Source organism: Micromonospora sp. NPDC050417 (assembly GCF_044458865.1).
In the GTDB taxonomy this organism is placed as follows: Bacteria; Actinomycetota; Actinomycetes; order Mycobacteriales; family Micromonosporaceae; genus Micromonospora_G.
This window is the reverse complement of the sequence record NZ_JBITIH010000012.1, coordinates 115,343-171,411: the sequence shown is the minus strand read 5'-3', so window position 1 is coordinate 171,411 and position 56,069 is coordinate 115,343. Positions and strand designations below refer to the sequence as shown.

Genomic DNA, 56,069 nt, shown 5'->3' with positions numbered 1-56,069 from the left:
GCGACCAACCCCGCACCTATCCGTCCGGCTGAGCCCCCTACGGATGATCGGTCAACTGGCCGGCACCGGTCCCCGACCGGGGGACGGGGACGATTCCTCCGCTCGCCGTCGCGCCGCGCCACGCGCCGCCGGGCACGTAAGTCAAGGATTCGCACCCTGGTCACCTCGACCCCGGTCCGGCTGACCCTGGTCACCGGATTCACCTGCTGCCTCGGCTTCGTCGCGTTCACCGAGTCACGTGCGGCGACCCCCCAGTCCGCGCCCCTGCACGCCACCCTGGCGGACACGACCGCGCTCTCCGAGCGCCTCGCTGCCGCCCAGGAACAGGCCGCATCCCGGAACAGTCCGCGAGCGCCGATCCCGACAACTCCCGCCACGCCGACGCCGAGCGTCTCCGCGTCGGTGAAGCCGACCACCAAGCCGGCCCTGCGCAAGCCAGCCGCACCCCTGAAGCCGAAGCCGGTCGCCGGCCTCGACCAGGCGCAGATGGACAACGCCGCCGCCATCGTCAAGGTCGGGATCAAGCTCGGCATCCCACAACGTGGGCTGATCGTCGCCATCGCGACCGCGATGCAGGAGAGCAACCTCTACAACCTGGCCAACCCCGCGCTGCCGGAGTCGCTGGAACTGCCCAACCAGGGCACGGGATACGACTTCGACTCGGTCGGGCTGTTCCAGCAACGCACCAGCAGTGGTTGGGGCGCGGTCGCCGACCTCATGCGCCCGGCGTACGCGGCGGAGGCGTTCTTCCAGGCGCTGCTGCAGATCCCCGGCTGGCAACAGATGAGCATCAGCGGGGCCGCCCAGGCCGTCCAGGTCTCCGCGTTCCCCGACGCGTACGCCCAGCACGAGGAGCGGGCCACCACCATCGTGAACGCGCTCGTCTGAAGCCCACTCGACCGGTCGCCCCGACCCCTCCGGCGAACCCGCCTCAGACCTGGGCGCGGTCCAGGCTCTCGGCCGAGGTGGGCTGCGGGCGTCCCTCCGCCGGGTGCTCGTCCTCGGTCGCCCTGGTCGCCGGCACAGCCGTACCGGTCGACGCGTTGACCGCATCGTCCGACGGCGTACTCACCACGGTCACGTCGCGCAGGATGTGGTCAACCTGCTCCTCGCGGATCCGCCGGGCGTGCAGGGCGGCCTCGAAATCGCGCCGGGCCTGCACCGCCTCGGCGTAGACCTGGTCCCGCAACTGCCGGGCCTCCTCCTGCGCCGCGGTCAGCTCGCCCCGGGCCCGGGCCAGCAACTGGGCCGCCTCCTGCTCCGCGACCGCCAACAGCTCACGCATCCGGTCCGGGCCTCGGCGCCCCGCCGTGCCGCCGCCGAGCAGGCCGTGCAGCCGGGCCGCTTCCTGCCGTACGCGCATCAGCTCGTCGTCGGGTGCGGACGTCACGTCGGCCGGCCTCGCCAATGCGGCCAACCGCTCACTCAGGTCCTCCAGGTACGAGTCAACCTGATCCCGGTCATAGCCCATCTTCGCGATGGTGAAGTCCATGCTTTGCCCCCCAGGCAGCGTGTCTTCCTTCCCATCTGATCCTCGCCAGCCCACTGGCCCATCGGGGCAGAATCGCAAAATTATTCATCATTCGAGCGGCGCTGCCGGCAAGACGCCGTCACCGCTGCGACAGCCGCGACGAACTGCCACAATGCCGCGGCCCGGGGCCGGTTCAACCGTTTCCGGGACACCGGCCCGAGCCGGAACCGTCTAGCGCCGCCGGGGCAGTACCGCGACTCGACCGAAGAACTGGTCGATCCGGCGCACCGCACTGTTGAAGTCGTCCAGGTCGATCGGTTTGGAGACATAGGCGTTCGCCTGGAGGGTGTAGCTGCCGATGATGTCGGTGTCCGCGTTCGACGTGGTCAGCACCACGACCGGGATCGTCCGCAGGTCCTCGTCGCCCTTGACCGCGCTGAGCACCTGCCGCCCGTCCATTCTCGGCATGTTGAGATCCAGCAGGATCACGTCCGGACGGATCGCGGCCGAGTGCCGTCCCTCCCGACGGAGGAACTCCATCGCCTCCTGGCCATCGCTGACCACGTCGATGGCCTTCTGCACGTCGGAGTCGACGAGGGCCTCTTCGATCATCAGCACGTCGCCGGGGTCGTCATCGACGACGAGGATCCGGACCGGAGCGGTGGTGTGGACGCCCATGCGTACCTGCCTAGGGTTGGCGGGGAGGGAACTGAGGCAGCGGTGCCGCCGATCCTCACACGCATCGGTCGATTGCCCTGCCGCCAGGGTACGCGCCGAGTGCCGAAACAACCTCGTCCCCCGTGTCGGTTTCCACTTTGCTCAACCGGTCGCCGCGTACCGGTCCCACCGGCAGTGGTGAGACGCCGGGCGGCCGGCTCCGGGAATCCCGGAACCGGCCGCCCGGCAAACTGTCAGCTCGATGCGGTGGGCTGCAGCAACTCCGCTGGAACCCCGCTACCGGACGTGCTCCGCGCCTGGTCCGCGTCGTCCGGCTCACCCGTGTCCGGTGGTTGGAACAGATAACGGACGAAGTCGACCCCGGGTTCGTTGTCGTCCGCGCCCGGCCACTGCCCCACCGAGTCGACACCGATCACCTCTCGGCCCGCCTCGTCCACGTCCTCCACCAGCGCCCAGACGGTGACCGGATAGGAACGCGTGACATCCGGAGCCACACGCCAACGCGAATACCATCCGGGACGGGCGGGGACGATCTCGATGATCCGCCTCATGACGACCTTCCTTCCGCGAGCATTCGGAAGTCTGACGGTCCAGCTCGATCATGGGCCTCCGCCGGGTGAGGCACCCTCACCCGAGCGGAGTGACTCCCGCCCGGACGTGCGGCGCCCCGCCGGGCTGTGCCGTTTCGGTCGTCCACCCGACGGGAAGGCGCAGGGCATGAGCGGAAAGCAGATGGAGGGCGACAACCAGCGACGCCGCGCACTCGCCCGGCAGGCGCGTCAGCGCGGGCAGCGGCCGAGCGGCGCCGGCGCGACGCTCGGCTCCTCCAAGCAGCTTGAGAGCCTGGAACAGGCCCGCCGGGACGGGCCGCCGGAGGCGGGTCCCCGCAAGCCGGCCGCCGACCGGGCCGGACTGGAACCGGCCTCGGTGCCGTCGCCGGCACCACCCGCGTGGCCACTGCCGGACCCGGAACAGGGTGACGTCGGGGGCGCCACGAACGTCGCCGTGATCCAGTACCGCGACCTGGTGAGCGATGTCGGCCGCCGCGCCGGGGTCGACTTCGACCAGGCCCGCGCCGCCGCCGAGGCCACCGTACTGGCGCTCGCCGAGGCGCTGGACGACGCTGGACGAGAGCGGTTACTGGACGCCCTGCCGAACGAGTTGCACAACGGCGCGTCCGGCACCGCCGCCCGTCGGCACGACATCGCCGGTTTCCTCGACGAGGTCGCCCGGCTCAGCCAACGGACGCCGGAGCAGGCGCGGTACCAGGCGCAGGCCACGTTGAGCGCTCTCGCCGACCGCGACCGCGACCTGGTCGACTCGCTCGATCTACCGATCGACCTGCAGGATCTGCTCGGCCCACCGCCGGCCGGTGGTGGGGTGGTCAGCCCGAGCGGGCAGACCGCCCCGCTGACCGGCGACGAACTCCGGGCTGCCCTCGCCGACCTGCCCTACTGGTCGGGTGACCAGCGGTCGCTGCGCCGGACCATCGAGTTGCCGCCCGAGAACCTGGACCGGGTGCTTGGCCGACTGGCGGCGCTACGACCGGAGAACGGCCGAGGTCCGAGCATCGGTCGGGAGAGTCCCAGTACGGCGGTGATCACCGTACGCACCACTCGGGTCGGCGCGGTGACCGCGCTCGACATCGACCTCGCCCGGCAGGTCGACGACGCGATCGACGAGGCCGGTGCCGGCCTGAGCTGAGTCGACCGACGCCGGTCGGCAGGCCCTGAAGTGGGTCCACCGACCGGCGTACCGGGCCGTCAGCTACCGCCGGTGAGGGTGACCGTGTCCACATCGAAGAGCGCACCGGAGCCGCCGGTGTAACGCAGGAACAGCGCACCCGACGCCGAGGCGGTCAGCGTGGTGGAGACGGTACGGAAGGTCTCCCACCCGCCGGTGTTCGGCACCGCCACGGAACCGAGCAGGGTGCCCGTCGCCGATCCCGAACGGATCTGGATGGTGCCGCCGGCACCGGCCGACGAGATCCGGGCCGAGAAGCCGGTCCGGCCCGTGGTGCTGACGGACGCGTACCCGGTCCAGTCGCCGTTGTCGACGTAGCCGACCGTTGCGCCGCCGCTGGCCGCGCCCTTGCCGACCACCTGTACGCCGGACTGCGAGCTGAACGCCTCGGCCTCGACGGTCACCTGACCGCCGCCACCCCCACCGGGTGTGCAGGCGGCCGGAGCCCAGCCCGCCGCGTACCTGATCCCGCCGAGCAGGTGGGCCCGGAAGGCGGCGTCGGCGTACGAGGCCTGGGTGTGCCCGAAACCGGTGTAGAACGCGCGCCCGCTGGACTGTGGGTGGCACCAGGCGATCGGGTGGTCCCCCATGGTCCCGCCGGAGTAACTGGACTCGGTGAGGCTGGCCAGCACCCGAACCTGGGACCGGGGGTTGGTCCGGTAGTTGTACCACTCGTCGGTGCGGGTCCAGGTCTGCGGCAGGTGCGCGGTGGCCGCGTGGGTGCGGTCCTCCACGTTCACGTTGGCCTGCTGGATCGCGGGGTGCGAGGCGAACCAGGCGCCGACGAGTTGGCCGTAGTACGGCCAGTCGTACTCGGTGTCGGCGGCGGAGTGCACGCCGACGAAGCCACCCCCGGAGTTGACGTACGACTCGAAGGCGGTCTGCTGCCCGGCGTTGAGCACGTCGCCGGTGGTGTTGAGGAAGACGACGGTACGGAATCGGGCCAGGTTGGTGGTGGTGAACGCGGTGGCGTCCTCGCTGGCGGTGACGGTGAAGTTGTTGGCCGCACCGAGGTCACGGATCGCCTGGATGCCGACCGGGATGGCGTCGTGCCGGAAACCGGCCGTCTTGGAGAAGACGAGCACCTGGTAGGCGGGATCGGCGGCCTGGGCCGGACCGGCGGTGGCGGCGACTGCCGTACCGGCGAGGAGCACGCCGGAGGCGGCGACCGCCAGCGCACGACGGATCGGGAGTTTCATGTTCGGCCTCTCTGGTGGGAACGGGGTGGGGGTGTGACCGGGCGGGGGCGTGCGCCGCCACGCTGACCGCCGATCACGGGGGTTTGGTGCCGATCGGGGGGCGGTTGCCGGTGGACCACCCCGGACGGACTGGCGAGTCGGAGGGACGGGTCGGTCGCAGGGGTGGACGGGGCGGGCGGGCTAGGGGACGCGGATCGCGGTGGCACGGGCGGCCGCGACTGGTGGACTACCCACGGAGGTGGGGTCGGCAATCACCCGATCGACGACCACCCCCGCCGCGCCACGGGCAGCGGCGGTGAAGCCGAGGTCAGAGGCGACGAACCGGCAGTGGGCCGCTCGGCCGGCCACCGCCAGCCGGTCCAGTTCCGGTCGGGCGGCCGGGATCAGCCACTCGGCCAGCGTCGCGAAGTACCCGCCGAGCACGAGCACCCGGGGGTTGACCAGGTTGACCAGGATCGCGCCGCCGAGTCCGAGCCAGCGTCCGACCTCCGCGACGGCGGCCAGTGCGACCGGGTCGCCGGCCGCCAGCCGGCGGTGCAGTTCCGCGACCCGCTCCTCGGGCACCCGCGACGGGCCGGAATCCAGGCCGTACGCCCGGTCCGGGGTGATCGCGCGGACCAACTGGGCCAGCCCGACCTTCGTCTCCCAGCAGCCGGTACGGCCGCATCCGCAGCGCCGGCCGGCCGGATCCACCGGCAGGTGACCCACCTCGCCGGAGAAGCCGTCGGTGCCGCGTAGGAGACGTCCGTCCGAGATCACCCCACCGCCGACGCCCACCTCACCGGTGAGGTAGACCAGATCGCGGGTGCCGGCCGCGACGCCGTAGGTGTGTTCGGCCAGGGCGGCGAGGTTGGCGTCGTTGTCCACCACCACGCGCAGGCCGGCCGGGAGGGCGGCGACCAGCCGTGGCCCGAGTGGCAGGTCATGCCAGTCGAGGTTGGGGGCGAGCACGACCGCACCGTGCGCGACGTCGATCAGTCCGGGCACCGCGACCGTCACCCCGACCGGTACGGCACCGCAGCGATCGAGGTCGCGCAGCGCCTCCCGGATCACCTCGGTCAACGCGGCCACGCACCGGTCCGGTCCGCCCGCCGTCGCGTCGAAGGCGATCCGACGCTCGACCAGAACCCGGCCGGCCAGGTCGGTGGCGTGTACGCCGATGTAGTCGACGTTGATCGCCACCCCGAGCGCACCGACGCCGGCCCCGTCGAGTGCCACCGCCCGGCCGGGTCTGCCGGCGGTGCCGGAGTACTCCAACCCGGTCTCCCGGACCAGTTGCCGGGCCAGCAGTTCGTCGACCAGGCTGGAGACGGTTGCCTTGTGCAGGCCGGTGCCGGCGGCGATGGCGGCGCGGGAGCGGGGGCCGTGGGTCCGCAGGTGGCCGAGTGTCCGGGAGAGGTTCGCGCGTCGCAGCGACAACTGGTCGCTCGGTGCGCTCGCCGGGCGGAGCGGACCGGAGCGCGGTGCAGTGGACATCGCGGCCCCTGATTCGTCTATGGGTCCGCCTAACCAACCATGCGACGCATATCGATATCAAGGGGTGACCGTCATGGATCCCTCACTATTTTGAAACCTGCCGATAACTCATCGTCCGTGGGACCGCGGACACGTCGGTGCGGGCGGCCACACCGGCACCGGTTAGCGTGCAGCGGTGGCGAGGCAACCCCGGCCCGCGGCCCGTTCCGGTGCCGCGACGACCGAACTTCTGATCGACCGGTTCCGGCCGGCCGGACGGATCCTGCTCGCCGAGGGCGTGCCGCAGTCGTACGTCGACCTCGACGACCCGACGTACCTGCACTTCGACTACGTGCGGCGGATGGCCTCGGTGGTGGACGCGGCGTCCCCCGGCGGTGCCCCGCTGCGGGTGCTGCACCTCGGCGGCGGAGGCTTCACCCTGCCCCGCTACGTGGCGGCCACCCGACCCGGCTCGGCCCAGACCGTGGTCGAGCGCGACGCCGCCCTGGTCACCCTGGTCCGACGCGAACTGCCACTACCCACCGACGACATCCGGGTACGCGTCGCCGACGCGCGAGCCGCCCTCGAAAGCGAAGCCGACGGCGGCTACGACCTGGTGCTGGCGGACGTCTACCAGGCGGCGCGGATGCCCGAACACGTCGCGAGCGTGGAGTTCGCGACCGAGGCGGCGCGGGTGCTCCGCCCGGACGGGATCTACCTGCTCAACCTGACCGACCTGCCACTGTTGGCCTTTTCCCGGGTCCAGGCGGCCACCCTGCGCGCCGTCTTCGCCGACGTGGCCCTGATCGCCAGCCGGGCGATGCTGCGCGGCCGGCGGTACGGCAACGTCGTGCTGGCCGCCGCCACCCAGCCGGAACGGCTACCGGTGGCCCGGCTGGCCAGCCGGGCGGCCCGCGACCCGGTGCCGGGCGGGGTGTTGCACGGTGCCTCGCTGGACCGGTTCGTCGCCGCCAGCCGGCCGGTGACCGACGCCCCGACCGGCACTGGCTGACCCGTCGACCACCGCTGTGGTCAACGGGCACCGACACGGGTCGGCAGCTCCGGTGACTCACTCTCCAGCGGTACCGCGTTGGACGGCACCAGGCCGAGTTGGACCGCCGGTCGGGACATGGTCGCGTCGAGCAGCCAGTCCGCAGCCACCCGGACCCGGTTGCTCGGCAGCGCGAGCAGGTGATAGCCCCGGGTGACCGCCTTCGCCACCAACCCCGCCAGCGGCACCTGCAACGGGTTCGCCGCCGCGTCCCGGCCCCCGAGATCCACCACGAACCCCAGGTCGTGGTGGCGGTACGCCCGGCGCCGGCCCTGCCCGTACGAGGCGGCGATGTTGTGCGCCACGAGTTTGCCCTGCCGCTCGGCGTGCTGGGCGGTCATCGGGGTCACCTGCCCCGGCCGGGTCAGGTCGGGTACGGCGGCAGCGTCGCCACAGGCGTACACCTCGGGGAAGCCGGGTACGCCGAGGAACTCGTCCACGGTCAACCGGCCCCGTTCGGTGGAGAGCCCGAGGTTGGCGACGAGCGGGTCGGGGCGTACGCCGACGCACCAGATCAACGACCGGGTGGGCACGTACTCGCCGTCGCTGAGCCGTACTCCGTCCGCGGTCGCCTCCTTGACCGACGTACCCATCCGGACGTCGACCCCGCGCTCGTCGAGCACCCGTTTCGCGGTCGTCGACATCCGCTCGGCGAGTTCGGGGAGCACCCGGTCGGCGACATCGAGCAGCATCCACCGGGGGCGCGGGCCGAACCCGGGGCGTTGCGCGATCAGCCGGTCGGTGAAGAGCTGTCCGTGCGCGGCGACCTCGGTGCCGGTGTATCCGGCACCGACCACCACGAAGGTGCTCCGGGCCGTCCGCTCCCGATGGTCGTCGGTGGTCTCCGCCAGTTCGATCTGGCGGACCACGTGATCGTGCAGGAAGACCGCCTCGGGCACGCCCCGGAAGCCGTGCGCGTGTTCGGTGACGCCGGGAATCGGCAACAGCTTGTTGACGCTGCCGACGGAGAGAACGAGTCGGTCGTAGGCGACCTCGTCCCGGTCGCCCTCGGGCGGATGGAACCCCACCCGGCGTCCCCGCAGGTCGACCCGGTCAACCTCACCGATGATGACCCGCACGCCCGGGAGCGTGCCGGTGAGCGGCACGGTGATCCGGGTCGGTTCGATCACACCGGCCGCGACCTCGGGCAGCAGGGGCAGGTAGAGGAAGTAGTCGGTCGAGTTGATCAGAGTGATCTCGGCCCGGCCACGGGCGAGCCGGGACAGGCGTTTCGCCGCGTGGTACCCGGCGAAACCGGCCCCTACGATCACGACGCGCGGTGTGGTCATAACCAGTGCCGTTCCCGGGCACAAGCGGGACAAACCTCGGCTGGTGGACCATTGACGACCGGCCCCGCAGGCGCCGACCACCGACCGGAGCCATTGACACTCATCACGTTGATTGATGACGATGATCTCATGTCATCTGACGAATCCCACGGCCCCGCGCCCACGAAGCCGTCCCGCCGTACCTTCCTCTCCGCCGCCACCGTCACCGCCGCGGCGGCTGTCGCCGTTCCGCTGGCCGCCGACCCGGCGCGAGCTGGCGGGCACGGCGCGGACGACGGCCCCGGCCGGCCGGTCCGGCCGCAGCCACCCGACCGTGAGTTGCGCCGGCTGCTGGCCGAGGTGGACCAGCGGCGGATCGAGGCGATCGTGCGGCGGCTGGCCGCGTTCGGGACCCGACACACCCTGTCGAGCCAGGACGACCCGGTGCGCGGCATCGGGGCCGCCCGAGACTGGATCCACCAGCAGATGCAGAGCTACGTGGCGGGCTCCGGTGGCCGGCTGACGGTCGAGCTGCAGTCGTACATCCAGCAGCCCGCGTCCCGGATCCCGGTCCCGACCCGGATCACCAACGTGGTCGCCACCCTCCGGGGCACCACCTCACCCGAACGGGTGTACGTGATCACCGGCCACTACGACTCCCGGTGCACCGACGTCATGGACGCCACCAGCGACGCGCCCGGCGCGGACGACGACGCCTCCGGGGTGGCGGTGCTGATGGAGTTGGCGCGGGTGATGTCGACCCGCCCGATCAAGGCGACCGTCGTCTTCGCCGCCGTCGCCGGCGAGGAGCAGAACCTTTACGGCTCGACCTACCTGGCCCAGCAGTACAAGGCCGCCGGTACGGATATCCAGGGCATGTTCAGCAACGACATCGTCGGCAGCAGCAGGGCCGACGACGGCACCCGGGACCCGAAGTCGGTGCGCCTGTTCGCCGAAGGGGTGCCGACTTCCGAGACGCCGGGCCAGGCGAGCACCCGCCAGTCGGTGGGCGGCGAGAACGACTCACCCTCGCGTCAGCTCGCCCGCTTCGTCGGTGACGTGGCGGAGAACAGCGCCACCGGCATGGGCGTACGGGTGATCTACCGGCGGGACCGCTACCTGCGCGGTAGCGACCACATCGCCTTCCTGCGCGAGGGCTGGCCGGCGGGTCGGTTCACCGAGCCGAACGAGGACTTCGCCCACCAGCACCAGGATGTCCGGGTGGTGGACGGCAAACAGTTCGGCGACCTGCCCGAGTTCTGCGACTTCGGGTACATCACCCGGGTGGCCAAGGTCAACGGCGCGGTACTCTGGTCCCTCGCGCAGGGACCGGGTACGCCGAAGCGGGCGACCATCGTGACCACCAACCTGACCAACGACACCGAGCTGCGCTGGGAGCGCGGCACCGAGCCGGACCTGGCCGGTTACGAGGTGCTCTGGCGGGAGACGACGGCACCGGAGTGGACCCACGCGATCGAGGTCGGCGACGTCACCACCACGACCATCAACCTCTCCAAGGACAACGTCTTCTTCGGCATCCGGGCGGTGAACCGGGACGGTTACCGCAGCCCGGTCGCCTTCCCCCAGCCGGGGAGCTGAGACCGGACCGGCCCAGTCGACTCCCCCGAACGACCGGGGCGCCCCACCGCGATCGAACCGGCGGTGGGGCGCCGATCTCCCGGAGCATCGTCGACCGCTCAGGCCGCTCCGCCCGAGTGCAGTCCACCACGACGCCGGGCGGCGAGGCCACCGGCGGCGAGCACGGCCAAGCCGGTGTACGCGGTGACCACCACGACGGAGGCCAGGACACCGACCGAGGTCACCGCGACCACCAGGACCACGATGGCGCCGCCGGCCACCAGACCCGCGCCCGGCACGCCCAGGAGGCGCAGCGGCCACCACATCCCGAGCGGAACCGCCAGCGTGTGCAGGGCGAGCAGGAACATCCCGAGACCGATGTTCGCGTCCGGACCCGGCGAGACGGTCCCGACCAGGGCGGCGACCGCATGCCCCAGCGCCCAGACGGCACCGCTGACCACTGCGGCGGCGAGGGCGCCGAGCGCGGCTTGACGGGGGCTGGAGAGGGTTCGCTCGACAGGTTTCATGGCGACGATTCTCGTCCGGTACGTGCCGGAACACCTGAGTCGCGGGGCTCACCCAGGACCGTAAGCACAGGCGCGTGGCGACCCCGTACACCGGTAGTCGAAACACGCCAACCGGGGTAATGAAAAGCTTGTGGGTATGAGTTCCGAGAGCGTACGGCCCGATCCAGTAGCCCCCGTCGATCACAGCGGCACCGACGACGGGTCCGGCACCTTCGCCGATCTGGGCTTGCGGGCCGAACTGCTCGGTGCCCTGGCCGCCCTCGGCTACGAGGAGCCGACCGCGATCCAACGGGAGACGATTCCGCCCCTGCTGGCCGGCGGCGACCTGCTCGGCCAGGCGGCCACCGGCACCGGCAAGACAGCCGCCTTCGCCCTGCCCCTGCTGCACCGGATGCCCGCCGAGCGCCGTTCCGGCGACCCGTCGGCACTGGTGCTCGTACCCACCCGTGAGCTGGCCGTGCAGGTCTCCGAGGCGATCCACCGCTACGGCCGGGAACTCGGCGTACGGGTGCTGCCCATCTACGGCGGGCAGCCGATCGGCCGGCAGTTGCGGGTGCTGGACGGCGGGGTGGACGTGGTCGTGGCCACCCCGGGGCGGGCTCTGGACCACATCGCCCGGGGCACGCTGCGACTGGGTGACCTACGCACGGTGGTGCTGGACGAGGCCGACGAGATGCTCGACATGGGCTTCGCCGAGGACATCGAGGCGATCCTCGCGCAGACCCCGGAGCAGCGACAGACGGTGCTCTTCTCCGCCACCATGCCGGCCCGGATCGACGGGATGGCCCGCCAGCACCTCCGCAACCCGGTACGGATCGAGATCGGCCGGCCGTCTCCCGCCTCCGGCAGCGCTCCCCTGGTCCGGCAGACCGCGTACGTGGTGGCCCGGGCGCACAAGCCGGCCGCGCTCGGCCGGGTGCTCGACGCCGAGTCCCCGACCGCCGCGATCGTCTTCTGTCGCAGCCGGGAGGAGGTCGACCGGCTCACCGAGACCATGAACGGCCGGGGCTACCGGGCCGAGGCGCTGCACGGCGGGATGAGCCAGGAACAGCGCGACCGGGTGATGGGCCGGCTGCGCACCGGTACCGCCGACCTCCTGGTGGCGACCGACGTCGCCGCGCGCGGCTTGGACATCGAACAGCTCACCCATGTCTTCAACTACGACGTGCCGTCGGCGCCGGAGTCGTACGTGCACCGGATCGGGCGGGTCGGCCGCGCCGGGCGGCAGGGGGTTGCGATCACCCTGGCCGAGCCGCGCGAACACCGCATGCTCAAGACCATCGAGCGGGTCACCGGCCAGCGGATCTCGATCGACAAGGTACCGACCGTCGCGGACATGCGAACCCGACGGCTGGAGCTGACCCGGGCCGCACTCCAGGAGAGCCTCCTGGAGGACGACCTCGATCAGTTCCGGGTGATCGTCGAGACGCTGGCCGACGAGTTCGACGTGATGGAGGTGGCGCTGGCGGCGGTGAAGCTGGCCCACGAGGCGGCCGGCGTGCCGGTCGACGACGAGGAGATCCCGCACGTGACGCTCCGCACCGAACGGGGCGAGCGGGACGGCCGTGGTGCCCGGGACGGCCGTGGCCGGGACGCCCAGCGCCCCGGCCGGTCCCGCCAGGGCGGCATGACCTGCCTCTTCATCGGGGTGGGGCGGCGGTCCGGCATCCGTCCGCAGGACCTGGTCGGCGCCATCACCGGGGAGACCCGGGTCAGCGGGCGGGAGATCGGTTCGATCGAGATCGCCGACCGGTTCTCCCTGGTCGAGGTGCCGCAGGCGGCTGCGGAAGAGGTGATCAGCCGGCTGCGCGGCACCACGATCAAGGGCCGTCGGGCGACCGTACGCCGGGACCGGGACGGCGCCCGCGAGTAGTGCCGATCAACCGTGGTGGCACGGGCCGGCCTGGCGCGGCCCGTGCTCAGCGAAGGACCCGGCGGCGCCCGCCCGGTCGCCCGCCGCACGAGGTGAGAACCCGAGGGGCGGTACGCGGCCTCCGGGCAGGTTCGGTCGGTCGCACGGCCGCCACCGCCCTGGCTTCGACCGGTGGTTCCGGCCCCCGCAGCACCTCGACGATCTCGGTGATGACCCGTCTGGCTTCGGGGATCGGGGTGAGCACCCAGTCGTGCAGCATGCCGGGGTACTCGTGCAGGGCGATGTCGGTGCCCTGCTCGGCCGCGAGTTCCCGGAGGCGTCGGGCGTCCGGGTTCAGCACGTCCCGGGTGCCGGTGAAGAGGGTCACCCGGCCCAGGTCGTCCAGGGGGCCGTTGATCGGACTCACGTGCGGCACGGAGGGCAGGTCCGGGAGCGCGTACAGGTGACCGAGGGACCTCAGGTGCGCGGCGTTCAGCAGCGGATCCCGGCGCGCCACCGCGGAGATGTCCGGGTTGCTCATGGTCGCGTCGAGCCATGGCGAGAGCAGCACGAGGTCGCCGGGGCGGGCGGTGCCGTCCGGCAGGGACTGCACCAGCGCCAGGGCCATGCCGGCGCCCGACGAGTCGCCGACCACCGCGAGCCGATCCGCCGCGCCCCGCGCCGCGATCCGCTGGTAGAGCCGGATCAGGGTCGGGAAGATGTCGCGGTGCCCGTACTCCGGGGTGAGCGGATAGATCGGCACGGTGACGGTACGGTCGGTCCGCTCGGCGAGGCGGGCGATGAGGTTCCAGTGCCCGACGGTGATCTCGGTGGCGTACGCACCGCCGTGCAGGTAGACGAGCTGCCCGGCGGCGCCGCCGGAGGCCGGCGTGAGGACGTACGTGGGCCAGCCCTCGAAGTCCTGCCGGTCGACGTCGACGTGCCGCAGGATCGGCGGTCGGTGGCCCTGGGGATCCCTCGGCGCGGCCGAGACGCCGATGAAGCGTTTCGGGGCGAACTGCCACCGCTTGACCCCGGCGAGGGTCAGCGACACGGTGAGGATGCGGCTGCTGAGGCTGTGCATGGTGGGCGGTTCCTTCGTCTCCACGGGGTCAGAGCGGGTTGGTGCGCGGGCCGTTCCGGGCCGGCCGGGCGGTCACCCGGCGCGGCTCCGACGTCGGGCCGACGATTCCCGCCAGCGGTCACGCAGCCGCACCAGCCCACGTCGCGGCCGGTCGGCGAGGCGTTTCGCCCACGGGAACTCGCGGCCGAGCAACGAGAGTCCGGCGAAGATGGTCAACCAGCCGGGGCCGGGCAGCACCAGCATGAGCAGCCCGGCCAGGATGATCACGCCGCCGGCGACCGCGATGCCGATCCGCCGCAGGGCCCGCCCGCGACCGGTGCCGCCACCGTGTCGCGGGCGGTGTCCGGGGCGGTCGCCACCTCGTGGGGCGCGATGGCCCGGCCGGCCTCGACGCGACATCATCCCCGGCACGCCGCGCCGCTGAGACCAGGTGTGTGCGGTCCCGGGCCACCTGGCCACCCGTTCTGCGACGGCCCGCTGGGGCATGGGGAACAGGAACGGGATGACCGCCACGATCGCGCCGGCGACGATGCCGTCGAGCCAGTAGTGGTTGGCGGTGGCGACCACGACGGTCAGGGTGATGGCCGGGTGGAGCAACCAGAGCCAACGCCATCTCGTCCGAGTGGCCACGATGAGCCCGGTCGCGACCAGCAGCGCCCAGCCGACGTGCAGGGAGGGCATGGCGGCGTACTGGTTGGTGAGGTCGTCCGCGCCCGGCGGTCCGTAGACCGAGGGTCCGTAGCGGGCCGCGGTGTCGACCAGGCCGGTGCGGGCGAGCATCCGGGGTGGGGCGAGCGGGACGAGCAGGTGTACGACCAGCGCGGCGCCGGTCAGGGCGGCGAGACTGTTGCGGGCCCAGCGGTAGTACCCGGGGCGGCGCAGGTAGAGCCAGACCAGGAAGGCCACGGTGGCGGGGAAGTGCAGGTAGGCGTAGTAGCTGTTGGCGGCCCGGATGAGCGGCTCGCTCTGGGACATCCAGTGCTGAACGGTCGCCTCGTTGGGCAGGTGGAGGGTTCGCTCCAGGTCCCACACCCGGTGGCCGTTGGCCATCGCGGCGGGTACGTGTCCGTCCGCGAGCAGCCGGCCCAGGTTGTACCCGGCCCAGAGGGTGGCGACGAGGAGCAGTTCCCGCAGTGCGTGGGGGCGGGTCGCCCGCCGGTGTGCCGGGGCGGGACCGTACCGTCGTGCGATCCGGATCCCGTCGGTGGCGAGGGTCGACGGTGCGACGTCGAGGAGATGCCGCGCGGGCGCCGGGCCGAGCTGTGTGAGAGGGGCAGCGCGAGACATAGCCGTCGTCCTTCTGGGGTCGTCCGTGGTTGTTCGTCTGTTTCGCCGGCTGGGCGGCGCCAGCCGGGTCTGGCCGGCCGGCCACTTCCATCGCCGCGCGACGCCCGGCTCAACCGGTCGACGGCGTGACTGCGCGCACTGGTCCCCCACCGAGATCGACGTTGACTCCCCGCTAGCCACTTCGGAAGAAGAAGTGACCTTCGTTCAGCTAGCGAGACTACAAGTTGTAACACCCCAGGTAGCAGCCCCGATGCCGAAGAGTTCCCCACGCCACACTCGCTTGCGCTCTCGCCACCGACTACGAACAGGTGATCAACCGGAGAAGCGGACCCGCTCCCCCGGCCCGGCCACGGGCAGAACTCACTCCCACCCGATGTAGTCCTCAAGGAACGCGGCACCGTGCGCCGGGGAGGCGAAGAGCCGTTCCAGCCGGGCACACTGGACCCGATGCAGGAACGGTGCCTCCCGGGTGCCCAGGCCAGGGGTATTGACCAGGTCCATCACCCGGCCGACGAACTCCTGCGCTCGCCAGATCCGGGTCAGCCGGCTGTCGGAGTAGGCGTCCAACCGGGCTGACGTGCCGCCGGTGAATCGCTCGACCAGCGCCAAGGCGAGTTCCTCGGCATCGGCAAGGGCGATGTTGAAGCCCTTGCCGATGACCGGAGGCACGACATGGCCGGCGTCTCCGACCAGGAAGAGCGACCCGTACCGCAGCGGAGCGCAGACCAGGGAACGCATTCGCAAACTGCTGGTGGAGAGAATCGGCCCCTCGTGCAGCGGCCACGACTCGTCCAGCGCCAACCGGACCCGGATCTCCTTCCAGATCCGTTCATCCGGCCAGTCCGCCCGACCGTCCTCCCGAGGGCACTGGAGGTAGAACCGGCTCATCGCGGGCCCCCGGGGAACGTACACACACGCGCCGGACTCGTGGATCGCGTTGACCGTGGAATCGCTCGACGGTGGCGCCTCGGCGAGCACCGCCAGCCAGGCGTAGTCGTACTGGTACTCGTAGGTCCGCAACACGGATCGGGGAATGGCCGCACGGGTGAGCCCGTACTCGCCGTCGCCGCCGACCACGATGTCGCACGACAGTTCGGACGGGGCGGCCCCGGCGCCGCCGTCGAACCGAATCCGCGGGCGGTCGCCGTCGAGGTCGGTGACGGCCAGCGCGGACGTGTCGAACCGCAGGTCGCCGCCGGCGGTGAGGAAGGCGTCGATCAGGTCGCGGACCAGGAACTGCTGGGGGTAGAGGTGGGGCATCCGCCCACCCGCGAGCGGGGCGTAGACGAGCGGATATCGACGCCCTCCCATCCGGAACTCGATCCGGTCCTCGACCGCCCCGGTCGCCAAGAGCCCGGCGGCGAGGTCGTGCCGGCGCAGCAGCTCGACCACCCGGTGCTCGACCCTGGCGCCCCGGACCCGCTGTTCGACGTACGAGCGGTCGCGGCGCTCCACCACCACACAGTCGATCCCGGCCCGTTGCAACAGGACCGCGACGAGCATGCCGGCCGGACCCGCGCCGACGATCCCCACCCGGGTACGGTCGCTCACACGGCACCACGTGGTCCGGTGGCCCCGGTACGGCCGACGCGCCGAGTAGGCGGGAGCTGTCCTCGCACCCCAGTCGGATGTCCCTGAAATCCGACCACCGGCAAAGGGTGGACGGGCGTGACGTATCCCGAATCCGGTTCGGCCGGCGAATCGATTTCCCGCTCATCCCAGCGGCCCGTGGAGTCATGCACTCCGGCCGGGGCGAGTAGTGAATCAAAGCCGAACCGGCCGCGAGAATGACACTCTCCCGAGCGGGTCACTTCCGCCCCACGCGTGCAGGAAGAGCTGGTCAGGCGGATTGCCGAGAAGGGCAGCCACAGAAAACCGTCAGGCACAGACGTAACGCCCTTCTGGCAGTCCTGCCCGGTCGAGTAACACGACTCTGGCAGCACCATGGCGGTTTACTTGCCATTTTGCGGCCGTCTGTGGATCAGCGAAGCGCCACAGAAATTCTCACGTGCCCGATCACGTGTGTCAATCCCTCAATCATCCTGACCGACTCGCCGCACGAATGACGTACATTTTCCGGCCATACTGACCACATCGGGACCGGAAAGGCCCGACCAGCGGGTCAGCGCCGAGCGGGTCACCAACTGGCGGGCGACTCCGCGGGCATCGGCACCTGGACGAAGACCGCCCCGCGCAGGTCCAGCCACGCACTGGTGGGCGTACGCACCAACCGCATGACCACCTCCTCGCAGCCCGGGCAACGGGCCACCAGTCCAGGTGCGTGCTGGTAGACCCGCATCTGGGCGATCGGCCCGGTCAGCCCACAGTTGGCACACCGTCCGGTCGCCGCGGTGAGGTCGACCGCGAAGAGTTCACGCATGGGGCCCGCGAGCATGTTGCCGTCGGTGTAGTCCTGGTCGGCCATCTCAACCTCCGGTGGGGCCGAAGCGCTCGGTCTTCACCCGACGCGAGTCGTGACCGAGGGCGACGAGGATATCGGCGACGGTCTCGACAAAACCCGTCGGACCGCAGACAAAACAGGTCGGTTCGAGCTCAGCCGGCCAGCCGTGGCTGTTGACGTCGGCGACCCCGATCCGGTGCGCGTCCGAGGACCAACCGTCCGGGACTTCGCGGGTGTAGACGTACGACACGTCCAGGCCGCCGTCGTCCCGGGATCGCTGGCGCAACTCGTCGGCGAAGTAGGCGTCCCGGGGCGTGCGTACCGAGTAGATCAGTCGGAACGGCACCCGGCTGCCCGCGGCCCGCCGGGCCCGGACCATCGCCATCAACGGCACGATCCCGGAACCGCCGGCGACGAGGAGGACCGGCGCCGGGTCGGCGGCACGCCAGACGAACCAGCCCCCCACCGGGCCACGGATCTCCACCGGGTCGCCGACGGAGAAGACGTCGATCAGGTACGGCGAGACCTCGCCGTCGTGCACCCGCTGCACGGTGAGCTCGATCCGGTTGCCGGACGCCGCCGAAGCGATCGAGTACGAGCGTTCGGCGCGGTAGCCGTCGGCGGCGGTGAGCCGGACGTCGACATGTTGACCCGGCGTGTGGCCGGGCCAGTCGGGCACTTCCAGCACCAGCGTACGGGCCGTGCCGGTCTCCTCCCGGGACTCGACCAGCTGGGCCACCCGCCAGCTGGCGCCCCGGTTCAGTCGCCCTGGTACCGCTGCTCGCGCCACGGGTCACCGTAATCGTGATAGCCGGCGGTCTCCCAGAAACCGGGCTCGTCGGTCAACATCAACTGGATCCCCCGGACCCACTTGGCCGACTTCCAGAAGTAGAGGTGCGGCACCAGCAGCCGGGCCGGGCCGCCGTGCTCAGCCGGCAGTTCGCCGCCCTCGTACTGGTGCACCAGCCATGCCTGACCGTCGAGCAGGTCCTCCAGCGGCAGGTTCGTCGTGTACCCGCCGTACGAGTGCACCAGCGCGTAGTCGGCGGCGGTCTCCACCTCGGCCAGCAGGGTGTCCAGGGAGACTCCCTTCCAGTTGGTCTGGAGCTTCGACCACCGGGTGACACAGTGGATGTCGACGGTAGGGGTCTCGTTCGGCAGGGCCAGCATCTCCGACCAGGACCAGCGGTGCTCCGCCCCGGCCTCGGTCGTCACCACGAACTCCCACTTGTCCAGGGACACCCGGGGGGTCGGGCCGGCCGAGAGCACGGGAAAGTCCTCGGTGAGGTACTGCCCGGGTGGCAGCGACGGCTGTGACGACCTGGGCCGACCCTGGAAGCCCGGCGATACGATGCCCATCCGCTACTCCTATCACCTTTCCGGCGACGCCGGATCGGGTTCGCGGTACGCGATCGTATAGGAGTTCCGGTGCCGTCCGGGACACGGCTACTTCGTGGTCCCCTCCGTTGCGCCGTCCGACGTGAAGGCACCGCTATCGGCCTCGGTCTCCAGGTAGACGTGCTGGTGTCCATGTCCCGCGTCAATGTTGATCTGGTCGAGTTGGGCTGCGGCGATCGACCACGCGGTGGCGGCGGCCGTACGTTGCCGAGTCGCCAGGTCGATCACACCGCGCTGTGCCGCGGCCGGGAGCGTACCCACCAGGGCGTAGGTGTCCAGCGCCGTGGACAGGCCGTCGACGGCAGCTCGCAGGCCGCCTCGGGCGACGTTCGTGGCGGTGGTGCCGGACGGGCTCTCGGCATGCCGCTCCACCGCCCGCCGCATGCTCTGCTGCCAGCCGGCGACCTTGTCCGGAGCAGCGGGTTGCCCGGACTTCATCGCGGTGTCCAGTTCGGACAGGACCGGGCCGAGTTCGTCCCGGGTGGTACGGGCCGCCGTGGTCAGCTGGGCGATCTGCTCGACATCCCGCCGCGCCTCGGCCTCCCGCAGCTCGTTGACGGCGGCCTCGGTGCCGCTCGGCTTGTCGGCCACGGCGTAGCCGATTCCGGCTCCGACAAAACCGGCGAGCACCACCGGCAGGATCATCACGAAGACCAGGTTGCCGATGCTGGGGCGCCGGCTTGGCGTTGCCTTGGTGTAGGAGGGTTTACCGGTCCTGCGGGACATGTCCGTTCCTCCCGGGGCATCGACCACCGCACGCACGTTGCGTAGAGGTTACGGCTTTGTCGCGAGGCCGTCCATTGCCGAGAAGACACCGACCGAACTTCCGTCTGTTTCGACAGAAGTCGATGTCGGCGGGGAACGGCTACCGCTTCCGTGCCCGGCCGCCGGGCATCAGCGACGGCTCGACCAGGTCCCGGAAGTCCCGGGGCAGCTGACTCATCACCTCGTCGAACTCGCCGCCGGTCACCGCCTCCCGTGTCGTGGTCAGCACGGCCCGTACCCCGTTGCGTGCCAACGCGGGGTCGACGTTCGCGCGCCCGGCGACCCGGTCGACGAACTCGGACACGCCGAAACGCTCCGCGCGGTTCGGCGGGTTCTGCATCAGCGCCTGTAGCGGCTGGGGCAGTTGGGCGGCGAGATCCATCGCCTCGCCACCGGTCAACCGGTCGGCCAGCACCTCCAACGTGCTCTGGCACAGGTCGACCGCGATCTCCGGATCAACCTCGGCGCGCTGGGCGACCATGTCGATGAAGGTGTCGTAGTTCATGGTGGCTCCTCCCTGGCCCCGCCCGGCCGGCGACGCGTGCCGGGCGGGTACCCGGGCCCAACGCGGCGAAACGAGGGTCACCGGCGACGACTCCCCCGAAGGATCCGTGCCGGGGCCGGAGCGACGCGTGATCTCGGCAAAGTGGGGTAAACGCTGCGTCGGCAGAACCAGACGACCGGCGAGGAGCGGGACAACCATGGTTACCAACGCCGAAGTGCTGCGTTACCTCACCTCACTCGACTTCCCCGCCAGCAAGGACGACATCGTCGCGGAGGCCGACCGGGCCGGTGCGCCGCAGGACGTGCTCCGCGCACTGCGCGCGATGCCGCCGGTCGATTACGGCAACATCGACGAGGTGGCCCGCTCCGCACACACCAACCCCCACCCCGAGGTGACACCGGCGGACCTGGCCGCGCGGGCCCGGGACCGCAAGCACCCACAGGTGGCCCGGCACCTGCGCCAAAGCTGACCGGTGCCCGCCGCCGGACCCGTGGACCAGCGACGTTGACCCGGACCAGGCCACGCCGGGAGCCGGTGCGGTCGTCGGTGCTGCTCGGCATGATGGGCGTGGCGGCGACCTGTGGTGCGGTGCCGGTGGGCATCTTCGACGCCGCGGTGCTCGGCCCGCTCGTCGGCTGGGACTGTGCCGCGCTGTTCTACCTCGTCTGGGCCCGGGCGCGGCTCTGGCCGCTGGACCCGGACGAGACGGCCCGGTTCGCGCTGCGCGCCGACTCGAACCGCGGCCTGCGCGACTCGCTGCTTCTCTTCGCCTGCCTGGCCAGCCTGCTGGCGATCGGTGTCGTCCTGACCCGCGCGAAACCGCTGGACGGCTTCCCCGAGCAGTTGCACATCGCCCTGGGCATCATCAGTGTGCTCTTCTCCTGGGCGGTCATCCACACCGTCTTCGCGGGCCGCTACGCCCGGCTCTACTACACCGGCACCGACGGCGGGGTGCGGTTCAACCAGCAGTCGCCGCCGCGCTACACCGACTTCGCCTACCTGGCCTTCACCCTGGGCATGACCTTCCAGGTCTCCGACACCCCGCTGAGCAGCCCGGTGATCAGGCGTACGGCGCTGCGGCACGCACTGCTGTCGTACCTGTTCGGGGCCGTGATCATCGCCTCCACGGTCAACCTCATCGCCGGTCTGGCCCGCTGACCGGGGAGGCGACACGGCACCGGACGAGGTGCCGGCCACGACAGGCATGGCCGGGACACCACGCCCGACGAAACTCCGACGACCAGCATCCGAACCGAACGCGTTCGCCGGATGGCGGAGGCCCGACCGAACCGGTTGGGCGGTGCCGCCACGGCCATCGTACGAGTTGAGATCATCCGAACGGCGGTAAATACCATAATTGTGGGCGATCGCACGTACGATCGGGCATCATGCGGCGATTTGTCGGTAGCTGTCGTCGAGATCCACTATCGCCAACGCGCCGACCAGCCACGCCAGCTTCTCCGATTCCCTGCTGCCGGCAAGGTCTGCCAGGTCATCCGCGGACCGCCCCAGGCCCAGTCGTCGCGCGGCGGTGAGCGCGCGACGGTCAGCCGACGGCGGCACCTCCCGCCACAGCGCCTGGACCTCACGGAAGAACAGGTCGACGACCTCGTCGTCGACGGCCGGCAGGCGCTTGAGCGCGGCGCGTTCCCGGACGGCGTCGTACTTCGCCACCACGCGGAGCCGCCGCAGGTCACCCCGGTACCGTTCGGTGACCAGCGCGGCCAGGTCACCTAGCCGGCGGGCCAACTCGTCCGCGTCACGGCGACCACACGAACGCAGTGTGGCGGCCCGGTTCTCTTGCGGCGACCGGCTCATCCGCGCCGCGCTCTCCCACCCCTGGTCACGCAGCGCCTGGGCGGTCTGCGCCGCCCGACGAGGATCATCCGCGCGGCGCAACAGGATCGAGAGGTAGAGCAACTGGAACAACGCAGCGGGATTGTTGGTGACCCGGAACCCGTACCGGTCGGCGAAGCCCCGACCGGTACCGGCGAGCCGCCGTACGAACCGCTTCTTGTCTTCCCAGCTCATCGTGGTCGCCATGCCGTGCGACTACCCGAAACAGCCTCGACCACGCCGATCGAGTGCGGTGACCGCCTCGGTCCGCGCCGCTACGCTGACCGGAACCGGTGACGCACCGGCGCGGAGGGAGACGTCTCCAATGAACTGGACCCTGGAGGTCGTGGTGGTACCGGTGTCGGACATCGACCGGGCCAAGGCGTTCTACGCCGAACAACTCGGCTTCACCGTCGACCACGACACCCGGATGGGTGACCACGTGCGGATCGTCCAGCTGACGCCACCCGGATCGGGTTGCTCGGTGGTGATCGGCAGGGGAGCCGTGCCGGAGATGGCCCCCGGTTCACTCAGGGGCCTGCAACTGGTCGTCCCGGACATCCACAAGGCCCATGCCCAGCTTCTGGAGCGCGGGGTGAAGGTCAGCGAGGTCCAGGTGTTGGGCGAGAACCCCACCCCCACCCCGGACCCACTGGACAACGTCGGCTTCGTGTTCTTCGAGGATCCGGACGGCAACGGCTGGGCCGTACAGCAGATCTCCAACCGGGGTTAGCACACCAACGTCGGGGTCACGGCCGTTCGCTCGGCGTTGTCGGCCCGACCACCAGTTCCTCCTCGACCTCACCCCGCCACCAGCCCGGGCGGCAACGCCAGGTCCGGGAGAGGGAGGTACGCGATGCCCCGCCCACGGCAGGCACTGCTGAGCCGACAGCGGATCATCGAGACCGCCGCCAACCTCATCGACGCCGACGGACTCGGCGCCTTCTCCACCCGCCGGCTCGCTTCCGAACTGGGTGTACGCGGACCATCGCTGTACAACCACTTCGCCACGAAGGACGAGATCCTCGACGCGGTCGCGGACAGCATCACCGCCCAGATCGACGTATCGTCCTTCGGCCGTGGCGACGACTGGCGCGACGCGCTACGTCAGTGGGGGCTCTCCTACCGGTCCGCGCTCGCCGCGCACCCGAACATCGTGCCGCACCTGGCGCAGGGACCCGGGCGCCGCCCGGGCGCCCTCGCGATGGCCGACGCGGTCTACGGCGGACTGGTCGACGCGGGCTGGCCGCCGGCGCGGGCCACCCACATCGGCGCGCTCATGCGCTACTTCGTCACCGGGTCGGCGCTCGGTTCGTTCGCCCGGGGATTCGTCGAGGACCCCGGCTTCTACACCGAGCAGTACCCGCACCTGGCCCAGGCGCATCGGCTCGCCGAGCATCAGCGCAGCGTCGACGAGGGCGCCTTCGCGCTCGGCCTGGACGCGCTGGTCGAAGGGCTCTCCCACACGTACGAACGGGTCGTCGGAACGCTGCCGCCCCAATGATCCCCGACCTGTCGCGCATCGACGGGTACGGCGGCGTCAGGTCAGCCGGGCAGGCCACCCGCGCGGGGCGGGTGCGCACTAGAGTCAAAACTTGCAGCGCTAGTTTCCGTCGACGCGAGGGACCCCGATGGACCTGACCCGCACCGCCTTCTACCTCGACGGGCGATGGGTCACCCCCGCCGCCACCGACACCATCCCCGTCGAAAACCCCGCCACCGAACAACTCCTCGGCACCGTGCCGGCCGGGACCACCGGCGACGTCGACCGGGCCGTCGCCGCCGCACGTACCGCCTTCGACAGCTGGGCGGCCACCGATCCAGCGGACCGGGCCGCCGCACTCGACCGGCTGCACGCCGCGCTCGCGGCCCGGACCGACGAGATCGCCCGTACCGTCGCCCTGGAACTGGGCACCCCGCTCAAGGTGGCAACCCGCATCCAGGCCGGACTCCCGCTCGCCGTCCTGCGCAGCTTCGTCGAACTCGCCTCCGAACCCCCCGCCAGCCAGGTCATCGGCAACTCGCTGGTGGTACGCGAACCGGTCGGCGTGGTCGGCGCCATCACCCCGTGGAACTACCCGCTGCACCAGGTGGTGGCCAAACTCGCCCCGGCCCTGGCCACCGGCTGCACCGTCGTCCTGAAGCCGAGCGAGCTGACGCCACTGGTGGCGTACCTGCTCTTCGACGCCATCGACGAGGCCGGCCTGCCGCCGGGCGTGGTCAACCTGGTCACCGGCACCGGTCCGGTGGTGGGCGAGGCGATCGCCGCACACCCGGACGTCGACCTGGTCTCCTTCACCGGCTCGACCACAACCGGACGGCGCATCTCGCACCTCGCCGCCGACCGGATCGCACGCGTCGCCCTGGAACTTGGCGGAAAGTCCGCCAACGTCATCCTCGACGACGCCGACCTCGCCACCGCGGTCAAGGTCGGCGTCGGCAACGCCTTCCTCAACTCTGGACAGACCTGCACCGCCTGGACCCGGATGCTGGTCCACCGCAGCCGCTACGACGACGCCCTCGCGCTCGCCGCCCGTGCCGCCGACGGCTACCGGCTCGGCGACCCGTTCGACGCCGCCACCCGGCTCGGCCCACTGGTCTCCGGCACCCAGCAGCAGCGGGTGCGCGAACACGTCACCCGGGGCCTTGCCGACGGCGCGCGGCTGGTCAGCGGCGGGCCCGACGCGGCGGTACCGGACCGGGGCCACTTCGTCGCGCCGACAGTGCTCGCCGACGTCGACCCGGACAGCCCCCTGGCCCAGGAGGAGATATTCGGCCCGGTCCTGGCCGTGATTCCGTTCGACGACGACGACCACGCCGTCACCATCGCCAACAACTCCCGGTACGGACTCGCCGGAGCGGTCTGGTCCGGTGACGACAACCGGGCCCTGGCGGTCGCCCGGCGGATGCGCACCGGGGCGGTCGACATCAACGGCGCGCCGTTCAACCCGCTCGCCCCGTTCGGCGGCTACAAGCAGTCCGGCATCGGCCGGGAACTGGGCACCTTCGGACGTGAGGAGTTCCTGCAGACCAAGGCGATCCAACGATGAGGGCGCCGCTGGCCCGGGGCGGGGCACCCGCTCGGTGGTCCTGTAACAGTGCGGGTCCTCACCGGCGGGTCCGGCACGTCGAGCGGACCGCACCACCCACCCGACTACGTCACCTGCGGCAGTCGCAGGACCGATCCCGGATGGATGGTCACGTCCGTGGCGACCAACCGGGTGGCGGTCGCCGCCGGCTCGCCGCTGCCGGTGTTGCGGGCGAAGCGCGGATGGGCACCGCCGCTGATCTGCAGCCGCAACCGGTGCCCGGGACGGAACCGGTGGGCGGTGGAGCTCAACCCGATCGTGACCTCCACCGGGTCGTCACCGGTGAACACGGGCAGCCGGAGCAGCCCGTCGCAGACGTTGCTGGAACGGCCTGATTCGTCCACGTCGCAGAGCCGGGCAAAGATGTCGATGCTGCTGCCCGCCTTCGCGGCCACCCGCAGCTCGACGCTCACCGGCCCGATCACCTCGAACGGCTCGCCCAGCACACTCGTGGTGAAGGTCAGCACGTCGGGGCGGGCTTCGAGTTTCGTGTTGTCGCGAACCCCTGCGGTCCGGGAGAGCAGTGGCCCGCCGACCGAGGGCGTCGGGTTGGCCGGGTCGTAACGGAACGAACCGATCGGACCGGACGCCTCCGGCGGGGCGTCCGCCAAGCGCCCCGCGTCATCGCCCGAGCCGGCCCCCAGCTCCCCGGCACCGCGGTACGGGTAGAACGCGCGGGTCACGGCGGGCGGCGGCCAGTCGGGCAGGTCGCGCCACTCGTCCACGCCGCCGACATGCACCCGGACGCGCGACTCGCGCAGCCCGGACCGGTCGCCGGTGATGTGTGCCCGCAGCCAGGCGACGCTCTCGGCGAGCACCATCGGGCCGTCCACCTCCAGCATCGAGGTGTGCGTCCACGGGCCGATCAGCAGGGATGTCGGGCAGCCCGCCCCCCGCAGTCGGGCGTACTGCTGGAGGTTCTGGTCGAGGAGGAGGTCCTGCCAACCGGCGATCACCTTGGTCGGCACCTCGAGCCGCTCGGCCGTCGCACCGAGGTCGGTGCCGCGCCAGAACGGGGCGTCACGGTCGGGATTGCGCAGCAGGCCGTCGATGTAGGGCACCCGCTGCCCGACCACGGGCACGTACGCGTCCATGATCGGCAACGAACGGACGACGCTGGACAGCTTCCGCCGCAGCCGGCTCACGGCCCTGACGAAACGCAGCGCGCCCCGGCCCTGATGCACCATGGCGACTGCGGCGATCAGTGAGTTCTCCAGTGCGAACGCCCCGCCCGGATAGGTCGTCGAGTACGGGTCGTGAGCGCCGACCTGGACCACGAGGGCACGCAGCTCCGGCGGCGGATCCACCGCCATCGCCCATTGCACGTAGGCGAGGTAGCTCAGTCCCACCATGCCGAAGTCGCCGCTGAACCAGGGCTGCTTTCGCAGCCAGGCGACGGCGGCCAACCCGTCGTCGGTCTCGTCGAGCCACCAGGTGAACTCGCCACCCGACCCGGCCGTGCCACGGCAGCTCTGCAACAGCACGTGGAAGCCGTACGACGCGTAGGCGAAACCGAACAGTGAGGCGAAGGGAAAACCGCGACCGTACGGCGAGCGGATGAGCAGTGTGGGGAACTCGCCCTCGGTCAGCGGCTGGTAGTGGTCGGCCAGCAGTGGCGTGCCGTCGGCGGCGGGCACGGTGATCCGCCCCGAGTAGCCGACCTCGTGCGGTCCGACCCCACGCCGGTTCAGACGGCGCAGTACCCGGATGTGGCGGGGCAGTGGACCGGGGGTGAGGCGGGTGGCGGGCGCGGTCATGGCTGGCCTCCTCCTGTCGAGAACACTTATCGTACAACGTACTGGAATACGTTGGCCAACCGGCCCTCGACCTCGAACCGCACCACCCGGCCCCGCCGGTCGGCGACGTTGTCCACGCTGGACGAGGGAACGGCACCCGCGGCGGCGCGCCCAGAACACCGGTCGAGACGCTCCCGCGACCACGCGGCCCGGCGGTACGCCCGGTTCGCCCCCGGCACGGTCCGGACCGGCAGCGCCGGGGCGACGGCTCACCCGGACCGGGTGAGCACACGGCACGGCGATGTGGGACACGGGCGGCAACGCCGCCCTGAGACGGGCGCAACATCGCGCTCGGCGTCTTCCGGCCGGCCCGCGCAGTACCGTGAGATGGTGCCAACCACAAACGTTCTCACCAGCGCGGATCTCACCGAGCTACGCCAGTCCGCGCTGGGCGCGGCCAACCCGCTCGGCATCGCCGCCGACCTCGCCGACGCCGCCGAGCAGGGCCGGCTCGCCGACCCGGCAGACACCGGATACGCGCTGACCCTGGCCGCCGAGATCGCCGAGAGCAAGGCGAAACTGGATGCCGCGCTGCGCTACGCCGACCGGGCGGTCGAGGCGTACCGGACACAGGAGGACAGCCAGGCGAATTTCTCCCGGGCCCTGCGCGCCCGGATCCTCTTCCGCGCCGGCCGCGACGACGAGGCGACCGCCGAGGTGACCGCACTGCGACCGCTGCTCACCGAGCAGGCCGACGCCGCCGCCTACATCAGCGCAGCGCTGGACGCGGGCGGCCGTGGCGTCATCGCGGAGCAGTGGCTGAGCGAGGCGGTGGAGACCGTACTCGGGGAACGCGCCGCCACGGCGGAACAGCCGGGCCAGCCCCGGGACCAGGACTCGCCGGGCCTCCTCTTCTTCCTGCTACAGCAGCGGCACCGGGTACGGCGCGACCTCGCCCTGCCGCACGACCAGCACGACAACCTGGCCGACCGGTTGGAGAACCAACTCACCAGCCGGGCCGCGAACACGGTCGCCGGCACCACCGTGACCGAGCTGCTGTTCTGGCCACAGGATCAGTTCGACCGGGTGCGCTCGCAGTGGCCCGACCTGACCGGAGCGTACGGTCAGGACTGGGACGAGCACCGGGCCCGGCTCGAACGGGAACTGGTCCGGCTGGCCGGCGGTGGGCGTACCGGCCTCTCCGTCCTCAAGGGCTCGGTCGACGGCTTGTCCGGCTTCGCCACCCGGCGCAACGGTGACCCCACCGACCAGCAGGTACGCGCCGGCTACGCACAGGAACTCGAAGGACGTCAGGAGCGGATCCCATGGCCGCCGGAGCGGAACGAGACCTGCTGGTGCGGCTCCGGGAACAAGTACAAGAAGTGCTGTCTGCCCCGCTCCCGCGCCTGACCTCTCACGCGCCGCCCCGGTACCCGTCCACCTACACCTGACCTCCCACGAACCGATCGACCTGACGGGTCGGGGGTCGTTCCGCACGGTGACACCGCCGAGCGGAACGGCACCCGACCCGTCGGCGTACGCGCCCCTGATCGGTTGGCAACCGAACCGCCCCGTCGGTTGCAGCCGAACCGCCCCGTACGCGGCCGAGCGCAGGCCGGGTCCGGGTGCAACGGAGACGGCGTCGCCGGCATGAGGGCCGACACGGTGGGAATGGGACCGTCGGTGGCACGGTTTACACCGCCGGAAGCAGCCGGAACGCACAGGTGCATCCGGCTCCGACGGAGGAGAAGATCATGGCGACGGCCGTGGAGTTTGGCTTGGACACCTTCGGCGATGTCACCGCTGACGCCGACGGCGACCACGTCCCGTACGCGCAGGTCATCCGAAACGTGGTGGAGCAGGCGGTGCTCGCCGACCGGCTCGGCGTCGACGCCTTCGGACTCGGCGAACATCACCGCGACGACTTCGCCGTCTCGGCTCCCGAAATCGTTCTGGCCGCCATCGCGAGCCGTACGGAACGCATCCGTCTCGGCACCGCCGTCACCGTGCTCAGCTCCGACGATCCGGTACGCGTCTTCGAGCGCTTCGCCACGCTCGACGCGCTGTCACGGGGGCGGGCCGAGATCACCCTCGGTCGAGGCTCCTTCACGGAGTCGTTCCCACTGTTCGGCTACGACCTGGCCGACTACGACCGGCTCTTCGCGGAGAAGGCCGACCTGATGTCGCACCTGCTCACCGAGGGGCCGGTGACCTGGCAGGGAAGCGTACGTCCTCCGCTGGAGAAGCAGCACGTCTACCCGAAGACCGAATCCGGTCGGCTGCGTACCTGGGTCGGGGTCGGCGGCAGTCCCGAATCCGTGGTCCGCGCCGCCCGTTACGGCTTCCCGCTGGTGCTGGCGATCATCGGTGGCCACCCGAGCCGGTTCGCACCGTACGTCGACCTGTACCACCGCGCCCTCGCCGAGTTCGGCACGGAGCGGCTCCCGGTCGCCGTGCACTCGCCCGGTTTCATCGCCCGGACCGACGAGGAGGCCGCGGACGTGCTGTGGCCGCACGCGCGGGCGATGTTCAACCGGATCGGCGGGGAACGGGGCTGGGCGCCGATGACCCGTGAGCGGTTCGAGGACGACATCAGGGACGGGGCGATGCACGTGGGCTCACCCGAGACGGTCGCCCGCAAGATCGCCGCGACGGTGAGCTCCCTCGGGGTCCAACGTTTCGACCTGAAGTACTCCAGCGGCACCCTGCCCCACGAACGGATGATGACGGCGATCGAGCTGTACGGCACCGAGGTGATCCCCCGCGTCCGGGAACTCCTCGCCGCGCAGACCACGACGGGCTCCTGAACAGACCCGGCGGCTGCCGGTGGCGGCACCGACGACCCGGCTACGGGTCGGCCGTCCGCCGCCGGCAGCCGTAGCCGCGTCGCCGGGAGCTGGGGCCCGGAGGGATCCGGCCAAGGGCCGCAGCCTGCCCGAAGCTAGGCTGGTCGGCATGCTGCGCCACGTCGTCGGGACCCGATACGTCACCCCGCTGCGCGAGGGCGGGTCGTTGCCGGGCGTGGTCGAGGCCGACGACCTCGGAACGTACGTGGTGAAGTTCCGGGGCGCCGGGCAGGGGCCGAAGTCGCTGATCGCCGAGGTGGTCGCGGGTGAACTGGCCCGCCGGCTCGACCTGCCCGTACCCCGTCTGGTGGTGATCGACATCGACCCGGTCATCGCCCGAGCCGAGCCCGACCAGGAGGTACAGGAACTGCTCGCCGCCAGCGGAGGCGCCAACCTCGGTCTGGACTTCCTACCCGGCGCGCTCGGCTTCGACCCGGTGGCGCATCCGGTGGAGCCGGAACTCGCCTCGCGGGTGCTCTGGCTGGACGCGTACCTGGAGAACGTCGACCGGAGTTGGCGCAATCCCAACCTGCTGCTCTGGCACCGGAAGCTCTGGCTGATCGACCACGGAGCGGCGATCTACTTCCACCACAACTGGCCCCGGGCGGGGGCTGCCGTACACCGCCCGTTCCGGGCCGACGACCACGTGTTGGCGCCCTTCGCCACCCAACTGGCCGACGCGGACGCCGAATCCGCCGCACGCGTCACCCCCGACCTACTCACCGAGGTGCTCGCCCTGGTGCCCGACGAGTGGCTGGAGGGGCCGGATTTCGCCTCCCCCGAGGCCACCCGCACGGCGTACGTCGACCACCTCCGCGCCCGGGTCGCCGGCACCCGTTCCTGGCTCCCCCAGGGGGTCGCCGCATGAGCAGGAAACCCTTCGAGTACGCGGCGGTGCGCGCCGTGCCCCGAATCGAACGGGGCGAACAGATCAACGTCGGGGTGGTCCTCTACTGCCAGGCCCGCGACTTTCTCGCGGCCCGGATCCACCTCGACACCGAACGGTTGCGCTGCCTCGACCCCGGCGTCGACGTCGAGGCGGTCGCCGCCGCACTGCGCGGCTGGGACACGACCTGCGCGGGCGGGCCCGACGGCGGGCCGGCGGCACGGATGCGGCTGGGTGAACGGTTCCGGTGGCTCACCGCCCCCCGCAGCACGGTGATCCAGGCCGGCCCGGTGCACACCGGATTGACCGAGGAACCCGCCGACGAACTAGAGCGGCTACTCGAACTGCTCGTACGCTGAGGCGAAGCGCCCAGGGCTCACAGATCGGAGCGTCGCCTCATGCCCCGTAGCACCCACCTCGGGGCCTGTCCTCTGGACTGCCCGGACACCTGTACCTGGCAACTGACGGTCGAGGACGGCCGGGCGGTGGAGATCCGCGGCGATCGCGACCATCCGTTCACCCGAGGCGTGCTGTGCGGCAAGGTCAACCGCTATCTGGAGGTCGTCAACGGCGCCGACCGGCTGACCTTTCCGTTGCTCCGGGTCGGCCCGAAGGGAATGGGGCCGGGCTCGTTCCGACGGGCGTCCTGGGACGAGGCGATCGCCCGGGTCGCGTCCGGGCTTCGGGCGACGATCGACCGGGACGGTCCCGAGGGGATCCTGCCGTACTACTTCGCCGGCACCATCGGGCATGTGCAGGGCTGGACGATGGGACCGAGGCTCTTCGCACACCTGGGTGCGTCGAGGTTGCAGACCACGATCTGCACCGCCGCCGCCAGCGCCGCCCTGCGCTCGCTCTACGGGGGCTCGGTCGGCTTCGAACCGGAGTCGATCGTGGAGGCGCGGTTGGTCGTGCTCTGGGGCGCCAACCTGCTCTCGACCAACCTGCACCACTGGCCCTTCGTGGAGGAGGCGCGGCGGCGGGGGGCTCACGTCGTCGTCATCGACCCGTTGCGTACCGACACGGCGGCGCGGGCCGACGAGCACCTCGCCCCACTGCCCGGCACCGACGCTGCCCTGGCACTGGGGCTGATGCGCCACGTGCTCGACGTCGGTGCGGCTGACCGGGCGTGGCTCGATGCGTACACCGTCGGCTGGCCGGAGTTGGAGGCACGGCTCGCACGGTGGCCGGTGGAGCGGGCCGCGGCCGAGTGCGGGCTGGATGTCGCGGCGGTACGCCGGCTGGGCGATCGGATCGCGCGGTCCCGCCCCACCGCCATCCGGGTCGGCCTGGGCGCGCAACGCCACCACGGTGCGGGCCAGGCCATCCGGGCGATCTGCGCGCTGCCGTTGGTGACCGGTGACTTCCGCTACCCCGGTGGTGGAGCCCTCTGCATGACCTCGGGACACCGCCCCCTGCGGCGGGAGGCGGTGGTACGGCCGGACGACCTGCCCACACCGCCGGCGCGGTCGGTGAACATGAGCCATCTCGCGGCCGTCCTCGACGGAGCGGCGAACCCGCCGATCACGTCGCTGGTCGTGTTCAACAGCAACCCGGCCGCCACCAACCCCGACCAGACCCGCCTGCACGCGGGGCTGCGCCGCGACGACCTGTTCACGACCGTGCTGGAACAACGCTGGACGGACACCTGCGACTACGCCGACGTGGTGCTGCCGGCGACGATGCAGCCCGAGCACCTCGACGTGCACTCGTCCTACGGTCACCACTACACGACGTTGAACCTGCCGGTCACCACAGCTCCCGGGGAGGCACTGCCGAACACCGAGATCTTCCGCCGGATCGCCGCCGCGATGGGACTCGACCATCCTCGGCTGCGGGACACCGACGAGGACCTCGCGCGGCAGTTGCTGCGCGACGCCCCGGTCACCTTCGAGGAGTTGCGGGAGCGGACGTACGCGCGCACGACCGGGGTGGCCGTCGGCTCGGCGCCCTTCGCCACCGGCGGGTTCCCCACGCCTGACGGTCGGGCCCGGCTGCTCGACCCGGAGTTGGCGGCCGACGGTGTCGACCCGCTGGTCGGTTACACGCCTCCGGCCGAGGCCGCCGACCCGGAGTTGGCGGCGCGTTTCCCACTGGTGCTCATCTCCCCCGCCGGCCGGTTCTTCATGAACTCGACCTTCGCCTCCTCGCCCTGGCACAGCGGCAGGATGGGCCCGCCCCGGGTGCACCTGCACCCGGACGACGTGGCGGCCCGGGGGCTGGCCGAGGGGGACGAGGTACGGGTGCACAACGACCGTGGCTCGTTCCTCGCGGCGGTCACCGCCGACGACGCGACCCGGCCCGGCCTCGCGTTCACGTACAAGGCGTACTGGGCGCGGCTCAGTCCGGGTGGCACGAACGTCAACGCGGTGACGGCGGTACGCGACACCGATCTGGGTGGCGGGCCGACGTTCCACGACACTCGGGTGGAGGTCGAGCGGGCCCGGTGACCGGAACGCGACAGGGTCCCCGGTGGAGGTACTCCGGGGACCCTGTCGGGTGTTGTTCGTGTCTTGCGACGGTGTTACTTGGTGAGCGGGGAGAGCTTCGGGTCGTTGGCGTACGCCTCGGCCGCGTTCGTCTTGGTGACGATCAGCGGCGGCAGCAGGAACGCCGGGACGACCTTGACCCCGTTGTTGTACGACTTGGTGTCGTTGACCTCGGGCTCCTTGCCACCCTGCAGGTCCTTGACCATCTGGATGGTCTGCTTGACCAGGTTGCGGGTGTCCTTGTTGATGGTCGAGTACTGCTCACCAGCCATGATGGACTTGACCGACTCGACCTCGGAGTCCTGTCCGGTGACGACCGGCAGCGGCTTGCCGGCGCTCTTCACCGAGGTGAGGATCGCGCGGGCCAGGGTGTCGTTCGGCGAGAGCACACCGTCGAGCGTCTTGCCGCTGGTGTAGCTGCCGTTGAGCAGCGTGTCCATCCGGCGCTGAGCGTTCTCGGCCTTCCAGCCGTCGGTGGCGACCTGCTTGATGTCGGTCTGACCGGAGCCGACGATGACGTTGCCCGCGTCGATCTCCTTCTTCAGCACGTCCATCGCGCCGTTGAAGAACACCCCGGAGTTGTTGTCGTCGGACGAGCCGGCGAAGAGCTCGATCGTGTACGGGCCGGTCGGCTTCTTCTCCTTCATGCCCTTGAGCAGGGCTTCACCCTGGAGCTGGCCGACCTTGAAGTTGTCGTACGCGACGTAGTAGTCGACGTCCTTGCTGTTGGTGATCAGGCGGTCGTACGCGATCACCGCAGCGCCGGCCTGCTTGGCCTGCTCCACCTGAGTGGAGAGCTGCGCGGCGTCGGTCGCACCGATGACGATCACCTTGGCACCCTTGGTGACCATCGCCGAGATCTGCGACTGCTGGTCGGCCACGGTGCCCGAGGCGGCGGCGTACTGCACGTCGGCCTGGAACCCGGCTTCCTTGAGCCCGTTGGTGAACAGGTCACCCGCGAGAACCCAGTTCTCCGAGGTCTTCGCCGGCAGCGCCACGCCGATCAGCGCGTCGGCCGCGAAGCCCTTGTCGGAGCCGGTCGAGCCGCTGCTGTCCGAGTCGGAACGCGAGGAGCAGGCGGTCAGCGCCAACAGGGCGACGGCGCCAACCGCGACACCCTTGGCGAGGAACTTGCGCATAGTAGCCCTTCTTCGAAGTAGATCGGGGCGGATGGATTCCGCCCCGATGACGGTGACCGTCAGCCGGCCACCGGAGTCTTGGTGGGCTCGGTGCCCGCATCGGTCGCGGCCACGGGTACGACGGAAGCTTCCCGGCGGAATTGCCGCATGAAGATCCCGCTGATCGAGGGCCGCCCCTGGTTCTTGTTCCAGACGTCGAGCGCGACCGCGAGCAGCAGCACCAGGCCCTTGATGATCTGGACCCGGTCGGACCCGACGCCGACGAGCTGGAGGCCGTTGTTGAGCACGGCCATCACCAGGCCACCGACGATGGAGCCGCTGATGGTGCCGAGGCCACCGGAGACGGCCGCGCCGCCGATGAAGACCGCGGCGATCGCGTCGAGTTCCCAGCCGAGTCCGTCCTGCGGCCCGGAGGCGGCGGAACGCGCAACGAAGATCATGCCGGCGATGGCCGCCAGGATCGACATGTTCATCATCACGAAGAAGTTGACCCGGCGAAGCCGTACGCCGGACAACTCGGCGGCACGGGCGTTGCCACCGACGGCGTAGATGTGCCGGCCGCCGGCGGTGTTGCGGGTGATGAAGGAGTAGATCAGCACCAGCACCGCGAGGATGATGCCGGAGACCGGGAAGCTGGTCCCGATCCGGCCACCGGCGAACCGCATCGTGGCGAAGATGATCACGGCGAGCAGGATGACGACCCGGAGCGCCGAGATCCACATTGGCGCGACGTCGGCCGCCATCTCACGCCTGGTGGCGCGGAGCCGCCATTCCCGGATCACCACGGCGACGCACGCCGCCAGCCCGAGCAGCAGGGTCAGGTTGTTGTATCCGGTGTCGGGCCCCACCTCGGGCAGGAAGCCGGCGCCGATGAACTTGAAGTCCTGCGGTACGGGGGTGGTGTCGGCGTTGCCGATGTACTGGTTGCCGCCCCGGAAGAGCATCATGCCGGCCAGGGTGACGATGAAGGCCGGCACTCCGATGTAGGCGACCCAGAAGCCCTGCCAGGCTCCGATCAGGGCGCCGACCGCGAGGCCGATCAGGATCGCCACGAACCACGGCACGGAGTATTCCTGCATCACCTTCGCGACCACGATGCCGACGAACGCGGCGATCGAACCCACGGAGAGATCGATGTGACCGGCGACAATCACCATCAGCATCCCGATCGCCAGGATGAGGATGTAGGAGTACTGACTCACCAGCGAGATCATGTTGGCGGAGTTCAGCGTGAGGCCGTTGGTCAGGATTTGGAACAGCAGGACGATCGCCACCAGCGTGAAGATCATCCCGAACTGTCGGGCGTTGGAGGTCGTCCCTCCGAACAGGGACTTCCGAAGGTCTTTGATTCGACTCATGGCGTCTGCGTCTTCTTCGCTGAGGTCATCTGCTTCAACAGGGTCTCCGGGTCTGCGTCCCGCTTATCGATGTTGCCGGTGATGGTTCCTTCGAACACCGTGTAGATGCGGTCACACAGGCCGATCAGCTCGGGCAGCTCAGAGGAGATGACGACAACGCCCTTCCCCTGATCCGCGAGCCGCTGGATGATTCCGTAGATCTCGTACTTGGCGCCCACGTCGATGCCCCGGGTCGGTTCATCGAGGATGAGCAGGTCAGGGTCGGTGAACATCCACTTCGCCAGGACCACCTTCTGCTGGTTGCCACCGGAGAGCTTGGTGACTCCCTCGTCCACGGTCGGGGTCTTGACCCGCAGGCTGGTGCGGTACCCCTCGGCCGCGCGGTACTCCCGTACGCGGTCGAGCACCCCGCGCCGGGCGATTTTGGAGAGCTTGGCGGAGACCATGGAGGTCTTGATGTCGTCGAGCAGGTTCAGGCCGATCGACTTGCGGTCCTCGCTGACGTACGCCAGCCCGTGGTCGATCGCGTCCGACACCGACTTCAGGACGATCTCCTCACCGTCCTTGAAGATCTGGCCGGAGAGGTACGTGCCGTACGAGCGGCCGAAGACGCTCATCGCCAGCTCGGTTCGCCCGGCGCCCATCAGGCCGGCGAACCCCACGATCTCGCCCCGCCGCACCTTGAAGTTGGAGCCCTTGCAGACAAGGCGCTCCGCCGAGATCGGGTGCCGTACGGTCCAGTCGCGGACCTCGAAGAAGACCTCACCGATCGAGGGGGTGTGGTCCGGGAAGCGGCTGTGCAGTTCCCGGCCGACCATGCCCCGTACGATCCGGTCCTCGTTGACCCCGTCCGCCTTGACGTCGAGGGTCTCGATGGTCCGACCGTCGCGCAGGATGGTGATGGAGTCCGCGATCTGCGCGATCTCGTTGAGCTTGTGCGAGATGATGATCGAGGTGATGCCGCGCTCCCGGAACCCCCGCAGCAGGTCCAGCAGGTGCTGGGAGTCGTCCTCGTTGAGGGCGGCGGTGGGCTCGTCGAGGATGAGCAGCTTCACGTCCTTCGCGAAGGCTTTCGCGATCTCGATGAGCTGCTGCTTGCCGACACCGATGTCCTTGACGAGGGTGTCCGGATCCTCCTGAAGGCCGACCCGCGCCATCAGCTCGATCGCCTGGCGGTTCGCGACCTTCCAGTCGATCACGCCGCCCCGACCGGGTTCGTTACCGAGGAAGAGGTTCTCGGTGATCGACATGCCGGGGATCAGCGCGAGTTCCTGGTGGATGATCACGATGCCGGCCTGCTCGCTTGCCCGGATGTCGGAGAATCGGCTCTCCGCGTCCCGGTAGACGATGTCGCCGGTGTAGGTGCCGTACGGGTAGACCCCGCTGAGCACCTTCATCAGGGTGGACTTGCCGGCGCCGTTCTCACCGCAGATCGCGTGGATCTCGCCGGCGCGGACGACCAGGTTCACGTCCTCGAGCGCCTTGACGCCGGGGAACTCCTTCGTGATCGAACGCATTTCCAGCAGGACCGGGGCGCTCATCGCAGCCGCTCCAGGATCGCGGTCTCGAACCGGTGTGGTCGCACGGTGGCCGGAGCCGCCAGGCGGCCTTGTCCCGGTCGCCGGAGGCGTCCGCGCGCGGCCACCACGAGGGGGGCGCGCCACGTCACCAACGTCATCGTTGCCTCCGCGGGGAGTTGTCAACAGCTCATGCGTTTGTTGCGGGATGCAACGTATTAGAGACGAGCATGTTTCGCAACATTCAATTTCTCACCCTTGTCACGAATCGGATACACGGGGCCAACCCGCCCACCAACATGGGCGATGGGTCCACGATCCGCCGGATCGACGGCATACTTGTGCGGTGCCTCCCACGCTGTGGTTCGTCGGCGTATCCACCGCGCGGTCCTTGATCCACAAGGCATTTCCGCTCTGGATGGCCGACCTCGGCCTTGACCTGCGGCTGGTCGGTCGCGACCTACCGTTGGCCGCCCCGGTGGAGGCGTACCGCTCGCTGATCTCGGAACTTGTCGCCAACGACGAGGTGGTCGGCGCGGTCGTCACCTCACACAAGGTGGCGTTGCTGCGCGCGGCCGGCGACCTCGTCCACCGGCTCGATCCGATGGCGGCGGCATGTGGCGAGATCAACGCGGTACGGCGAGATCATGGCTGGCTGACCGGCTTCGCCCGCGACCCGATCTCGGTTGGTCGGGTGGTCGACGAGATCTGGCCCGACGGCACGAACGTGCTCTGCCTGGGAGCGGGCGGAACCGCCATTGCACTCGGCAGTCATCTACTCACTCGCACGGTGCCTCCGGAGCGGCTGGTCTTCACCGACCCCCGCCCGGAGGCAGGCCGGCACCTCCGCTCGGTACTCGGACCACCGGCCGCCGCCCGGCGGGTACGCGTCGAGGCGCACCACGGTGACGGCACCTGGGACCACCTGGTACGGGAGGCCCCGGCTGGCACGCTCGTCGTCAACGCCACCGGTCTCGGCAAGGACCGTCCGGGCAGTCCACTGTCACCGGCCCCGTCCTTTCCGCCCGGCGCCGTGTTCTGGGACTTGAACTACCGGGGCGACCTGGCCCTGCTGCGGCAGGCAACCGCCGCCGGGGTGACGACGTACGACGGCTGGCGGCTCTTCTGCCATGGCTGGGCGGCGGCACTCGGTCCGATCCTCGGTTTGGCCGGCGAGGCGGACCGGGCCGAACGGTTCGCCGCGCTCGCCGCGCCCCTGCGCGGGCAAGTCTGAGGCAACCGGAGCACGTGGTCTCGGGCAGTGCGCTCGACCCGGACGAGGGCTGGTCGACCTCGGACGGGCAGGACGCTACCCCGCCACCGGCCACCCGCACAGCCTGACCACCTCGTCGGCGCAGCCCCAGGAAAGGGTGACGCCGGCACCGCCGTGGCCGTAGCTGTGCACCAGTCGCCGACCGCCGGGCAGCCCGACCGGGTCGACCTCCACCCGCGCCCCACCGTTGCGCGCCGGTCGCAGCCCGACCCGTTGCCCGAGCACGCGGGCGCCGGCCAGTTCTGGCACCAGGGCGACGCTCCGGTCGCGGATCGCCCGACCGGTGGCATCGTCCACGCTGGTGTCCCAGACGTCGCGGTCGAAGGTGCCGCCGAGTACCACGTCGGTGGCACGGGGGTGCACGTAGGTGATTCCGGCCGGGTTCTGCTCGTCGCGTACCGAGGTGACCAGTCCCGGGTTCTCCACCAGGACGACCTGACCGCGCGCCGGGTGCACCGCCGGGTCGGCGGCGAGCACGCCTGCGGCCAACCCGGTGGCGTTGACGACCACGGGCGCCAGGTCGACGACGTCGGCGAGGCGTGTCACCCGCCGCCGCAACACCCGCGCACCGGCGGCGACAACCCGCTCGACCAGCCAATCGAGGTACGGCCCCATCTCCACCGTCGGTACGGTGAACCGCCACTCGCCGGTCACCCCGGGCGGTACGTCGGTCGGTGCGACCGCCCGGAAGTCCGGTACGGCCGGCGCCCACCACGGTCGCGGTTGCGCCACGCCCCGCAGCAGCATCCGGGTCGGTCGCATCACCACCCCCGGCACCGCCCGTCCGGCCTGCTCGGCGAACTCCACAAAGGTGCGGCGCGACCATTCGAGGACCCGGGGGTCGGCGTCGGTACGGGTCGGATACCAGACGGCGGCGGCGATCCGGGAGACGGTCCGACCGCTCTCCTGCGCCGTCACCACGGTTACCCGGGCGCCGGCCCGCTGTAGCCGCGTCGCACAGGTCAGCCCGATCACCCCGGCGCCGACCACCACCACGTCGACCATCCCTCCATCGAACCCGGTGGCGCGGTCGGTGTCCACCACGGTCCGGTCACCTCCGGCGCGACTGATGACCACGAGCCGAACCCCTGGGCCCTGACCCTGCCGGGAAGGCCCGCGCTCACCGGTTACTGGCAGGGTGAGGTCACCTTCGCGCCGGGCGACACCCGAGAGATCGTGCTGCACCTGACCGACGATCCGCCGGACGGACGGGCGAGTTGCGGCAACTGTCCCGACCTGGACGGGGACGCCGAGGTCCGCGCGAACGGGCGGACCGTGGCGTACGAGGTGTGGGGGGATCCGCGCAACTACACCGGCAGCCGGTTCGAACTGCACCTCCGCCCGGTCGAGGAGGTGACCGGTCCGCGCCTGGACGGGTTCGACGGCGAGTGGACGGGCGACCTGCTCGCCATCAGCACCTCCGTCACCGTGGTCGGTGCCGACGGTGTCGTCCGCTCGACCAGCGACGGCGCCCGACCGATCGACCCGCCGATCCGGTTCGAGCTGCGGCGCTCCAGCAAGGCGGGCTTCGCAGCCGCCTGCTGACGCCGCCGCCCAGCCGCCAACCACCCCGCCGGCGCCGGAACGTACGCCCGTAGGCTGCCCCGCGAAAACGTTGATCCATAGGGGAGAGTGCTCGGGGTGAACGAGGTATCGGCCACCGTCAGGATGCGGGTGGCGAGCTGGTGTGGGCGTGTGATCAGTGCCGAATGGTTCAACGCCGTCTCGTTCGGTGTGATCATCGTGAACGCGGTCGTCCTGGGAATGGAGACGTACGACCAGGCGGTCGAGCGGGCCGGGCTGGCCCTGCTGGCCGTCGAGTACGCGTGCCTGGCCTGCTTCACGATCGAACTCGCGCTACGGTTCGGCTCCCACCTCACCGCACCCCGGGGCTTCTTCCGCGACGGCTGGAACATCTTCGACCTCGTGATCATCACCGCTCCCCTGCTACCGGGTGTACGGGAGAAGGTCACCCTGCTGCGGCTGCTGCGACTGGCCCGGGTGGTACGGGCGGTCCGGCTCTTCCCCAGCCTCCGGATCATCCTCGGCGGCGTGCTGCGCAGCCTCCCCGGACTCGGCAGTTTCCTGCTGATCGCCACCTTGACCATCTACCTCTACGCGATGGTCGGCTGGATGACCCTCGGCGACGCCTATCCGGAGAAGTACGGCACCGTCGGGCAGGCGATGTTGACGCTCTTCCTGCTGCTGTCGCTGGACGGCATCACCGACGCTCTGGACGCGGGCCGACTGGTCTCCGACTGGAGCGTGCTCTACTTCACCTCGTACATCGTGGTGGCGTCGTTCCTGCTGACCAACCTGCTGATCGGCATCGTGCTGAAGGCGCTGGAGGACGCACACCTGGCGGAGGATCCGGGCCGGAGGGCGGCGCCGGCGGCTCCCCTACCCGTCCCCGCCGACACCACCGCCGCGACGGCAGCGCCGCCGGCCCGGGGCGAGGGCTCACGGATGATCGGCGAGCGGCTGCGAGAGTTGCGCAACGCGTTGGAGGCGCTGGAGGCCGAACTGGACGAGCAGCGGCGGATCGAGGAGGCCGCGGAGCACGCCGGCAGCGGGTGGGCGACCGCGCACCGCCCCTGATCCCACCGGCCCGGCCCACTATCGTGGTCCGGTGGTCGCGGCGCTCGAACTGTATCTGGACCCGGACGCCACCCGGCGGATCCGTACCCTGTGGGACGCCCTGGAGTCCGAGGGCGTGCAGAGCATGCGTTCGCTCCTGGGACAGCGCCACCGTCCGCACGTCTCGCTCGTCGTCGCCCCGCGCCTCGACCCGGTCCAGGTGGCCGAGGCGCTGACCGGTTTGGTGGTGGCGGCACCTCTGCGCATGTCGTTCCAGCACGCCGGACAGTTCGTCGGGCGGGTGCTGTGGCTCGGGCCGACCCCGACCGCCGAGTTGCTCGGCCACCACGGCGAGGTGCACGCCCGGCTGACCCGGGCCGGGGTGTCCCTGGCCGAGCAGTACGCGCCGGGACGGTGGGTGCCGCACTGCACGCTCTCGATGCGGGTGCCGAACGTGTTGATGGCGGCGGCCGTACGACGCTGCCTGGAGGTGCTGCCGCTTGAGGCGACCGTGGTCGGCGCGGCGGTCGCCGACCACGCCCGGGACATCGTCCACCCGCTCGGCTGAGCGTGCCGGTCGGCATCGCCCCGAACCCTGAGCGCTCAGCCCTGGCCCCTGGCCCCGAGCCGTCCGTCGTCGGCCCCGGCAATCTGTCCAAATTATTTGCATGTCGGCGAGTTGGTTGACAGCCCTTAGATCGACAGGTATCAAGATTCCCATGCGTGCGCGCAGGAGCTGGCCTGCATCAACGGGGAGGATCAGTGACCAACTCGGGTCTGACGGATGGCATCGACAGGCGGGCCGCACTGGGGCTCGGTACGGGCCTCGGCCTGGCGGCGTTCCTCGCCGGCTGCGGCGTACGGACCAGCAACGGGGGTGACGACGGCGGGGCGGACTACCCGCAACGCGCGGTGGAGCTGATCGTCCCCTTCGCACCGGGCGGCAGCACCGACCTGATCGCCCGCACTCTCGGCAAGGCGATCGAGAAACCACTCGGCCACTCCATGGTGATCGTGAACCGGGACGGCGCCGCCGCCGCGGTCGGCACCAAGGAGGTCGCCGCCGCCCCGGCGGACGGTTACAAGGTCGGTTTCCCGCCCAGTTCTCTGTTCACCCTCACCCCGCAACTGGTGAGGAACGCCGACACCGTGCCGCTCGACGACCTTCGGGTGGTGATCGGACTGACCGTGGAGAACATCGTCCTCGTTGCACACCGGGACTCCCCGTTCAAGACACTCGACGACGTCATCGCACTCAAGGACAGCGGGCGACGCATCACGTACGGGCACTCCGGGGTCGGCACCGGGGCGTACTTCGCCCAGACCGCGTTCTACAAGCTCGCCGGGATCAACGCCGCTGACGTACCGTTCGGCGGCGGCGGTCCCGCCGTCACCGCCGTCCTCGGCAAGCAGGTCGACATCGGCGCCTCGCAACCGGCCGAGTCGATGCGGTTGGTGCAGTCCGGCGAGCTGCGGTGGCTCGGTCTGTTCAGCCAGCGGCGCAGCCCGTCCCTGCCGGAACTTCCCACGGCCACGGAGAAGGGCTTCGACCTCGTGGTCGACCAGGCCCGTTTCATCGCCGGACCGAAGTCGATCCCGGACCGGGCGGTGACCACCCTTCAGGAGGCTTTCCGGGAGGCGGTCAAGGCCCCGGAATATGGCGAGTTCCTGAAGAAGAACTACATCGACCGGTTCGAGGTCGAGGGGACCGAGGTCGCCGGCAAGATCAAGGGCGACTTCGACCGGTACCAGGTGCTGATCGACCGATTCGGACTGCAACCGAAATGAGCCGTCTCAACCACGAGGAGGCGGCCACCACCGTTCCCGGCGACAGCTCCGGCGCGCTCGATCTCGCCGAGACGGAGATCCCGCCCGCCGGCCCGCTCGGGCAACTCGTCGCCAGCGCGGTGCCGGTCGCGCTCGGCGCGGCGGCTCTCGCGTACGCCGTCTCGCTCGGCCTCGGCACGCCGACCGAGGCCGGACCGGGGCTCTGGCCCGCGCTGGCGAGCCTGCTCCTGATCACGGCCGGCGGATGGTCGCTGGTCTTCGAGCGCCGACGGCAGGGGGCCGAACAGTTCAGCCGGGGAGCGATCGGGATCGGCGTCGGGATCGCCAGCCTGGTCGTCTTCGTCCTGTCGATCAACCGGATCGGGTTCGAGATACCGACCCTGCTGATCATGGCGCTGTGGCTGAAGGTGCTCGGCCGGGAGGGTTGGCTGACCACCATCGCGGTCAGTGTCACCACCACCGCCACGCTCTACCTGCTCTTCATCACCCTGCTGGGCGTCCCGCTACCGAGATTGGCCTTCTGAGTGGACTTCCTCGAACCCGCGCTCGCCGGCTTCGGGGTGGTGTTCACGCCGGTGAACCTGCTCTACGTCCTCGCGGGTGTCGTGATCGGGATGGTCATCGGCGTCCTGCCCGGCCTCGGCCCGGTGGCGACGATCGCCCTCCTGCTCCCGATCACCTACGAGATCCCGGCCGAGGGTGCGATCATCCTGCTCGCCGGGATCTACTACGGCGCCATGTACGGCGGGACGATCACCTCCGTACTGCTGCGGTTGCCCGGCGAGGCGGCCACCGTGATCACCACCATCGACGGGTACCAGATGGCCCGCCAGGGCCGGGCCGGCTCGGCGCTCGGCATCGCCGCGATCGGGTCGTTCATCGGCGGCACGGTCAGCATCGTCGGGCTGACCCTGGTCGCCCCCCTGCTCGCCAGCCTCTCCCTCGGCTTCGGGCCACCGGAGAACGCCGTGCTCGCCGCCATGGGCATCCTGCTCGTCGCCAGCCTCGGTACGGTCTCGACCGCGAAGAGCCTGACCGCCGCCGCGCTCGGACTGCTGCTGGCCGCCGTTGGGCCGGACCCGCTCTACGCCTCGCCCCGGTTCACGTTCGGCAGCATCAACCTCGCCGACGGCGTCGACTTCGTCGCCCTCGCGATGGGGCTGTTCGGGCTCGGCGAGATCCTCTACCACCTCGAACACCGCGCTCGGAACCGGCTGCCGAAGCCGAAGGTCAGCAACGTCTGGCCGTCGCGGGCCGAGTGGCGGCAGTCGCGCGGGGCGATCGGCCGTGGCTCCGTGGTCGGCTTCTTCATCGGGCTGCTGCCTGGCGGTGGCGGGGTCCTCTCGTCGATGGCGGCGTACACGCTGGAGAAACGACGCAGCAGCCAGCCGGAGCGGTTCGGGCGGGGGGCCATCGAGGGGGTCGCCGCACCGGAGACCGCCAACAACGCCGCCGCGACCTCGTCGTTCATTCCGTTGCTCACCCTCGGCATCCCGACCAACCCGGTGATGGCCTTGATCTTCGGCGCGCTGCTGTTGCAGGGCATCGCTCCCGGGCCGCGCCTGATCAACGAGAACCCCGAGGTGTTCTGGGGCGTCGTCGACTCGATGTACGTCGGCAACATCTTCCTGCTGATTTTGAGCGTTCCGCTGGTGGGGGTCTTCGTCCGGCTGGTCACCGTACGCGACACCATCCTCGCGCCGATCGTGGTGATGGTGACGATGCTCGGCGTCTACACGGTCAACAACAGCGTGTTCGACATGCTGCTGGTGATCTTCTTCGGGGTCGTCGGTTACCTGATGAAGAAGACCGGTTTCGAACCCGGCCCGCTGGTGCTGGCCTTTGTGCTCGGCAGTCTGCTGGAGACCGCGATCCGCCAGTCGATGCGCATCTTCGACGGTGACCCCACCGGCTTCGTCACCCGCCCAATCTCGGGCACCCTCCTCGCCGCCGGGGTGCTGGCGCTACTCGTACCGGCCGGCCTCCGGGTGGTGCGGTCACGCCGGGCGAACACCCGGTCGACCGAGCCGGTCGACAGTGGCACCCCGAACGGCTGACCGGGCGGCAGCACCACCCCGATACCGGACGCCCCCCAACAATTTGGTGTTCGTTGATATGTTCACGGTCGCGTGACGGCATCGGCGTGTGGCAGCCGTCCAGGCGCGAGCAGTAGGGGGTAGCGGTGACCTACCACGAACGCTTTGGCCCGTACCGGATCTCGGATCGGATGTTCCTGCTGGTCGCGGTCGCGACCGTGCCCTCGGTCGGTGTGCTGATCGCCGCGTTCGCCTCCCTCGACGACATCCATCCGGCGATCCGGGTGACCGTCGGCATCGCGGGCGCCGTGCTCGTCACCCTGGCCCTGTGGGCGATGCGCTCCAGCACCAGCGCCGACGAGAAGCAGATTCGGACCACCATGCTCTGGCGCAGCCGTCAGATCCTCTGGTCCGACATCCAGGACATCAGAACCGAGCAGATCCCCGGCGCGCAGTACTCCGGCATGGGGGCCAGCGAACAGGCGGTGGTCTACGACCGGCACGGCCGCCGCACCGCCCTGCCCTACCTCGACAACCGCAACGTCGGGCGGGGCGGACGGTCATTCGCCGGTGAGGTGCGGATGCTGCGCGACGCCTGGGATCGGCTGCGTGAGGGTGACCGGCCACCGATACCCGCGACCAGCGCCGGGCGGGCCGAACTACTCGGACGGCTGGCCGAGATGTCCGACCCGGCCGAACTGTGGCGGCTGGTACGCGACCTTCCGCTGATCGAGGCGGTCACCGCCGTACGGCGCTTCGAAGGCTGGCGCCCGAACGGCCCCGACCAGGCACTCTTCGACCAACTGAGGAGAGCCGACCCCGACGTGCTCCGCACCACCCTGGACCGGCTCGCCCCGACCGTGCCGGTCCGGCTGGCCTTCGACGAGATCGTGCTCACCGCCGCGCTCGCCCCCGGTGAGCGGCGACTCGCGGTCGCCACCATGGCCGACGTCGAGGCGCCGAACATCGTCCGCGAGTACGTGCTGCCCACCCCGGTGGGAGCCCCGGCCGACTCGCCCGACCCCCGCCTCACGTACGAGATCGACGGCCCGTGGGTGACCGACCTGCTGCACCTCGGCGACGCGATCGTCGTACGGATCGAGGAGTTCATGGGCGGCACCCGACTCGTACGGTGCGCCGACGGCGTCACCGAAGTGTTCGGCCGGGGTGTCGAACTGGGCCGGCTGCTGCACGCCCGGGAGGGGTTCGTCGGCGTCGCCCACGACCACGCGCTGATGTTCGGCTCCGCGCACGGCGCCACGCTGCGGCGGGTCGGACTCGGCCCTGACCTCGGTCTCAGCGAACGCGAGATCAACCCCTGGACGCTCGCCAGCGAGCCCGGTGGCGGCCGGCTCGCGCTCGGCGGACGGACGCTGGTCGTCCTCGACGAGCGGGCGGGCACGGTCATCGCCCGGGCCACTCCACCCGGCCGGCGTACCCTCGTCGGCCAGGTCGTCTTCGCCGGCCCGGACCGGTTGGTGGCCCAACTCGGCCGGCCGTGGCGGGACGTCCGGGGCGCAATCTGCTGGGACAGTCTGGGTAGTTGGCGACTGCGCGGGAAGAGCCTGACCTACGAGGGCGCCGCCCCCGAGGCGACCTGGGGGTCGATGTGGCCGGCCGGCATCGTCTCGCGGCAGCGAGTCGCCACGGTCCAGCATGGTCCGCGACCGGTCGACGGCGGGACACTCCGGTTCCGCGACGGCGGCACACTTCGCCGCACCGGCGCACCGGTGAACTCCCTGGCTGCCCTCGACCGGGTGACCGCGCTGACCGAGGGACCCGACCAGCGGGAACTGGTGACGACCCGGCGCCTGCGGCCGGAACTCGACCGTGACGACACCGTAGAGGTCCACTCGCTCCGCGCCGGTTACGCCGACCTGATCACGCGCCCCCTGGGTGAACTGGGCGAAGCCGACCTCGCGGGCGCCGCGGAAAGCGCCACCGCCGGCGCCAGCCCCGCCGTACGCGACCTGTACGCGCTCCTCGACACGTGCGTACGGCAACGGCGGCGGATCGATCCGATCGGCGACACGGGTGCGGGTTTCCGGCCCACACCACCGGGGCGGCATGGTTGAGTTGATCGGGATCGGCCGGTCATTGGGCCACCCGCCCCCGCAGAGCCGGCAGGAGGCAGTCACCATGAGCAGCGCCGAGATCCTGGTCGACGCGTTCGAACGGATCCGGGACCTCGTCCACGAGGTGAGCCGCGACCTGAGCGAGCAGCAGTTGACGTACCGGGTCGACCCCGACGCGAACACCATCGCCTGGCTGGTCTGGCATCTGACCCGGATCCAGGACGACCATCTCGCCGACGCCGCCGGGACCGAGCAGGTGTGGACCGCCGAAGGCTGGCTGGAGCGGTTCGGCCTACCGTTCGACCCGGAAGCGACCGGCTACGGCGCCTCCGCGCAGGAGGTGGCTGCGGTACGGGTGAGCCGCGACCTGCTGACCGGGTACCACGACGCGGTCCACAGCCGGACGGTCGCGTACGTCGGCGATCTCACCGAGTCGGATCTGACCCGGATCGTCGACACGAGCTGGGATCCCCCGGTGTCGCTCGCCGTCCGGCTGGTCAGCGTGATCGGTGACGACCTCCAACACGTCGGGCAGGCCGCCTTCGTCCGGGGGATCGTACGGCGCTGACGGTGCCGGCCGGGAAACCCGTGCGAACATGGGTTCCCCGGCCGGTCACGCCGTGGTGCTAGCGGCCCGAGGCGAACAGTGCCCGGACCTCGGTCGCGTCCAGCGCCCGGTCGTAGACGTGCACCTGGTCGACCGCGCCGCCCAGGTAGTCCACCGGGCCGCCACCGAACCGGCCCCGACCGATCACCAGCGGACCGGTGGACGCCTCACCCGCGCAGGCGTCGACCTGTCGGCCCAGCATCCCGTCCACGTAGAGGGCGAGACGTCCGGTCGCCGCGTCCCGGACACCGACCAGGTGGTACCACTGACCGGCGACCGGCGCGGTCGGGGCGACCGCCCGGAGGTTGGCGAAACTCATCGCGAACCGCCGGTCGCTGCCGGAGTACTGGAGGAAGAAGGCACTGTTACGGGCGCCGTCCTGACTCACCACCGTCTGGAAGGCGCCGTCGACCTTGTCCAACCGGGCCCAGGCCGCGACCGAGTAACTGCCGGTGGTGTCGAGGATGGTCCGACCGGTGTCGACGTACTGGCCGCCACCGCTGAGCTGGATTCCGGAGCCGGTCCGGCCCGGGGTCCAGGTCGCGCCGTTGACCAGCGTGCCGTCGTTGCGCGCGACCTGGTCGGCGGCGACGGTGCCGGTGTTCTCGTCGAGCGGCCAGTAGCCGACACCGTCCGGCCCCGGCGTGCCGGGCGACGGCTGCGGAAGAGCGACGCCGTCGCAGGCGCCCGGCACCGGCACGAAGTCACGCGGTGCCTGGTTCGCGCCGGTCGCCCAGCGCAGGTTCGGCTCGGCGCCGAGGGTCACCGCGACCGTCCCGCCGTTGCGGATGAACGACTCCGGCAGCCAGGACCGGCCGTACGACTCACCGTCGAGCCGTACGGACTGGACGTACTGGTTCGCGTCGGAGGTGTCCGGAGCCTTGATCACCAGCTCCACGCCGTTGTCCCGCTCGATCCGCACGGTCGGGAAGAGCGGGCTGGCCAGGAGCAGTTCGGCCCGTCCGGTCACCTGCGGGAAGACACCCATCGCGGCGAAGACGTACCAGGCCGACATGGTGCCGAGGTCGTCGTTGCCGGGCAGACCGGACGGACCGGTGCCGTACACGGTGTCCACGATCTCCCGTACCGTCGCCTGGGTCTTCCAGGGCTGACCGAGAGCGTTGTAGAGCCAGGGGGCGTGCAGACCGGGCTCGTTGGTGGGGTCGTAGCGCAGGGCGCTTCCACCCTTCACCGCCCAGTTACCGGCGGCGTCGTGGAAGAAGGCGTCGAGCCGGGTCTGCGCGTTGGTCCGGCCGCCCATCGCGTCGGCGAGACCGGAAACGTTCTGCGGCACCATCCAGGTGTACGTGGCGCTGGATCCCTGGGCGAAGCCAAAATCGGTGGACGGGCTGAAGCTGCCGGCCCAGCTACCGTCGGCGTTGCGTGCCTGCTGGTAACCCTCCGCCGGGGTGGCCGCCGAGTTGAACGTGTTGCGCCACCAGTTGGCCCGCACGGCCAGGTCCTGCTGCTCGGCCGGGCGGTCCAACCGCTGCGCCCACATGGCCAGGGAGAAGTCCGCGAGCGAGTTCTCCAGGGTCTCGGCCGCCCCGCCCCAGCAGTGGCAGGCGTCCTGGGGTGCGTAACGCAGGTCGAGGTAGCGATCGAGAGCGGGCCGCTGACCGGTGCACTGGCCCGGGCAACCGCCGTCGTTCTCGGCGTCCGGGTTCTGCACCGTCGCCTGCCGCAACAGCGACTCGTACGCGCCGACCGTGTCGAAGTTGCGCACGCCCATCGCGGCGAAGGTGGCGAGGGTCGGTGCGGCCGGGTCACCGGTCATCACGTGGGTGGCGCCGTTGTTGTGCAGCCACCGGTCCCAGATGCCGTTGTTCTGCTGGGCGAACTGGTAGAGCGACTGGGCGAAGTCGCCCGCGATCTCCGGCTTGAGCAGTGCGAGCAACTGGATGTGCGCCCGGTACTGGTCCCACCCGGAGAAGGTGCCGTACTGCGCGTGCTGCCCCTTGGCCAACGAGTGGATCACCTGGTCGGTGCCGAGGTAGCGGCCGTCGACGTCGTTGAACACGTTGGGCTGGAGCATGGCGTGGTACAGCGCGGTGTAGAAGGTGGTGCGCTGCTCGGGCGAGCCGCCACCGATCCGGACCGTACGGAGTTGTTCGTTCCACTCCCGGTGGCCCTGCTCGGCGACCGTCGCCACGGTGGCACCCCGGCGCAGTTCGGTCTCCCGGTTGAGTTCGGCCCCGGCGAGGCTGACGTAGGAGATGCCGACGCGCATCCGTACCGGTGTGTCGGCACCGGGCGCGAAGGTGACGTAACCACCGGAGCCACGACCGGCCCGGTCCGCGCCGGTGGCGTAACCCTCACCGCCGGTGGCGTGGACGCCGCCCGGGGTGAGCGTGCCATTGGTCCAGGTGCCGGTGCCGACGATCGGCCGGTCGAAGGTCGCGCTGAAGTACAGCCGGTAGTACGTCTTGCGGTTGTTGACCCCGCCGTTGGCACGCCGGCCGCAGAAGGCACCGGTCAACACCGAACCGGTCACCCGGCGGTTGGCGGCGTCGATGTCGATCTGCGCGTCCTCGCTGCCGTTGAGCGAGTTCGAGGTGCGGAAGAGCAGGTTGGCCGGTTGATCGGCGGGGAAGGTGAACTCGCCGACGCCGGCTCGGGTGGTGACGGCCAGGTCGCTCTTCACCCCGGAGTCGAGGGTGACGGTGTACCGGCCCGGGTCGGCGGACTCGCGGGTGTGCGAGAAGTTGCTGGCGTACTTGCTGTCGGTGGTGTCCGCGCTCGGTGAGGAGTCGACCGTACCGACGTACGGCATGATCGGCACGTCTCCGGCGGCACCCGGGTTGCAGCCGGCGCCGTTGACGTGGGTGAGGCTGAACCCGCGTACCCGGGTCGTGTCGTACTGGTACCCGTTGGCGGCGCCGGTGCTGGTCTGGTCACCGCGGGTGCTGGTCGGGCTCCACGAGATCATCCCGAACGGACGGACCGCTCCCGGCCAGGTGTTGCCGTCGCGGGCGGAGCCGATGAACGGGTCCACGTAGCTCGCCGGGTCGGTGACGAGGGCCGCGTCGGCGGCGGCGCTGGCCGGCGCGAAGCCGGCCACTCCCACGACCAGGGCGAGCACGAGACTCGCGGTGGTGGACATTCGAACTTTGGACACAGGTCACCCTTCGGGACGTACGACGAGACGATCGCAACGTACGGTGAACGCCGCACGAAAGATCGACTCTGGACCGTCGGGCTGGTGAATGCGCCGTGAACCGGGATGAGTCGGTCCTGCGCCGCCACGGTTCCCGATCCCTCTGACTACGATCCGCGAATGTCTCTCACACACCGGTCGACCCGGCTGCTGGCGCTCGCCTCGGCGGCCGTCTTCCTGGCGGTGGCGCTGGCAATCCGCGCCGTCGACGACGGCGCCCTCGAACAGCACTCCGGCACCGCCCTGTACGCGTCGATGGTCTACGCCGGGGTGCTGGTCCTCTGGCCACGACTGACCCCGGTCGCCGTCGGCGCGGTCGCGGTCGGATTCTGCTGGCTGGTCGAGTGCGCCCAGTTGACCGGGGTGCCGGCCGAACTGTCGAGCCGGAGCCTGCTGGCGCGGCTGGTACTGGGTGTGCAGTTCGACCCGACCGACCTGGCGTGGTACCCGGTGGGCGTCGTGCCGCTGGTGGCGCTGCACTGGTCGCTCCGTGCACGGTCGCGAGACCGGTCCGGGAGTGCGGTGGTCGACTCGGTCTGAACAGCGGTTATGGGAGCTTGTGTCGGGTTCGGCCAGCGACGGGGAAGACCACCCGGACCGACCCGGAGGATCGCACGACGCACCGGTGGACTACCTGGTTAGGGTGGTCCGAGTGAGCGTCGAGAAAGCTGGTGACGGAGCCGAACCGACCGCCCTGGGGCTGGTCGTCCACCCCAGCGCGGACGTCGGGGACTCGGTCCGCACGATCATCGACTGGGCGGCCAACCAGTCCGTCCGGGTGGTTGGGCGCGACCGGGACGTGGAACGGCTGCCACCGGAGGTCGACACGGTCCCCGACGACCATTTCCGGGCCCAGATCAAGGGACTCGTCTCCCTCGGCGGCGACGGCACCATGCTCGGGGCCATGCGACTGGTGGTCGACCGACCGGTGCCCGTCCTCGGGGTCAACCACGGCAACCTGGGCTTCCTGGTCGAGGTAACCCCCGACACACTGGTCGACGCGCTCGCCCGCCTGGTCTCCGGCGACTACACCATCGAATCGCACGGCTGCCTCGTCGCCGAGTCCAGTGGCGCCCGACCGCTCCGGACCGATGTCGGCTTCAACGACTTCATCCTGGCCCGGCACGGCCGTACCGGCACCGTCTCGATCGACCTCACCCTCAACGACCAGCAGTACGGGTACTACCGAGGTGACGCCGTGGTCGTCTCCACGCCCAACGGCTCCACCGCGTACAACTACGCCGCCGGTGGACCGATCGTGTCCCCCTCGGCGTCCGCGATCGTGATCACCCCGGTGGCGCCGATGGCCGGCATCAACCGGTCGGTCGTGCTCGGCGCCGGTGACCGGGTGTCGCTGCACGTCGCGCCGGACAGCGTGCCGGTGGCGGTCAACGTGGACGGCACCGCCTCCACCGAACTCGCACCGGGCGACGTGCTGAGCATCCGACTGGACGAGGACGCGTCCCAGGTCGTACGCCTGGCCGCCGGCACCCACTCGAACCGCAGCCGGATCAAACTCAGCCTGCTCGACCTGCCGTTGCGCCGCGACCAACTCCTGGAGCTGATTCCCGAGAGCCTGCGCCCGAACGGCAGCATCCAGCCCATCCAGGAACCGGCCGACGCCGGCGACGCACCCCGCTGACGAGGGGCGCCGGACCCGGGGTCGCCCCGACCGGACCGCGGGCCTCCGTGCCCCGAATTCCGTTGTACGGACGGCGTCCGCACTGACAGGATCCGCGGATGCCCACCTTCTCCGCGCCTGACGGCACCCTGCTCTCCTACCGGATCACCGGTGACGGCGACCCGCTCGTCTGTCTGGCGGGAGGCCCCATGAAAGACTCCCGCTACCTCGACGACCTCGGCGGCCTCTCTCGGCATCGCCAACTGATCATGCTCGACCTGCGCGGTACGGGGCAATCGGCGACACCGGAGGACGTCTCCTCGTACCGCTGCGACCGACTGGTCGACGACGTTGAGGCACTGCGCGAACACCTCAACCTCGATCGGATCGACCTGCTCGGACACTCGGCCGGCACGAACCTCGCCACCCTGTACGCGGCCCGGTTCCCGGAACACGTCCGCAAGCTCGTCCTGGTCACCCCCAGCGCCTTCGCGGTCGGCATCACGGTCACCGGCGAGATCCGACTCGACACCGCCCGGCTCCGCAAGGACGAGCCCTGGTTCCCGACCGCGTACGCCGCCCTGGAAGCGGTCACCGGCAACCGGGCCGGCGACGACGACTGGTCGGCGATCGACCCGTTCTTCCACGGCCGGTGGGACACGACGGCACGGGAGCACCAGGCGACCTTCAGCGCCCAGCCGAACCCGGAGGCAGCACGCACCTTCGCCGCCGAGGGTGCCTTCACTCCCGAGGCGACCCGTACCGCCCTGGCCACCCTCCCGGCCCCGGTCCTGCTGCTCGCCGGGGAATTCGACGTGAACAGCCCTCCCCCGTCGGTGGCCGAGTTCGCCGGGCTCTGGCCCGATGCGTCGTTCGTCGTGCAGCCGGGGGCGGGCCACTACCCGTGGCTCGACGACGCCGACCTCTTCGTGGCGACCCTGACGGCGTTCCTCCGGTCATGAGGGCAACCTCGACCGGCGATGGCATTGCGCACGACGACACCGTGACTGCCAGCGAAACCCGACGGATCCTTCTGATTGACGATCTACGTTCGTTCATCGACGGTCGCCATGCCGAGGTAGCTCGCACGAGCGCGGACGGAGTCGCCCTGTTGGAGCGCCACCGACAACAGCGGGTGGACGAGCTGTGGCTTGACCATGATCTCGGCGAGGACGACACGATCTGGCCCGTCGTGGAGGTGTTGGAACAGGCGGCCTTCGAAGGGCATCCGTTCGATGTCGGCGTGATCTACGTGCACTCAGCCAACCCGGCCGGTGCTGCAAGAATGGCGCAGGCCCTTGGACACTCGGGTTATCGCATCCGTGTCGTGTCCGGATCGACGGAGGTGGGCTATCTGGGCGGGGCTCCTATCACGGAGTAGTCGCTGACCGCCCGAACGCCCCGGCACCCTTCACATGCGTGCAGCCGTGCGCGCACCGCCGGACGGGCAGCGCCTCCCCCTCGCACGATTGTTGGAACAAGCCCGCATCAGGCGGGTTGCTCGTCGCCTCGGACGCGGGCGTGCAGGTGCATGTCGTGTCGGCCGTCCGAGTGGACGGCGTCGCTGCGTTTGGTGCCCTCCAACAGGAAGCCGGACTTGACCGCCACCCGGCAGGAGGCATGGTTGCGGGTCGAGTGGTCCAGGTACAGACGGTGGAAACCCGCCTCGCCGAGTGCCCATACGCTCAGGGCCGTCAGCGCGCGGGAGGCCACTCCCGCTCCCCGTGCAGCCGGTAACACCCAGTACGCGCATCCAGCGACACCGTCATCGAGATCCATGTGACCCATGGCGATCCGTCCCAGCACCTCACCGCCACCGCGAGTCACCGCCCACGATGCCCCCTTCTCCTGCGCCCATGCCTCCCGATATTGGTCGAACCACTCATGGACCTGCTCCTCGGATGCGGGTTGGCGCGTGTGCCAGTGCTGGATCTCGGGATCCCGGTAGGCGGCGAAGAACACGGGCGCGTCGGAAGGTTCCCAGGGCCGCAGGAGCAAGCCTCCCGGGGCGGGAACAATCGGCTGCGTACCAGCGGCGAGGGTACCGGCGGGAATGGCGGGTGGCGTCGAGAGCGTTGATCTCACCCCGTCATCGTCTCCTGGTGCCGGTGACCCGTGTCAAGTCTCCAGCGATCTACGTACGGCTATGCCGGTCTTACCACCAGACCTTGTCCGCCCGGTGATACTGTCCGGTCCCGTGCGAAAGGTGCTCGTCAGTGGATGCTTACAGGGGCGGGCGTCGCGCTCGCGGTCCTCGTCGACGGCAGTCCAACCTGCGGCAGCAGCGTGATCTACGACGGTTCGTTCACCGGCCGCACCGTACCCGGACGGGGAGTAGCCGCCGAAGAGCTGCTACGCCACGGCATTCCGGTGTTCCACGAGGGGCAGCTTCACCAAGCCGCAGCGTTTCTCTCCGAGTTGGAGCAGTCCGAGCGTCGACCGGGATGAGCACTAACGCCGTCAGCGGTCGGTAAGCCCCCACACCCTGCTTGGCGCGGGTACGCCGTGCTGCGCCTACACCCAGGCAGCAGTTGGGGCCACGACCTCGATCCTGCTCGCCTCGAAATGTTCCCGACGCGGGGGCCGTACCTGGACATGGCAACGCCCCCGTGCTGGGCCGACACGGGGGCCTGCGCGGATCAGTTATGACTGCTTGACGAAGCCTACAAACGCCCGCCACGCGTCGGGGGCGACGGTCAGCGTGCCGCCGTCGCGATCCTTGGTGTCACGGACCAGGACGACGCCTAGCAGGTTGTCCGCGACCTCGACGCAGGAACCGCCGTTGTTGCCGCTGCGCGAGCTCTTACGCCACTGAGCTCCGGTCATGTCCATGATGTTGCCACTTCCCTAAGAAGATCCAGGGTCTGCTCTTCCGGGAGGGCCTTCCCCCGGATGCGTTCCCAGCGTCGTCCCAGCGTAGCAATTTCCGCCGCTCCGCCAACGATCTGCGCCTGTACCTGGCTGTCGACGTGTGCGGCACGGGCACCCTCGGGGAGGTCCGCAAGGATGAACGGCCCGCCAAGGCCCGGGTACATCCCGACGCTGGCCGGAACGACGTGGACCTGGACTCCCGGCAGCTCGGAGCACGCGATGATGTATTGAACCTGCTCCCGCATCAGCTTGCGGTCACCATTCGCCGACCTGCGAAGTACCGACTCGTCCATCACCGCAACCAGCATCGGCGGGCGGTCACGGCGCACGATGGATTGCCTGCCGATACGGGATGCGACGAGTCGGTCTGTCTCTTCCTTTGTCAGCAGCTCACCGGCGAGCGTTGCCCGTGCGTATGCCTCCGTCTGCAGTAGCCCAGGCACCCAGGCCAGTTCGAACCACCGCAACGCGGTTGCCTCGCGCTCCCACTCGACCCACTCGCGCAGCCAGGTCGGCTCGCGTCGCTTCAGGACGTCCGGCCATAGGTCACTAACGTCCTTCTTAAGGATCTCGGCAATCTTCGCTCGTCGCCGGGGCTGCGGAATGCGTCCTGGCGTCACCCATCGGCCCGCTGTCTTCGGGTCGACGCCTACTTGAGCTGCGAGAGATTCGGCGGTTTCCCCTGCCTCGGTCATAGCAGCCAGAAGCACCTTGTTCATGCCTGCCTCCTCTATGGACGTCCGTGACATCCGTGACATCGGTCGAACATACATCAACGGAGTGTGCGTGTCCGACCACCCGAGGCAAGGTGGCACATGAAGCGGCGTGGCTGGTGGAGGTTCGAGCCCGGCGGTCGCGTTGTGGGGCGCCCCAAGCAACGGGCGCGGGGCGCCCCTCCAACCCCAA

At 70.4% G+C, this 56,069-nt stretch carries 54 protein-coding genes (1 of these 54 cut by a window edge); 29 read left to right on the top strand and 25 right to left on the bottom strand.

The features are described from left to right. Positions 1-888: the 3' portion of a hypothetical protein gene (locus ACIBF5_RS17575; RefSeq protein WP_396812740.1), read on the top strand. It extends 33 nt beyond the left edge of the window; the window shows 888 of its 921 coding nt (coding positions 34-921); its start codon lies off the left edge, out of view; its stop codon occupies positions 886-888. A gap of 43 nt (positions 889-931) precedes the next feature. Here ACIBF5_RS17575 and ACIBF5_RS17570 read toward each other — a convergent pair whose 3' ends face one another. From ACIBF5_RS17570 to ACIBF5_RS17560, 3 genes are all read right to left on the bottom strand, one after another. Continuing rightward, a complete protein-coding gene (locus ACIBF5_RS17570; RefSeq protein ID WP_396812739.1) occupies positions 932-1,492 on the bottom strand; it encodes an ATPase in 561 nt (186 codons plus the stop codon). A 210-nt stretch (positions 1,493-1,702) separates the two neighbouring features. Next, a complete protein-coding gene (locus ACIBF5_RS17565) occupies positions 1,703-2,149 on the bottom strand; it encodes a response regulator (protein WP_396812737.1) in 447 nt (148 codons plus the stop codon). A gap of 233 nt (positions 2,150-2,382) precedes the next feature. Further along, positions 2,383-2,700, bottom strand: coding sequence for a hypothetical protein (locus ACIBF5_RS17560; protein ID WP_396812735.1), 318 nt, complete (start codon positions 2,698-2,700; stop codon positions 2,383-2,385). A gap of 166 nt (positions 2,701-2,866) precedes the next feature. Between ACIBF5_RS17560 and ACIBF5_RS17555 the strand changes: the two genes are divergently transcribed. Continuing rightward, positions 2,867-3,853 carry a DUF2267 domain-containing protein gene (locus tag ACIBF5_RS17555; RefSeq protein WP_396812734.1) on the top strand — a complete coding sequence of 329 codons (987 nt, stop codon included), beginning with the start codon at positions 2,867-2,869 and terminating at the stop codon, positions 3,851-3,853. 59 nt (positions 3,854-3,912) lie between these two features. Here the strand turns inward: ACIBF5_RS17555 and ACIBF5_RS17550 are convergent, their stop codons facing one another. Then, positions 3,913-5,091: a ThuA domain-containing protein gene (locus tag ACIBF5_RS17550; protein WP_396812732.1), complete on the bottom strand. Its 1,179-nt coding sequence runs from the start codon at positions 5,089-5,091 to the stop codon at positions 3,913-3,915. Positions 5,092-5,271: 180 nt separating this feature from the next. Next, the gene (locus ACIBF5_RS17545; protein ID WP_396812730.1) at positions 5,272-6,567 is read right to left on the bottom strand and encodes an ROK family protein; all 1,296 of its coding nucleotides are present in this window, start codon (positions 6,565-6,567) and stop codon (positions 5,272-5,274) included. Positions 6,568-6,742: 175 nt separating this feature from the next. Between ACIBF5_RS17545 and ACIBF5_RS17540 the strand changes: the two genes are divergently transcribed. Continuing rightward, positions 6,743-7,558: a spermidine synthase gene (locus ACIBF5_RS17540; RefSeq protein WP_396812728.1), complete on the top strand. Its 816-nt coding sequence runs from the start codon at positions 6,743-6,745 to the stop codon at positions 7,556-7,558. A gap of 20 nt (positions 7,559-7,578) precedes the next feature. On the opposite strand, the gene ACIBF5_RS17535 is transcribed toward ACIBF5_RS17540, so the two are convergent. Next, on the bottom strand, positions 7,579-8,886 hold the full coding sequence (locus tag ACIBF5_RS17535; protein ID WP_396812727.1) for an NAD(P)/FAD-dependent oxidoreductase: 1,308 nt from the start codon (positions 8,884-8,886) through the stop codon (positions 7,579-7,581). Positions 8,887-9,015: 129 nt separating this feature from the next. On the opposite strand from ACIBF5_RS17535, the gene ACIBF5_RS17530 reads away from it, so the two are divergent. After that, positions 9,016-10,464: a M20/M25/M40 family metallo-hydrolase gene (locus ACIBF5_RS17530; RefSeq protein ID WP_396812725.1), complete on the top strand. Its 1,449-nt coding sequence runs from the start codon at positions 9,016-9,018 to the stop codon at positions 10,462-10,464. A gap of 98 nt (positions 10,465-10,562) precedes the next feature. On the opposite strand, the gene ACIBF5_RS17525 is transcribed toward ACIBF5_RS17530, so the two are convergent. Then, complete coding sequence (locus ACIBF5_RS17525) at positions 10,563-10,970, bottom strand: hypothetical protein (RefSeq protein WP_396812723.1); 408 nt, start codon at positions 10,968-10,970, stop codon at positions 10,563-10,565. A 136-nt stretch (positions 10,971-11,106) separates the two neighbouring features. Here ACIBF5_RS17525 and ACIBF5_RS17520 point away from each other — a divergent pair, with 136 nt between their 5' ends. Then, positions 11,107-12,843: a DEAD/DEAH box helicase gene (locus tag ACIBF5_RS17520; protein WP_396812722.1), complete on the top strand. Its 1,737-nt coding sequence runs from the start codon at positions 11,107-11,109 to the stop codon at positions 12,841-12,843. A 46-nt stretch (positions 12,844-12,889) separates the two neighbouring features. Here ACIBF5_RS17520 and ACIBF5_RS17515 read toward each other — a convergent pair whose 3' ends face one another. The 8 genes from ACIBF5_RS17515 to ACIBF5_RS17480 all read right to left on the bottom strand — a co-directional run bounded on the left by ACIBF5_RS17515 (position 12,890) and on the right by ACIBF5_RS17480 (position 20,262). Next, positions 12,890-13,906 (bottom strand): alpha/beta hydrolase fold domain-containing protein, encoded by a 1,017-nt coding sequence (locus ACIBF5_RS17515; RefSeq protein WP_396812720.1) that lies wholly within the window; start codon positions 13,904-13,906, stop codon positions 12,890-12,892. A gap of 72 nt (positions 13,907-13,978) precedes the next feature. After that, complete coding sequence (locus ACIBF5_RS17510; protein ID WP_396812718.1) at positions 13,979-15,193, bottom strand: phosphatase PAP2 family protein; 1,215 nt, start codon at positions 15,191-15,193, stop codon at positions 13,979-13,981. Positions 15,194-15,553: 360 nt separating this feature from the next. Continuing rightward, on the bottom strand, positions 15,554-16,744 hold the full coding sequence (locus ACIBF5_RS17505) for a 4-hydroxybenzoate 3-monooxygenase (RefSeq protein WP_396812717.1): 1,191 nt from the start codon (positions 16,742-16,744) through the stop codon (positions 15,554-15,556). 586 nt (positions 16,745-17,330) lie between these two features. Then, a complete protein-coding gene (locus tag ACIBF5_RS17500) occupies positions 17,331-17,618 on the bottom strand; it encodes a DUF6510 family protein (protein ID WP_121153469.1) in 288 nt (95 codons plus the stop codon). A gap of 1 nt (position 17,619) precedes the next feature. Beyond that, positions 17,620-18,357: a ferredoxin reductase gene (locus ACIBF5_RS17495; protein WP_396812865.1), complete on the bottom strand. Its 738-nt coding sequence runs from the start codon at positions 18,355-18,357 to the stop codon at positions 17,620-17,622. Beyond that, positions 18,354-18,953: a sulfite oxidase-like oxidoreductase gene (locus ACIBF5_RS17490; protein WP_396812715.1), complete on the bottom strand. Its 600-nt coding sequence runs from the start codon at positions 18,951-18,953 to the stop codon at positions 18,354-18,356. Before ACIBF5_RS17490 ends, ACIBF5_RS17495 begins: the two co-directional genes overlap by 4 nt. A gap of 87 nt (positions 18,954-19,040) precedes the next feature. Beyond that, entirely contained in the window at positions 19,041-19,718 is a 678-nt protein-coding gene (locus tag ACIBF5_RS17485) for a hypothetical protein (protein WP_396812713.1), read from the bottom strand. Positions 19,719-19,857: 139 nt separating this feature from the next. After that, entirely contained in the window at positions 19,858-20,262 is a 405-nt protein-coding gene (locus ACIBF5_RS17480; protein ID WP_396812711.1) for a DUF2267 domain-containing protein, read from the bottom strand. Positions 20,263-20,458: 196 nt separating this feature from the next. On the opposite strand from ACIBF5_RS17480, the gene ACIBF5_RS17475 reads away from it, so the two are divergent. Together ACIBF5_RS17475 and ACIBF5_RS17470 are read left to right on the top strand one after the other, a co-directional pair. Next, entirely contained in the window at positions 20,459-20,731 is a 273-nt protein-coding gene (locus tag ACIBF5_RS17475) for a DUF2795 domain-containing protein (protein WP_396812709.1), read from the top strand. 35 nt (positions 20,732-20,766) lie between these two features. Continuing rightward, positions 20,767-21,420: a DUF1345 domain-containing protein gene (locus ACIBF5_RS17470; RefSeq protein ID WP_396812707.1), complete on the top strand. Its 654-nt coding sequence runs from the start codon at positions 20,767-20,769 to the stop codon at positions 21,418-21,420. Positions 21,421-21,648: 228 nt separating this feature from the next. Here ACIBF5_RS17470 and ACIBF5_RS17465 read toward each other — a convergent pair whose 3' ends face one another. Beyond that, positions 21,649-22,305, bottom strand: coding sequence for a hypothetical protein (locus tag ACIBF5_RS17465; protein ID WP_396812705.1), 657 nt, complete (start codon positions 22,303-22,305; stop codon positions 21,649-21,651). A 118-nt stretch (positions 22,306-22,423) separates the two neighbouring features. Between ACIBF5_RS17465 and ACIBF5_RS17460 the strand changes: the two genes are divergently transcribed. The 3 genes from ACIBF5_RS17460 (at position 22,424) to ACIBF5_RS17450 (ending at position 25,148) form a co-directional block, all read left to right on the top strand. Next, positions 22,424-22,831 carry a VOC family protein gene (locus ACIBF5_RS17460; protein WP_396812703.1) on the top strand — a complete coding sequence of 136 codons (408 nt, stop codon included), beginning with the start codon at positions 22,424-22,426 and terminating at the stop codon, positions 22,829-22,831. Positions 22,832-22,954: 123 nt separating this feature from the next. Then, positions 22,955-23,602 carry a TetR/AcrR family transcriptional regulator gene (locus ACIBF5_RS17455; RefSeq protein WP_396812701.1) on the top strand — a complete coding sequence of 216 codons (648 nt, stop codon included), beginning with the start codon at positions 22,955-22,957 and terminating at the stop codon, positions 23,600-23,602. 127 nt (positions 23,603-23,729) lie between these two features. Then, complete coding sequence (locus tag ACIBF5_RS17450) at positions 23,730-25,148, top strand: aldehyde dehydrogenase family protein (RefSeq protein ID WP_396812700.1); 1,419 nt, start codon at positions 23,730-23,732, stop codon at positions 25,146-25,148. 104 nt (positions 25,149-25,252) lie between these two features. Here the strand turns inward: ACIBF5_RS17450 and ACIBF5_RS17445 are convergent, their stop codons facing one another. Next, the gene (locus ACIBF5_RS17445; RefSeq protein ID WP_396812698.1) at positions 25,253-26,944 is read right to left on the bottom strand and encodes a CocE/NonD family hydrolase; all 1,692 of its coding nucleotides are present in this window, start codon (positions 26,942-26,944) and stop codon (positions 25,253-25,255) included. Between the two features lie 366 nt (positions 26,945-27,310). On the opposite strand from ACIBF5_RS17445, the gene ACIBF5_RS17440 reads away from it, so the two are divergent. The 5 genes from ACIBF5_RS17440 (at position 27,311) to ACIBF5_RS17420 (ending at position 33,105) form a co-directional block, all read left to right on the top strand. Then, entirely contained in the window at positions 27,311-28,333 is a 1,023-nt protein-coding gene (locus ACIBF5_RS17440; protein WP_396812696.1) for an SEC-C domain-containing protein, read from the top strand. 344 nt (positions 28,334-28,677) lie between these two features. Then, positions 28,678-29,730 (top strand): LLM class flavin-dependent oxidoreductase, encoded by a 1,053-nt coding sequence (locus ACIBF5_RS17435; RefSeq protein WP_396812694.1) that lies wholly within the window; start codon positions 28,678-28,680, stop codon positions 29,728-29,730. Between the two features lie 148 nt (positions 29,731-29,878). Further along, a complete protein-coding gene (locus ACIBF5_RS17430) occupies positions 29,879-30,637 on the top strand; it encodes a HipA family kinase (RefSeq protein ID WP_396812692.1) in 759 nt (252 codons plus the stop codon). Next, the gene (locus ACIBF5_RS17425) at positions 30,634-31,014 is read left to right on the top strand and encodes a DUF3037 domain-containing protein (RefSeq protein WP_396812690.1); all 381 of its coding nucleotides are present in this window, start codon (positions 30,634-30,636) and stop codon (positions 31,012-31,014) included. Before ACIBF5_RS17430 ends, ACIBF5_RS17425 begins: the two co-directional genes overlap by 4 nt. Before the next feature lie 39 nt (positions 31,015-31,053). Beyond that, a complete protein-coding gene (locus tag ACIBF5_RS17420) occupies positions 31,054-33,105 on the top strand; it encodes a molybdopterin-dependent oxidoreductase (protein WP_396812687.1) in 2,052 nt (683 codons plus the stop codon). 74 nt (positions 33,106-33,179) lie between these two features. Here ACIBF5_RS17420 and ACIBF5_RS17415 read toward each other — a convergent pair whose 3' ends face one another. The 3 genes from ACIBF5_RS17415 to mmsA are packed head-to-tail and all read right to left on the bottom strand — an operon-like array spanning position 33,180 to position 37,182. Next, the gene (locus ACIBF5_RS17415) at positions 33,180-34,283 is read right to left on the bottom strand and encodes a substrate-binding domain-containing protein (protein ID WP_396812686.1); all 1,104 of its coding nucleotides are present in this window, start codon (positions 34,281-34,283) and stop codon (positions 33,180-33,182) included. Between the two features lie 59 nt (positions 34,284-34,342). Beyond that, entirely contained in the window at positions 34,343-35,641 is a 1,299-nt protein-coding gene (gene mmsB, locus ACIBF5_RS17410) for a multiple monosaccharide ABC transporter permease (protein WP_396812684.1), read from the bottom strand. Next, positions 35,638-37,182, bottom strand: coding sequence for a multiple monosaccharide ABC transporter ATP-binding protein (gene mmsA, locus ACIBF5_RS17405; RefSeq protein WP_396812682.1), 1,545 nt, complete (start codon positions 37,180-37,182; stop codon positions 35,638-35,640). The genes mmsB and mmsA overlap by 4 nt, the downstream gene beginning before the upstream one ends. Positions 37,183-37,504: 322 nt before the next feature. Here mmsA and ACIBF5_RS17400 point away from each other — a divergent pair, with 322 nt between their 5' ends. Next, on the top strand, positions 37,505-38,392 hold the full coding sequence (locus tag ACIBF5_RS17400; RefSeq protein ID WP_396812680.1) for a shikimate dehydrogenase family protein: 888 nt from the start codon (positions 37,505-37,507) through the stop codon (positions 38,390-38,392). Between the two features lie 75 nt (positions 38,393-38,467). On the opposite strand, the gene ACIBF5_RS17395 is transcribed toward ACIBF5_RS17400, so the two are convergent. Beyond that, complete coding sequence (locus tag ACIBF5_RS17395) at positions 38,468-39,508, bottom strand: FAD-dependent oxidoreductase (RefSeq protein ID WP_396812678.1); 1,041 nt, start codon at positions 39,506-39,508, stop codon at positions 38,468-38,470. A 99-nt stretch (positions 39,509-39,607) separates the two neighbouring features. On the opposite strand from ACIBF5_RS17395, the gene ACIBF5_RS17390 reads away from it, so the two are divergent. The 8 genes from ACIBF5_RS17390 to ACIBF5_RS17355 all read left to right on the top strand — a co-directional run bounded on the left by ACIBF5_RS17390 (position 39,608) and on the right by ACIBF5_RS17355 (position 47,475). Next, positions 39,608-39,976, top strand: a complete 369-nt coding sequence (locus ACIBF5_RS17390; protein WP_396812676.1) for a hypothetical protein — start codon at positions 39,608-39,610, stop codon at positions 39,974-39,976. 96 nt (positions 39,977-40,072) lie between these two features. Beyond that, positions 40,073-41,029, top strand: coding sequence for an ion transporter (locus ACIBF5_RS17385; RefSeq protein ID WP_396812675.1), 957 nt, complete (start codon positions 40,073-40,075; stop codon positions 41,027-41,029). Between the two features lie 31 nt (positions 41,030-41,060). After that, positions 41,061-41,576, top strand: coding sequence for a 2'-5' RNA ligase family protein (locus ACIBF5_RS17380; RefSeq protein ID WP_396812673.1), 516 nt, complete (start codon positions 41,061-41,063; stop codon positions 41,574-41,576). A 194-nt stretch (positions 41,577-41,770) separates the two neighbouring features. Next, positions 41,771-42,796, top strand: a complete 1,026-nt coding sequence (locus tag ACIBF5_RS17375; RefSeq protein ID WP_396812671.1) for a Bug family tripartite tricarboxylate transporter substrate binding protein — start codon at positions 41,771-41,773, stop codon at positions 42,794-42,796. Continuing rightward, positions 42,793-43,320: a tripartite tricarboxylate transporter TctB family protein gene (locus ACIBF5_RS17370; RefSeq protein ID WP_396812669.1), complete on the top strand. Its 528-nt coding sequence runs from the start codon at positions 42,793-42,795 to the stop codon at positions 43,318-43,320. The genes ACIBF5_RS17375 and ACIBF5_RS17370 overlap by 4 nt, the downstream gene beginning before the upstream one ends. After that, positions 43,321-44,853: a tripartite tricarboxylate transporter permease gene (locus ACIBF5_RS17365; RefSeq protein WP_396812667.1), complete on the top strand. Its 1,533-nt coding sequence runs from the start codon at positions 43,321-43,323 to the stop codon at positions 44,851-44,853. 125 nt (positions 44,854-44,978) lie between these two features. Continuing rightward, positions 44,979-46,907 carry a hypothetical protein gene (locus tag ACIBF5_RS17360; protein ID WP_396812665.1) on the top strand — a complete coding sequence of 643 codons (1,929 nt, stop codon included), beginning with the start codon at positions 44,979-44,981 and terminating at the stop codon, positions 46,905-46,907. A gap of 64 nt (positions 46,908-46,971) precedes the next feature. After that, positions 46,972-47,475, top strand: coding sequence for a DUF664 domain-containing protein (locus ACIBF5_RS17355; RefSeq protein WP_396812663.1), 504 nt, complete (start codon positions 46,972-46,974; stop codon positions 47,473-47,475). 58 nt (positions 47,476-47,533) lie between these two features. Here ACIBF5_RS17355 and ACIBF5_RS17350 read toward each other — a convergent pair whose 3' ends face one another. Continuing rightward, a complete protein-coding gene (locus ACIBF5_RS17350; RefSeq protein ID WP_396812661.1) occupies positions 47,534-50,617 on the bottom strand; it encodes a GH92 family glycosyl hydrolase in 3,084 nt (1,027 codons plus the stop codon). Positions 50,618-50,791: 174 nt separating this feature from the next. Here ACIBF5_RS17350 and ACIBF5_RS17345 point away from each other — a divergent pair, with 174 nt between their 5' ends. The 4 genes from ACIBF5_RS17345 to ACIBF5_RS17330 all read left to right on the top strand — a co-directional run bounded on the left by ACIBF5_RS17345 (position 50,792) and on the right by ACIBF5_RS17330 (position 53,673). Beyond that, positions 50,792-51,211, top strand: a complete 420-nt coding sequence (locus ACIBF5_RS17345) for a DUF2809 domain-containing protein (RefSeq protein ID WP_396812659.1) — start codon at positions 50,792-50,794, stop codon at positions 51,209-51,211. Between the two features lie 112 nt (positions 51,212-51,323). Next, positions 51,324-52,313: an NAD(+)/NADH kinase gene (locus ACIBF5_RS17340; protein ID WP_396812657.1), complete on the top strand. Its 990-nt coding sequence runs from the start codon at positions 51,324-51,326 to the stop codon at positions 52,311-52,313. A gap of 98 nt (positions 52,314-52,411) precedes the next feature. Continuing rightward, the gene (locus ACIBF5_RS17335; protein WP_396812655.1) at positions 52,412-53,254 is read left to right on the top strand and encodes an alpha/beta fold hydrolase; all 843 of its coding nucleotides are present in this window, start codon (positions 52,412-52,414) and stop codon (positions 53,252-53,254) included. Next, complete coding sequence (locus ACIBF5_RS17330; protein ID WP_396812653.1) at positions 53,251-53,673, top strand: cyclic-phosphate processing receiver domain-containing protein; 423 nt, start codon at positions 53,251-53,253, stop codon at positions 53,671-53,673. Before ACIBF5_RS17335 ends, ACIBF5_RS17330 begins: the two co-directional genes overlap by 4 nt. A 107-nt stretch (positions 53,674-53,780) precedes the next feature. Here the strand turns inward: ACIBF5_RS17330 and ACIBF5_RS17325 are convergent, their stop codons facing one another. Next, positions 53,781-54,377, bottom strand: coding sequence for a GNAT family N-acetyltransferase (locus ACIBF5_RS17325; protein ID WP_396812652.1), 597 nt, complete (start codon positions 54,375-54,377; stop codon positions 53,781-53,783). Positions 54,378-54,512: 135 nt separating this feature from the next. Between ACIBF5_RS17325 and ACIBF5_RS17320 the strand changes: the two genes are divergently transcribed. Next, positions 54,513-54,740, top strand: a complete 228-nt coding sequence (locus ACIBF5_RS17320; protein WP_396812650.1) for a DUF523 domain-containing protein — start codon at positions 54,513-54,515, stop codon at positions 54,738-54,740. Between the two features lie 195 nt (positions 54,741-54,935). Here the strand turns inward: ACIBF5_RS17320 and ACIBF5_RS17315 are convergent, their stop codons facing one another. Further along, positions 54,936-55,118: a DUF397 domain-containing protein gene (locus tag ACIBF5_RS17315; RefSeq protein ID WP_396812648.1), complete on the bottom strand. Its 183-nt coding sequence runs from the start codon at positions 55,116-55,118 to the stop codon at positions 54,936-54,938. Continuing rightward, a complete protein-coding gene (locus tag ACIBF5_RS17310) occupies positions 55,115-55,882 on the bottom strand; it encodes a Scr1 family TA system antitoxin-like transcriptional regulator (RefSeq protein WP_396812647.1) in 768 nt (255 codons plus the stop codon). Before ACIBF5_RS17310 ends, ACIBF5_RS17315 begins: the two co-directional genes overlap by 4 nt. Between the last annotated feature and the right edge of the window lie 187 nt (positions 55,883-56,069).

Excerpts from the sequence above, each read along its gene's own strand:
- ACIBF5_RS17545 (WP_396812730.1), bottom strand. The coding sequence starts at position 6,567 with ATGTCCACTGCACCGCGCTCCGGTCCGCTCCGCCCGGCGAGCGCACCG.
- mmsB (WP_396812684.1), bottom strand. The coding sequence starts at position 35,641 with ATGAGTCGAATCAAAGACCTTCGGAAGTCCCTGTTCGGAGGGACGACC.
- ACIBF5_RS17535 (WP_396812727.1), bottom strand. The coding sequence starts at position 8,886 with ATGACCACACCGCGCGTCGTGATCGTAGGGGCCGGTTTCGCCGGGTAC.
- ACIBF5_RS17460 (WP_396812703.1), top strand. The coding sequence starts at position 22,424 with ATGAACTGGACCCTGGAGGTCGTGGTGGTACCGGTGTCGGACATCGAC.
- ACIBF5_RS17450 (WP_396812700.1), top strand. The coding sequence starts at position 23,730 with ATGGACCTGACCCGCACCGCCTTCTACCTCGACGGGCGATGGGTCACC.
- ACIBF5_RS17355 (WP_396812663.1), top strand. The coding sequence starts at position 46,972 with ATGAGCAGCGCCGAGATCCTGGTCGACGCGTTCGAACGGATCCGGGAC.
- ACIBF5_RS17555 (WP_396812734.1), top strand. The coding sequence starts at position 2,867 with ATGAGCGGAAAGCAGATGGAGGGCGACAACCAGCGACGCCGCGCACTC.
- ACIBF5_RS17310 (WP_396812647.1), bottom strand. The coding sequence starts at position 55,882 with ATGAACAAGGTGCTTCTGGCTGCTATGACCGAGGCAGGGGAAACCGCC.
- ACIBF5_RS17435 (WP_396812694.1), top strand. The coding sequence starts at position 28,678 with ATGGCGACGGCCGTGGAGTTTGGCTTGGACACCTTCGGCGATGTCACC.
- ACIBF5_RS17520 (WP_396812722.1), top strand. The coding sequence starts at position 11,107 with ATGAGTTCCGAGAGCGTACGGCCCGATCCAGTAGCCCCCGTCGATCAC.
- ACIBF5_RS17465 (WP_396812705.1), bottom strand. The coding sequence starts at position 22,305 with ATGGCGACCACGATGAGCTGGGAAGACAAGAAGCGGTTCGTACGGCGG.
- ACIBF5_RS17425 (WP_396812690.1), top strand. The coding sequence starts at position 30,634 with ATGAGCAGGAAACCCTTCGAGTACGCGGCGGTGCGCGCCGTGCCCCGA.
- ACIBF5_RS17445 (WP_396812698.1), bottom strand. The coding sequence starts at position 26,944 with ATGACCGCGCCCGCCACCCGCCTCACCCCCGGTCCACTGCCCCGCCAC.
- ACIBF5_RS17510 (WP_396812718.1), bottom strand. The coding sequence starts at position 15,193 with ATGTCTCGCGCTGCCCCTCTCACACAGCTCGGCCCGGCGCCCGCGCGG.
- ACIBF5_RS17345 (WP_396812659.1), top strand. The coding sequence starts at position 50,792 with ATGTCTCTCACACACCGGTCGACCCGGCTGCTGGCGCTCGCCTCGGCG.
- ACIBF5_RS17475 (WP_396812709.1), top strand. The coding sequence starts at position 20,459 with ATGGTTACCAACGCCGAAGTGCTGCGTTACCTCACCTCACTCGACTTC.
- ACIBF5_RS17565 (WP_396812737.1), bottom strand. The coding sequence starts at position 2,149 with ATGGGCGTCCACACCACCGCTCCGGTCCGGATCCTCGTCGTCGATGAC.
- ACIBF5_RS17500 (WP_121153469.1), bottom strand. The coding sequence starts at position 17,618 with ATGGCCGACCAGGACTACACCGACGGCAACATGCTCGCGGGCCCCATG.
- ACIBF5_RS17515 (WP_396812720.1), bottom strand. The coding sequence starts at position 13,906 with ATGCACAGCCTCAGCAGCCGCATCCTCACCGTGTCGCTGACCCTCGCC.
- mmsA (WP_396812682.1), bottom strand. The coding sequence starts at position 37,182 with ATGAGCGCCCCGGTCCTGCTGGAAATGCGTTCGATCACGAAGGAGTTC.
- ACIBF5_RS17480 (WP_396812711.1), bottom strand. The coding sequence starts at position 20,262 with ATGAACTACGACACCTTCATCGACATGGTCGCCCAGCGCGCCGAGGTT.
- ACIBF5_RS17315 (WP_396812648.1), bottom strand. The coding sequence starts at position 55,118 with ATGACCGGAGCTCAGTGGCGTAAGAGCTCGCGCAGCGGCAACAACGGC.
- ACIBF5_RS17550 (WP_396812732.1), bottom strand. The coding sequence starts at position 5,091 with ATGAAACTCCCGATCCGTCGTGCGCTGGCGGTCGCCGCCTCCGGCGTG.
- ACIBF5_RS17420 (WP_396812687.1), top strand. The coding sequence starts at position 31,054 with ATGCCCCGTAGCACCCACCTCGGGGCCTGTCCTCTGGACTGCCCGGAC.
- ACIBF5_RS17560 (WP_396812735.1), bottom strand. The coding sequence starts at position 2,700 with ATGAGGCGGATCATCGAGATCGTCCCCGCCCGTCCCGGATGGTATTCG.
- ACIBF5_RS17415 (WP_396812686.1), bottom strand. The coding sequence starts at position 34,283 with ATGCGCAAGTTCCTCGCCAAGGGTGTCGCGGTTGGCGCCGTCGCCCTG.
- ACIBF5_RS17485 (WP_396812713.1), bottom strand. The coding sequence starts at position 19,718 with ATGTCCCGCAGGACCGGTAAACCCTCCTACACCAAGGCAACGCCAAGC.
- ACIBF5_RS17440 (WP_396812696.1), top strand. The coding sequence starts at position 27,311 with ATGGTGCCAACCACAAACGTTCTCACCAGCGCGGATCTCACCGAGCTA.
- ACIBF5_RS17430 (WP_396812692.1), top strand. The coding sequence starts at position 29,879 with ATGCTGCGCCACGTCGTCGGGACCCGATACGTCACCCCGCTGCGCGAG.
- ACIBF5_RS17525 (WP_396812723.1), bottom strand. The coding sequence starts at position 10,970 with ATGAAACCTGTCGAGCGAACCCTCTCCAGCCCCCGTCAAGCCGCGCTC.
- ACIBF5_RS17570 (WP_396812739.1), bottom strand. The coding sequence starts at position 1,492 with ATGGACTTCACCATCGCGAAGATGGGCTATGACCGGGATCAGGTTGAC.
- ACIBF5_RS17330 (WP_396812653.1), top strand. The coding sequence starts at position 53,251 with ATGAGGGCAACCTCGACCGGCGATGGCATTGCGCACGACGACACCGTG.
- ACIBF5_RS17335 (WP_396812655.1), top strand. The coding sequence starts at position 52,412 with ATGCCCACCTTCTCCGCGCCTGACGGCACCCTGCTCTCCTACCGGATC.
- ACIBF5_RS17490 (WP_396812715.1), bottom strand. The coding sequence starts at position 18,953 with ATGGGCATCGTATCGCCGGGCTTCCAGGGTCGGCCCAGGTCGTCACAG.
- ACIBF5_RS17530 (WP_396812725.1), top strand. The coding sequence starts at position 9,016 with ATGTCATCTGACGAATCCCACGGCCCCGCGCCCACGAAGCCGTCCCGC.
- ACIBF5_RS17455 (WP_396812701.1), top strand. The coding sequence starts at position 22,955 with ATGCCCCGCCCACGGCAGGCACTGCTGAGCCGACAGCGGATCATCGAG.
- ACIBF5_RS17320 (WP_396812650.1), top strand. The coding sequence starts at position 54,513 with ATGCTTACAGGGGCGGGCGTCGCGCTCGCGGTCCTCGTCGACGGCAGT.
- ACIBF5_RS17350 (WP_396812661.1), bottom strand. The coding sequence starts at position 50,617 with ATGTCCACCACCGCGAGTCTCGTGCTCGCCCTGGTCGTGGGAGTGGCC.
- ACIBF5_RS17370 (WP_396812669.1), top strand. The coding sequence starts at position 42,793 with ATGAGCCGTCTCAACCACGAGGAGGCGGCCACCACCGTTCCCGGCGAC.